Here is a 57,671-nt window from a genome sequence, read left to right as displayed (position 1 = left end):
TTGAGCATATGGATATTCATTATAAAAATTATAATAACTAAAATGAACACTTCTCAATTCTTGTAATAATTCTATTAAATCAACTGCTAAACTATCTTCATCTTTATATGATTCTCCCCCTACCACTCTTAAAAAATTTGCACATAAGTTTTTCTTAGCTTCCTCTATATTTACTCTATAATAACCAAACTTAGCTCCAATTCTGTGTTTTATATCTTCTGATATAATTTCCCAAAGTTTTGGAGAAATAAGCTCTATATTACCTCTGACCAATGAGCTTTGTCTTTCGTCACAATATAATCCAAAGATTGAAAGCATAAAATCATCAATTCTTTCTTGAGGATGCTTAGCTAAATTGTTAATTATGGATCTTAAATCTTCTGTAGGAATTGAAGTTTTTCTAATATTATCATTTAATGTTTTCAATTCAATCATAGAATGATCTGGTTTTGCATTTACAGCATATTTGATAATATTTTCAAGCATTGAAATCATCTCATAACCACTTATTTCATTTTCATTTGGATGTGCTGCACTTGAGTGGTTTCTCATATAATTAATATACTCGAGTTAATATCTGATAATAATCCTATTCTTCTATTTATCTCCAGTAAATCATGCTCTGAAACAAATTCTAATTCTTCTTCTTTTGAAAGACTTTTATACTTATTAGAAATTCCAGCTGCAATACTATAAAAATATCGTAGATCGTAGTTAATAACCAATGTTCTTAATGCTCTAACCGCTTCATTCCAAACATAATTTAAGGCTCCATCAAATAACCCTGATGCAATAGAAATGGTAAATTTAGAAAGATAGTAAGCTTTTATTCTTTTATCTCTATCTACTAACTCTAAAATATTTTGCATTGAGTTTATCACTTTTATTCTTTCTTCGATAGGCATAAGAATATTTTCTATTGGTAGCCCATTATATTCTAAAAATTTAGCTAATGGTCTGTTAAATGTCTCTATAGAATTCCCCACTTCTTTTTTATTTTCTGTTATTTGTAACTCTAAATTTATAACTCCCTCCTTGTTTTTTATACAAACATCTGTTGTAATAATCCCTTTTTAAACTCTTTATTTTTCTCTAACTCTTCCTCTATTAATTCTATTTTTCTATCTATTGAAGATAAGATATTAGCTATCTTTTCTTGTTCTGGAAGTGAGGGAAGAGATAACTTTAGTAATCCTAATTGTGAATTATAAATATGAATAACTGATATTCCTTGGGCTAAACTTGCTATTTCATATTTTTTACTATTATTCATATAATAAGATAAGAATATTCCATTTTCTTTAGTTTTTATTATATTTATATCTCCACCTAAAGCAATACCATTTTTTAGTACACATGAAGCTGTTGCTAAATCAATGGCAGTTTCTCCAGAAGCTGGAATTATTATATCTCCCATTTCACTAAATACTAATTCCGTTGCTTTTAAATTAGTTTTAGAAGTTACTTCTTTTATAATTTCATTATATTTAGTATATAATTCTCCGTAACGAATACATTCAAATCCTTCTTCAGAAATATCTGTCTTAGTTATATTTTTACCTTTAGAAAATTTAGCTATTTCACCTAATCTCTTCTCTTCCCACTTAGGATAATCATTTCCATTTTCATCTTTAAACCTTAACTTTTGACTAAATAATTTTTGTGTCATCCCTTTTTTATACTTCTCTAGTAGTTCTTTTTTCTTCTCTAGCTTCTCTATCTTTATATCCACAGAAGACAGAAAATTAGCTATCTTTTCTTGTTCTGGAAGAGAAGGAATATTTGTTTTCAAATTGTTAATCTCTTTAGGAGAAAGGTTTGGAGGGTCACTTCCTGCTATATTTACTTCTATTTTACTTACAATATTATTTCTTTGTAATAACTGATAAACAAAATCTATATTTTGATTTGACTCTAATTTACCAACTCTTTGATTTAATAAAGAATTATGAAAATTACTATTTACTTTGGCTATTTTTAATTGATTATTTAAAATAGGTCTAGTTAATGCAAGAACATAATCATTTTCATTTAATAAAAAATTACTATATTTTTTCTTGTAATCAAATGGTAAAAAGGAAAGTGAATCTTCTTTCATTTTCTTTATTCCTACATCTGCAATTTTTACCCAACGAATACCATTGCTTCTGCTATCACTACTTGAAAATGCATATCCATTAAAGATTTTAAATATACTGTGAAATTTCTTCTCCTCCCATTCGCCACTGAACTCTGGGAATCTTAATTTTGGTACTTTATTTTTCATCTCTTTCTTCCTCCTCAACAATCTTAGCTAAATCCTCTTTTGAAGGAAGTATTGTCATATATCGACTTGCAAAAATCTGTTCATTATTTTCTGGTAAAGTTATCTCTACTAAAGTGTCATTTTTATCTTTACAAATAATAATACCTATAGTCTTATTCTCATCATCTAACTTTTCAAATCTATCATAATAATTTACATACATCTGCATCTGCCCAATATCTTGATGCTTTAATTTCCCTATTTTCAAATCTATAAGCACAAAACATTTTAAAATTCTATTGTAGAAAACTAAATCAACAAAGAAATGTTCCTCATCAAAACTGAATCTAACCTGTCTTCCCTGAAATAAGAATCCTTTTCCTAGCTCCATTATAAACTTCTCAATATGATTTATAATACTAGTTTCCAAAGTATTTTCAGAATAATTACTTATCTCCTCTAATCCTAAAAACTCTAAAACATAAGGATCTTTTATTATATCTTTAGGCTTTTCTATAATTTGTCCTTTAGTAGACAGAGCTTTTACCTCTTCTTTATCACGACTAAGAACTAATCTTTCATATAAACAGCTACTTATTTGTCTATCCATCTCTCTGACAGTCCAATTTTCTTTTTCAGCTTCTATTTCATAGAATCTTCTTTCTTCAACATTTTGAATTCTAACTAAACGAATATAATGAGTCCAGCTTAATTTAAAGGGATTCTCAGAAAACGAAATCACTGATTTCGTTTTCTCATCTTCGAAATACGTCATATAAAATTTTCTTATCAATTCTAGATTTCTAACTGTAAATCCCTTTCCAAATTCTTTTGTAAGTTGTGTTGCTAAATTTTTAATAAGCTCTTTTCCATATTCAGCTCTTAACTCTCCATTTTGTTCCTCTTCTACTATTTTTTTTCCTATTAAAAAATATGTAAAAGTCATTGTAGAATTTACTGTAGATAAAACTTTTTTTCTAGCATTTTCCAAAAGTAACTTAATATCATGGTAAAGATTATCTTTTCTTTCTAACATAGCGAATTCCTCCTATAATATAGGGGCTTTTATGCCAAGCTCCTCACAGTATTTTTTTATCTCTTCATCTACTGCCACTATTTCCTTATCCAGATCTCCTATTTCATTAGCAACAGCTTCTAAGTCAATCTCTTCCTCTTCTTCAAAAGTATCAACATATCTTGGGATATTTAAGTTATAGTCATTTTCTGCAATCTCTTCCATAGTAGCTAGATGTGAAAATTTCTCTATCTCTTCTCTTTTTTCATAAGTTTTTAAAATCTCTTCTACATGCTCATCAGTTAGCATATTTTGATTTTTATTTTTTTCAAATAGGCTACTTGCATCTATGAATAAAACATTATCACTATTTTCTCTATGCTTTTTAAATACTAAGATACAAGTTGGAATAGATGTACCATAGAAAATATTTGCTGGCAATCCTATTACTGCATCTAAGTAGTTCTTTTCTTTAATCAGATACTCTCTTATAACTCCCTCTGCTGCTCCACGGAATAATACTCCATGAGGTAATACAGTTGCCATTACTCCATCCTCATCTAAGTGATGTATCATATGTTGAACAAATGCAAAGTCAGCCTTTGTTTTAGGAGCTAATTTTCCATAAGCAGAAAATCTCTCATCACTTAAAAATGTTTGATCAGCTGACCAGTTAGCAGAAAATGGTGGATTTGCCACTACTACTTCAAAAGTTCTATCTAAGTGCCTATCCTCTTCTAAAGTATCTCCCTGCTCTATATCAAAATTACCAAATTTTACACCATGTAATATCATATTCATTCTAGCAAGGTTATAAGTTGTAGTATTTAATTCTTGTCCATAAATATGAGAAACATTAGCCTCTTTTGCTACTCTTAAAAGTAGTGATCCTGAACCACAAGTTGGGTCATAAGCAGATCTTATTCTTTCTTTTCCTAAAGTTACTATTTTAGCAAGTATTTTTGATACTTGTTGAGGAGTATAAAACTCTCCAGCTTTTTTTCCTGCTCCTGCGGCAAACTCTCCAATTAGATACTCATAAGCATCTCCTAAAATATCCATCTCTGTATCATCAAATCCAAAATTAATTTCATCAAGATGCTTTATTACTTCTGATATTAACCTGTTTTTTTGGTCTACTGTTCTTCCCAGTTTTGTAGAAGTTAAATCAACATCTTCAAATAGCCCAGTAAATTCATGCTCTGATTCATGTCCTAGTGCTGACTCTTCAACAAGCTTTAAAGCTTTACCTAAATCTTCTATAATTAACTCTTTGTTTTTAGCTCTTTCAGCTATATTATGAAATAAATATTTTGGTTCTATAAAATATCCTAAAGATTCTACTGCTTCTTCATGTAGCTCTTCTAAAAGTTCTGGATCTTTTTCGATATCACTATATTTTTCTATTTCTCCATCAAGTTCTACTAAAGCAAACTTTTCCATTTTTTCTGATAAGAATTTAAAGAATATAAAACCTAGTATGTAGTCTCTAAACTCATCAGCTCCCATATTTCCTCTAAGTTCATTAGCTATTGCCCAAAGTCTCTTTTCTAACTCTTGTTTATGTTCTGACATCTTTTACTCTCCTTTTTAATAGTTATTTATGATACCTTTTAATAATTTTTCCTCTAACTCTACTTTTTTTCTTAAGAAATTTAACTTTTCATTCATCAAGTTAAATAATTTTAATCCCTTTTCCTGCTCACCTATTTCTGGTATTTTAAGTTTTATAGTTTGTAAATCTTGTTTGTTAAATGTAATTACAGCTGCATTCCCTTGTAAAATTCTCTTAAATTGATTATTTATATCATTTGAATGTAATTTATAGAATACATATTGTGGTAATATTTTCTCTTTATACTCCTCTTTTAACCTTAAAATGTAGAAATTACTTGGAATTAAAATCCCTTCCCATTCTTTTGATATATATGCAAAGCTAAAAGGAAGAGATCCTTTCATCAATATATCTCCCTCTTTAGAATAAACATCTCCAGAAGTTTCTTGCTTTAAATAAATTTCTTCTAAGTTATTTCCTATAATAGTGCTATTTTCAATACTTTTTATAGTAAAAGCTCTACATTTAAAATCTGTTTTTTCATTAGATTTAACTCTATTTAAGAGTGTTCCTAATTTAATATCAAATAATTCATCTAAAATCATATGTCACCTCCCTACTTCATACTTTGTTTTTTATTTAAAAAACGTTATTTTGTTCTACAAGAATGATTATATATCTAAAAAATTAAAAAGTCAATACAAATGTTTTTTATTTAAAAAACAAAAAGAGCCTCATACGAAGCTCTTTTTTTAATACCAAGTAAATCTATCTACTAAATCTTTTATAGTATTTGCTACTATTTCTATTTTAACTCTTCTTTCCTTTAACCCCAATTTCTCCATGAAAGTTGATTTTACCATATCTCTATCAAGCTTTCTAGAAAAATCATATTCACCTATTGTTTCTTTCAGTCTGTCTTCATAAAGATTCTCTTCTACCATGAATTTTTCAATAGCTTCTTCTTTTTCTCTTTTTAAATAAAAATCAAACTCTACCTCTACATCTTGTTCTTCTGGAATTAAAGGTAGGTTTTCTTCTAAGAATTTTTCAATAAGTTCTCTCTTACTTCTTAATTCCTCTGAACCATCTAATAGCTTTAGGATAAACTCTTTATCCTTTGCATAGCTCTCGCTATTAGGATCTAACTCTTTCAATAGAAGCATAATATAGGTTACATTAATATCATCTCTTTTTAATAGTTCCACTTCAAAGTCTAAATCATTTAAGATAGAAACTTTTTCTTTAGTTGTTTTACTTTTTACTTCATCATACAGATCTAAGTATTTACTTTTATAATCTTCAAACTCTTGCTCTCCAATATCAATATGATCAAAAGAAAATTCTGTAAATGTATTTAGTCTATTCATAACTCTTATAAGGTTTCTATAGGCTGTTATAAAATCCACTTTCTCCTCTTCAGTTTCTAATTTATCAACATCATTTACACAACTTGCTATTTTAAATAATTTTTCCACATATTTATTAAAATCAGTTACATATTCAGCATAATCTTTCATAAGTACTGTTTCAACTGCTTCTTTATTTGAAAACAGTGTAATAGCTTCATCTGTTCTTTTCTTTAGATTTCTAAAGCATAATATATTTCCATAACTTTTCTTTTCGTTTAATATTCTATTAGTTCTTGAATAAGCTTGGATAAGATTATGATATTTTAAATTCTTATCGACATATAAAGTATTTAAAGTTTTACTATCAAAGCCAGTTAAAAACATATTAACAACAAGTAAAATATCTATTTTTCTCTCTTTCACTTTTTTAGAGATATCAATATAGTAAGCATTGAAGCCACCGTCTTTATTAAGGTTGTGATTATCTCCGAAAGTTTTATTATAATCTTTTACTATCTCATCTAATTTTTCTCTTGTGTGGATAGTTGGAACTTCTTCTCCAGTATTTTCTTCTGTATCTTTTGCTTCTTCATTAGCAGTGTAAGTAAAAATTGTGGCTATATTCAAATCATGGTTTTTACTTTTAAATATATCATAATATTTTATAAGAGTTGGAATACTACTCACTGCAAAAATAGAAGTAAACTCTTTATTATAAGTTTTTCTTTTATGATTTGCTAGAATAAAATCAACTATATTTTCAAGTCTTTCAGGAGCTTCAAAAACTTCTGCTGTGTCTATCCCTTCAACATTTAAGTCATCTGCTGATAAATCATTTCCCTCTTTATCTTTCAAATCTTTTGATTTAAAAGTATTATAGTATTCAACTGAGAAACCTAAAACATTATCGTCACCTATGGCATCTTTTATAGAATACTTATGAAGGCACTCATCAAATAAATCTTTTGTAGTCTTAGTTTTTATAGCGTTTTCTGCAAATATTGGTGTTCCTGTAAAGCCAAACATCTGTTTATTTGTAAAAAACTCGACTATTTTATGGTGAGTATCTCCAAATTGGGATCTATGGCACTCATCAAAGATAAATACTATTTTCTTATCTTTAGCATTTTTCATCCTACTTTCTAAATGATTCTTTGAAATAGCGTTATTTAGTTTTTGAATAGTCGTTATTATAAGTGGTGTCTTATCATCAGTTATTTGCTTAACTAAATGAGTTGTATTATCTGTTCCATCTATTGAGTCTTTATCAAAGGCTTTAAACTCTTTTATTGTTTGATAGTCTAAATCCTTTCTATCAACAACAAAAATTACCTTATCTATATTTTTATTTTGTGTCAATAATTGACTTGTCTTAAAAGAGGTTAAAGTTTTACCTGAACCTGTTGTATGCCAAATATATCCATTCTTAGGTGGAAGATTCTCCACTCTTCTTAATATGCTTTCAACTGCATAATACTGATAAGGTCTTAAGATCATTAAAATTTGATCTGATTTATGAAGTACTATATATTTTCCTATCATTTTTAAAACATGAGATTTGTTTAAGAATACTTCTGTGAACTTATGAAGATCACTATATCTATTATTTTCTACATCAGTCTAATAGAACGTTTGCTTAAAAGACTGATTTTTATTATTTGCATAATACTTTGTATTTACTCCATTACTAATTACAAATAGCTGAATGAAGTTAAATAATTTTCCATATGAATGCTTCTGATATCTATTAATTTGATTAAAAGCTTCTTTTAGCTCTATTCCGCTTCTTTTAAGCTCTATTTGAACAAGAGGTAATCCATTTATTAAGATAGTTACATCATATCTATTTTTATATTTACCTTCTATTGTAATTTGATTAGTTACTTGAAACTTATTACAACACCAATCTTTAGAGTCAAAAAACTGAATATACACAATTTCATCATTATCTCTTAACAGTTGAAATTGATCCCTTAATTTTTTAGCCTTATCAAAAATAGATCCACCACTTAAATGAATCATTATTTTCTCAAATTCTTTATCTGTTAAAGGTTTATCATTTAATGCTTTTTTATTATGAAGTTCTAACTGCTTCTTAAAATTAAGGTTTAATTCTTCTTCGTTTCTTATATTTATCTTTTCATAACCTTGTCTTACAAGCTGTTTGATTAAATTTTTTTCTAATTCTGTTTCTGATTGAATGCCCATGACTCCCCTCGTATAATTATATTTTAAATACTTTTTGTTTAATTTATATAAATATCTGTATTATATCAAAAAACAAGAGCTTTTAAAACTCTTGAATAGAATTTAAATATTAATATAATTGACAGAAGTAAAAATTTGTTTAATAGTATACATGGTGTAACTATTATATCAAAAAATTAGCTCTGTCACAAAAGTGGCAGAGCTTTTTTTATTTTTTCATTTGTCAAAGTATGATATAATATGAAAAAATAGAAAGGATATTATATGGTAATAGATTTTACAAAAGTTATTGAGATTTTTGAATCTATGAGCTTCATAGGAGTAATATTAATTTGGATGTCTTTTTTAATAGGATTAAAATTTCCAGATTGGGATTTTAAATTAAAGATAAAACATAGAAATATTTTAACCCATAGCCCTATAATTCTTTGGATAATGATGTATTTTTATAATACTCAAAAGGATGTAGAAATTTTTAGGTTTTCAATAATGGGTTTTGCATTAGCACTTGGGTTACATATGATTTTTGATTTTTTTCCAAAGGGATGGTCAAGGGGAGCCTTGATATATTTTCCATATTGTAAAGTATGTCTAGGTGTGAAAGGAAGTAAAGGCTTTATTTTTTTAACGGGAATATACTGTATTTTTTTATCAATAAAATATTCTCAAAGCTATATCGAAGTTATGATTTTAACTTTACTGGGAGTGTACACAATTATAAAAAATATAAAAAAAGAGGAAAAGTTTTTTAGACCTTTCACACTTTTTGCGGGTGTTTGTGTTTTTTTAAGTGCAGTAAAATATGATGAGGTAAGTAGTTCACTCACTTTTATTGTACACTTAATTTTTGAAAAAGTTAAAATCCTGTTTTAATACATTAAAATTCATAGAAATCCCGGACCTTAACTTGACAAAAGAAGCTGATTTTTAATATAATTTAACTAAATAAAAGGATTGAGAGGAGAAAAAATGAGAGACATTAATTTTTTAGTAGAACAAGCTACTAAAATTAGAAAAGACATTGTTCAAATGGTATGTAAAGCAAAATCAGGTCATCCGGGAGGATCACTATCGGCTGCAGACATAGTAACTGCACTATATTTTTCAGAGATGAATATAGATCCTAAAAATCCAAAAATGGAGGGAAGAGATAGATTTGTTTTATCAAAAGGACATGCAGCTCCAGTACTTTACTCTGCTTTAGCTGAAAGAGGATATTTTGATAAAGAGTTATTAGGAACATTAAGAGCATATGGATCGCCTTTACAGGGACACCCAGATATGAAAAAACTTCCGGGTGTGGAAATCTCTACGGGTTCTTTAGGACAAGGACTATCTGTGGCTAATGGAATGGCATTATCAGCTAGAATTTCGGGAGAGAATTATAGAACCTATGTTTTGATGGGGGATGGAGAGTTACAAGAGGGGCAAGTATGGGAAGCAGCAATGTCAGCAGCACATTTTAAGCTGGATTCAATATGTGCTTTCGTTGACTCAAACAATCTTCAAATTGATGGAAATGTAGATAAAATTATGGGTGTAGAACCTCTGGATAAAAAATGGGAAGCTTTTGGATGGAATGTAATTATAATAGATGGTCATAGCTTCCAAGAGATATTTGATGCTTTGGATAAGGCTAAAAAAACAAAGGGACAACCTACAGTAATTATTGCTAAAACTGTAAAAGGAAAAGGGGTTTCGTTCATGGAGAATGTTTGTGGATTCCATGGAGTAGCACCGACTTGTGAAGAGACAGAAAGAGCGATAGCAGAGCTAGAAAAAGTATCAGAGATATAATAAATTTGGAGGATGAAATAATGAAAAAATCTACAAGACAAGCTTATGGAGAAGCATTGGTAGAACTTGGAAGACAAAATAATAATGTAGTTGTTTTAGATGCGGACTTGACAAAATCAACAAAGACAAATCTATTTCAAGAAGAGTTTCCAGAGAGACATATAAATGTTGGAATAGCTGAGGCAGATTTAATAGGAACAGCAGCAGGACTTGCGACGTGTGGTAAAATACCATTCGCTTCAACGTTTGCAATGTTTGCAGCAGGAAGAGCATTTGAACAGATAAGAAATACAGTGGCTTATCCAAAATTGAATGTAAAAATAGCTCCAACGCATGCAGGAATTTCAGTGGGAGAGGATGGGGGATCCCATCAGTCAATTGAAGACATCTCTTTAATGAGAAGTATTCCGGGAATGGTAGTACTATCACCGGCAGATGCCACAGAAACTAAAAAGATGATATTTGCAGCGGCAGAGTATAATGGACCAGTCTATATAAGAATGGGAAGATTAGATGTACCAGTATTATTTGATGATTTATATGATTTCCAAATAGGAGTGGCAAATACTGTGAAAGAGGGAACTGATGTTACAATATTGGCAACAGGACTTATGACAGCAAGAGCTCTAGAGGCGGCGGAAAAATTAGAATCTGAAGGGGTTTCAGTGAGAGTAATAAATGTTGGAACGATAAAACCTTTAGATGGGGAAACAGTTTTAAAAGCGGCTAAAGAAACAAAATTTATAGTAACAGCTGAGGAACATTCAGTAATTGGAGGGCTTGGCTCAGCGGTATCCGAATTTTTATCAGAGACATATCCAACATTAGTTAAAAAAGTTGGAATCTATGATGTATTTGGTCAAAGTGGAAAAGCTGAAGAATTATTGGAAAAATATGAGTTAACAGCGACAAAATTAATATCAGTAATAAAAGAAAACTTATAGAGAATAGATAGTATAGAGGCGAGTTGAACTGGCCTCTATATTTTAATTAGGGAGAAGAGATGGAAAGAAAAAAAGGGGCAAGAACATTCATAGCATTGACATTTAGTTTTATTATATTTAATATATTTATTTCATTATCTTCTAATAGCTACTTTATTGGGAAAATATTAAAGAGTGATTATTTTTTTACTATCGAACTACAAAATGAAAATTCAAAAGAAAAATTACAAGAGTTTGAAAAATTTCTCTTAGAAAATGAAAATGTTAAAGGAACAAGATTTTTATCAAAAGAAGAAGCTTTTAGAAATTTACAAAAAGAACTGGAAATAGTTATACCTAAAAGTGAAAATCCACTACCGAATTCAATAATTGTATATTTTAAAGATGAAAAAAACCTGCATACCATTCAAGAGTTACTGGACGTAAATCCAATGGTAAGAGAGATATATATAGATAGTCAATTTTTACAAAATACTCAAAGAAAAATTAGTGCGGCAAATATGTCGTTATTGATTTGTCTGATATTGGGAGTGGGAATATATTACCCGATAACGACAATTCTTAGAGGAGCTATAATCAGAGATTATATGATTTATTCGATAAAGTCTCCGCAGAATAAAAAAAATTTTTCTGTGGCTAGAAATAAAAATTTGATACCATTTATTGGGAGTGCTCTAGTTGGGGGGCTAATATTTTTTAATATCTATGTCATTTTAAGAGAGAAATACCAACAAATTTTATCTACGTTAATACTTCAAAGTTTTAAGCAAATTGTAGCAATTGAAATTGTAGCGACATTAATACTTTTATTTTTAGCTTGGAAATCGACAGGTAAGCTAAAGAATGATGAGGTTTGACTATGAAAGGAGCAATAGTTTTTTTAATTTGTTCAACTTTTATATTTGGGGATAGTGTAGATAATTTGAAGAATAAAATGAAGAAAATAGAAAGTGAGATAAAACAAAAAAATAGTAGAATTGAGCATATAAACTCCGAAAAGATAAGTATTGCAAAACAGATTGAAAATATAAATTTAGAGATTAAAGATATAGAAAAAGAGGCTGAAAAGCTTCAAGAGGAGATAAAAGTAGTCAATAGAAATATCGAATATGGAGGACTGAATCTAAGCGTGAGCAGTAAAGCATTAGATAGAAAAAAATCTGAATATAAAGCTAAGATGATAGAAGTGACTAGGAAGTCTAGTTTAGAAAGTGATACAAAAGAGAGAAGTATAGCTAAAAGAAGTTTTTCAAGGCTTTTATATGGGGATTTAGAGAGCATGGAACATATAAAAAATGTGCAAACCTCTATCGAGCAAGTGAAAAGAAATATAGAGAATAATAGGCAAAAGTTGACAATACTAAAAAGAAAATTAGATTCAAATAGGCGATCTATTGAGGTAAAAAAGCAAGAAAAAAATAGACTAATAACTAAATTGAATCAAGAAAAAACAACTCATGTGAAGACAATAAGTAAGCTAGAGATTCAAAAGAAGAATATAGAAAAAGAGATTGAAAGAGTTATAAAAGCAAGAAGTACCACAAATAAGAATGTAAAATTGGATACAGCTGTTTTGAAACTTGGAAAATTTCAAAGACCTATTTCGGGAGCTATTGTTGTAAAATTTAAAGAGAAAAAAAATGGAGAAGTTGTTAGTAATGGAATTGAAATAGCTGGAAAAATGGGAAATAGAGTTAAAGCTGCAACAAGTGGAAAAGTAATCTATGCCGATAAATTTCAAGGTCTTAATAATGTGGTTATGATAGATTATGGATACAATACAATTGGTGTTTATGGAAATTTGATTGCCGTTGGAGTAAAATTGAATCAGCAAGTCCAAAGAGGTCAAGATATAGGGGTCTTAGGTTTAAATACAGAGAGTAAAGCCAATCTCTATTATGAAGTAAGATTTAACTTAAAACCAATAAATCCAGAGAGTCTATTTTAAGTGAGGAGAGAAAGAGAATGAAAGGAACTATAATTTACAATGAAGATAAAGAAGAAGCAGTAAAACTATATCATCAATTGATAGAGTTCTTTATACAAAATGATATAGAGATAGTTCCTAAAACTCGTGTGTTAGAAGCAGAATTTGCTGTTGTTATAGGAGGAGATGGAACTTTACTTAGAGCTTCAAAAACTTTAATACAGAATAAGAATATAGATATTTTTGCAATCAATGCGGGGTCTTTAGGTTTTTTAACAGAGATAAAAAGCGAAGAATTTAAACCTACTTTTCTTGACTATTTAAAAGGAATAGTAAAAAAAGAAAGAAGACAACTTTTAGAAGTAGTTATAAGAGGTGAAAAAATAGATGTATTAAATGAAGTTGTTATTTCAAAAAAAATGGCTAGTTCAAAAATTTTAGGTGTATCCATAAATACTGAGAATACAAAAATATGTGATTATAAGGCGGATGGAATAATAGTGGCGACACCAACAGGTTCTACGGCTTATTCTCTTTCAGCGGGAGGTCCAATAGTTATGCCACAAATAAAAGCCATAATTGTGACTCCTTTAGCTCCCCATAATTTGGCAACAAGACCTATAATAATAAGTGGTGAGGAAAAGTTGATATTAACTTTAAAACCTGGACAGGAAGGGTGTATAATAGTGGATGGAGAAATAGAAAGAGAGATAAAGGATCAAGAAGAGATATTTATATACTATTCTCATAAAAAAATAAATCTTATTTTGCCCGAAAATAGAGATTACTATGGAATCTTAAGAGATAAGTTAAAGTGGGGAGATAATCTATGTTAAAAGAGTTAAAAATTGAAAATTTAGCTATAATAGAAAAGGTAGATTTAGAATTTAAAAATGGATTGATTGTTTTAACAGGAGAAACAGGAGCAGGAAAATCTATAATTTTAAGTGGAATAAATCTATTGATAGGAGAGAAGGCAAGTGCTGATATGGTAAGGGATGGAGAGGACTATCTATTAGCACAAGGTGTGTTTGCTGTCAATGAAGAACAGGAAGCTGAGTTAAGAGAGTTAGGTATAGAAGCTGAAGACAATGAAGTTATCGTGAGAAGGCATATAGATAAAAATGGAAAAGGGAAGGCTTACGTAAATAATATTCGAGTTCCAATGTCGAGTTTAAAAGAGATAATGGGAACTTTAGTTGATATTGTGGGGCAACACTCCCACCAGATGTTGTTAAATAAAAATAACCATCTTAGACTTTTGGATAGATTTTTAGGTGACAGTGGTATTGGAATAAAGAAACAGCTGGAAGTAATTTATAATGAGTATTCGAGTTTAGAAAGAAGAATTCAAGATGTAGAGAAAAATAGAAGAGAAACTCTAGAAAAAAAAGAGTTTTATGAATTTCAGTTACAGGAGATTGACAAGGTAAATTTAAAAGATGGCGAAGATGAAAAGCTTGAAGAGGAGTATAAAAAACTTTTTCATGCGGGAAAAATAAAGGAAAAGCTATCACTAACGGAGAATATATTAAAAGATGGCGAAAAAAATGCTTTGAATATAATCTATAATAGTAGAAAAAATTTAGAGACAATATCAAAATATGGAAAAGAGTTTCAAGAAAACTTAGAAAGATTGGAAAGAGTTTATTATGATTTACAGGATTGTGTGGATTCAATCAGAGATTTAAATGACGATATAGAGGCTGATGATATGAGATTGGAAAAAGTGATATCAAGGCTTGATGCAATTAATCGTTTAAAGTCAAAATATGGAGATGATATAGCCACAATACTTCAACATAGAGAAAAAGTTGACGAAAAATTGCAGTTGTTGGATGAAAATAGTTTTCAAGTAAAAAAATTAGAGAAGGATAGAGATGAAGCTAAATCAAAATATTATACTTTAGCACAAAAATTAAGTGACATAAGAAAATCAAAAGCTAAAATCATAGAAGAAAATCTTCAAGATGAGTTAAAAGGTTTAAATATGAGTGATGCAAACTTTAAAATTGAGTTTGAAGAGTCGCCATCAATGACACTAAATGGTATAGATCAAGTGGAATTTATGATTTCAACAAATGTTGGTCAAGGTTTAAAGCCATTATGGAAGGTAGCTTCAGGTGGAGAAGTAAGTAGAATAATGTTGGCTATAAAGGTTATTTTTTCAAAGGTTGATAACATACCAATACTGATTTTTGATGAGATTGACACTGGGGTTGGAGGAGAAACTGTTAGAAAAATAGCGAGTAAACTTCAAGAGATAGGAGAGGCAACCCAAGTTATGAGTATAACTCACTCACCTGCTATTGCCGCAAAGGCTACTCAGCAATTCTACATAGAAAAAAATCTTGTGGATAATAAGACTATAACACAGGTAAAGGAATTAAATAGGGATGAGAGAGTAAAAGAGATTGCTAGAATGTTGGCAGGAAAAAACGTATCTGAAGCAGTTATTGAACACGCCAGAGAGCTATTAGGTGATAAATAATGGAACTATTAGAGAATTTTATTAAGTACAAAGCGGATTCAAAAAGTTTAAAAAAGGAAACTTTGGATTTGTATCACGGAGATATAAAAGATTTTGAAAGTTTTATAGAAAAGGATTTTTTAGATATAAGAAAGGAGGATATTTTAAAATATATTGAATTTTTAAAGAAAAATTATCAACCAAATTCAATTCTAAGAAAAGTTAGTACGATTAAAACCTTCTACAAGTATCTTTTAGAAAAGAGGCTAATTAATGATAATCCTTCGGATGGGATAGTAATTGAAAAAGCCCCAGAAAAAGAGTTAGAAACTTTGGAAATTTGGGAGATCAATAATATTTTAGATACCTGTGGAAAAGACTATAAGGGTGTAAGAGATAGACTACTTATAAAACTTCTTGTAGAAACTAATCTTTCAATAAATGATATTTTAAAAATAAAAATATCAGACTTAGAGTTGGTTTCATATAAAATTATATATAATGATGAAAAGGGAGAAAAAATAGGAATATCTGATGAACTTTCTAAAGAGCTTGAAAATTATATAAAAGAAGTTAGAACTCACTTAGTCGGCGGGAATAGTAATCTTGTATTTTATGGTTTTAGTAGGCAATCATTTAGAGCTAGATTTATCTCTTTAGGGAAAAAATGTGGCATTGAGAGAGAGATAACTCCAAATATGTTGAGGAATACTTTAAAAACTATGGTAAAATGTAGTGATGAAATTAATGAAGAGCAGTTTTTTTTAGATTTAAAAGAGAAGTATTTTAAAATTGGAATAGGAGATGATTAGAGTGAAAGCTGGATTTATAGCAGTAGTGGGAAGACCAAACGTAGGAAAATCTACATTGATAAATAAACTTGTAAATGAAAAAGTTGCTATTGTATCGGATAAAGCAGGGACAACAAGAGATACAATAAAAGGGATTTTGAACTTCAATGGAAACCAATATATATTTGTGGATACACCGGGAATTCACAAACCAAAGCATCTATTAGGGGAACATATGACAAATAGTGCTTTAAGAGTATTGAAAGATGTGGATGTAATTGCTATGGTTATAGATGCTTCTCAAGAGATTAGTACTGGTGATTTATTTGTATGGGAAAAGGTAAAAGAGGCAAAGAATACTCCTAGAATATTGATAGTAAATAAGATAGATAAAATAAATGATGAAGAGTTAGTAAAGAAAAGAGAGGAGATAGCGGAAAAGTTAGGCGATTTTAATGCTATTGTTGAGATAGCTGGACAATACGCTATCGGTGTCCCTAAACTATTGGAAGCGATAGACCCATTTTTAGAGGATGGAGTACAATTCTATCCAGATGATATGTATACAGATATGCCTATGTATCGAATAATAACAGAGGTTGTTAGGGAAAAAATATTGGAGAGAACAAGGGATGAAATTCCACACTCTGTAGCTATTGAAATTATAAATGTAACGAGAAGAGATAATGGAAAGGATAAATTTGACATAAATATTTATGTTGAAAGAGACTCTCAAAAAGGTATTATAATTGGAAAACAGGGTAAGATGTTAAAAGAGATTGGAATCGAAGCTAGAAAAGAGATTGAGAATCTTTTAGGAATTCAGATATATCTGGAGCTTTGGGTAAAAGTGAAAGATGACTGGAGAAAGAAAAAGCCATTTTTAAAAGAGTTAGGATATGTGGATGAGAAATAGAAAGACTAAAAGTAGCTGTTATAGCTACTTTTTTGTTTTAATGGGATTTATCGATTTGTTTTGATTATTAATTATGTTATAATAGAAAATAGATAAAAAATAGTTGATGATGGAGGAAAAAATACAATGCATTTATTATTAACAGAAGGAATGGGTTGGATAGAAGTTGTAACCGGGAGTATGTTTTCAGGAAAGAGTGAAGAATTAATTAGAAGAATGAGAAGGGCAAAATATGCAAATCAAAAAATTTTAGTTTTTAAACATTCAAGTGATGATAGATATGATGAGACAAAGGTAGCTTCCCATAGTCAAGCGTTTATTGAGGCAGTGCCGGCTTCAACGGTGCAAGAGATGAGAGAGATAATAGAAAAAGAGTATATGGATGTAAGAGTTATAGGTATAGACGAGGTTCAGTTTTTTGGTGAGGACGTGGCTGAATTTTGTGAAGAGTTAGCAAATCAAGGAAAGAGGGTTGTTGTAGCAGGGTTGGATCAAGACTTTAGAGGAGAACCATTTGTACCTATGGACAGATTGATGGCAAAAGCTGAGTATGTGGATAAGTTTAATGCTATTTGTGCTTGCTGTGGAAATCCAGCGTCGAGAACCCAAAGGTTAGTGGATGGAGAGCCTGCTTATGAAGATGATCCTATTGTTATGGTTGGGGCTAGTGAAAGTTATGAAGCTAGATGCAGAAGATGCCATATTGTTAGAAAAAGAGGAGAGTAATGAATTTTAGAGGTATTGAAAAAACTGATAAATGGGGATATATATTTACAGTTTTTTACAATGGAGAGAGATTTCACTCCTTTGATGAGATGTCAGGAAAGATAACTGTAAAAGGGGAGTTTAGAAGAGTCATGAATGAGCTTGGGTTTACTTGGGCAAAAGGTATTCAGCAGGGGGGAAGAACAGATGCTAAAGTTTCTGCTGAAAGAAATCTCCTTTATGTGAGTAGCAATTTCAATGGTAATTTAAGTGAAATTATTTTTAAATTTAACGAAAAAATGAAAGATTCTATTTTTATAAGAGGGGTACAGAAAACTTTTCCAAACCTATCTTTTCCAGAGTATGTGGCAAAGAGAGAGTATCTATACAAATATCCTAAAAAAAGAATTAAAAGATCGATAGAAGATATTGAAAAAACGCTATTGGAAGTAAGTGGAACTTATGATGTGAGCAGATTTACAGATAAAAAAGGGTTGGAATTAAAGGAGCATGAAAGAAAAGTTGAAGTTACTTTTCAAAAAGGAGTATTGAGATTCATTGGAGACTCTTTTATGCCTAAACAAGTTAGAAATATGGCGGGGTATATTTTAACAGGAGAGGTTGAGACTTTTCCTGGTAAATACTTAACTTTGGAAAAGGTATATTTAAAAGAGGAATTAGCAACTAAAATGATTGTAGCGTGTGACAATCTGGAAATACTTGGAGTTGAAAAAATTGAAAAAACAGTCGATAATGAGATTATGATACTGTATGTAAAAAAGGATAAAAAAGGAGAGGTAATAGGAAAAAATGCCTCAAACATAAAATCTTTAAGAAAAGAGTTTGGAAATATAGTGATAAGGGAGATTTGAATGATTTCTAGGCTAAAACAGGTTTATAGATATATATTTTTGAAATTTGAAAAAAAAGATGAAGAGGAAGTGAAAAAAATACTTTCAACAGAAGAGTTTGAAATTTTTAATCAGATGCGAGAGTATGATAAAGTACATTCATTTTTAGTTTATAAAAGATGCAATAAAGATGAAATTTTAAAAAATAATAAAAATTATTTAAAGTTAGCATTGTTGCATGATTGTGGGAAAGGGAATACGGGTCTTTTAAGGAGAGTAAAAAAGGTTTTAATTGGAGATGAAGAGTTGGAGAAACACTCTGAAAATGCTTTTGAAAAATTAAAAAATATTAACATAGATGTAGCAAAATTATGTAGGGATCATCATAAAAAAAATGTGGAAGCTGAGATGAAAGTTTTCCAAAAGATTGATGATAAATAAAAGGAGATATATGAGAGTAGATATAGGTAAGTATTTGATGTCAGTAGAAAAACCAGCTCAATATTTAGGGAATGAAATAAATAGTTTTCATAAGGATTTAGATTCAGTAAAAGCTAGAATGTGCCTATTTTTTCCAGATGTTTATGAAGTGGGAATGTCAAATTTAGGAGTAAAGTTACTCTATGCAATTATGAATAAGGTTGATAACTTCTACTTGGAGAGAGGATTTGCACCAATGGAAGACATGGAAACTTTAATGAGAGAAAATAGTATCCCAATGTTTTCTTTAGAGACAAAGACAGAATTAAAAGATTTTGATGTTATTGGGTTCTCATTATCTTATGAAATGTGTTATCCAAATGTTTTAAATGCCCTAGATTTAGCCAATATACCACTACAGGCAGATGAAAGAGGAGAGGAATATCCCCTTGTGATGGCTGGGGGGACTTGCATGATGAATCCAACTCCTATGGAGAAATTTTTGGATTTCTTTGTAATAGGTGATGGTGAGGAAACTATGACAAAGTTGGCTCAGACATTAGTTGCCTTTGCAGGTAAAACAAAGGCTGAAAAACTTGAAGCGATAAAGGATTTTGAAGGGGTTTATATCCCTAAATTACACAAGGGAGTTAAGAGAATAAAAAGAGCCATAGTTCATGACATAGACAATACGCCGTCATACTCTGAGCAACTTGTACCATATATTCAAATAGTTCATGATAGAGCTTCGGTGGAGATTCAAAGAGGCTGTACAAGGGGATGTAGATTTTGCCAAGCAGGATATGTATATAGACCAGTGAGAGAGAGGAGTCTTGAAAAAAATATAGAGTTGATAGAGGATATGCTTTTTAATACAGGTTATTCTGAAATTTCACTCTCCTCTTTAAGTAGTAGCGACTATACCGCTATAAGCCCGTTAATAGATGGTTTACAAAAAAGATATGAAAATAAAAATTTGGCGATTTCACTTCCATCTCTTAGAATGAACACACACTCCGTGGATGTTGCAGTAAATATTAGTGGAGGGAAAAGAACTGGATTTACATTTGCTCCAGAAGCTGGAAGCCAAAAGATGAGGGATGTTATCAATAAGGGAGTTACAGAGGAACAAATTCTTGAAACGGCGGAAGCAGCAGTGAAAGCTGGCTGGGATAATTTAAAGTTTTATTTTATGATAGGATTGCCATTTGAGACAGATGAAGATGTTATGGCAATATATGAGTTAGTAAAAAGAGTGACGTATAGATGTAGAACTATAAGAAAAAGAGTAAATATAACGGCGAGTGTTTCAAATTTTGTACCAAAACCTCACACGCCTTATCAATGGCATGAACAAATGAGTATTGAAGAAACAGAGAGAAAGCAAAGAATGTTAAGAGATGCTTTTAGAGGAATGAAGGGGGCAACGTTAAGAATGCACCCACCTAAGAAGTCTTATTTAGAAGGGTTTTTATCAAGAGGAGATGAAAAAACTGCAGATCTGATAGAAACAGCATTTAAAATTGGAGCAAAACTGGATGATTATAGAGATAATTTCTCTATTTGGAAAGAGGCGATAGAAGAACTAAATATATCTGAAAAAGATTATCTAGGTGCGAGGGATTTAGAGTCAAATCTGCCTTGGGATATTATAGAAACTGGAATTAGCAAAGAATTTTATATAAGGGAATTGGAAAAAAGTGAAAAACAGGCTTTGACAGTAGATTGTAGAGAGCAGTGTTCAGCTTGTGGAATGAAAAAATATATAAGAGAGTGTGGATCATTAACTTTAGACAAAAGGTGAAATAGGAGATTTATATGTTGAAAATAGGAAATGATTGGGATGAGATATTAAAAGATGAGATTAAAAAAGATTATTTTTTAAAAATGAAGGAGTTTTTAAAACAAGAATATTTAGAAAGAGTCATATATCCACCAAACAGAGAGATTTTTACAGCTTTTCAATTGACACCATATAAAGATATAAAAATAGTGATCTTGGGACAAGACCCATATCATGGTGCAGGTCAGGCTCATGGATTAGCGTTTTCGGTAAAAAAGGGAGTTCCGTTACCTCCATCCTTGAGAAATATATATAAAGAGATATATGCTGAAAAAGAGGGAAAGATATTTAATAATGGATGTTTGGAGGAGTGGGCTAAACAGGGAGTATTTCTTTTAAATGCTAGTTTAACAGTGAGAGAAGGCGAAGCAAACTCTCATAGTAAAATAGGTTGGACAACATTTACTGATGAGGTTATAAAGAAAATTAATGAAAAAAAAGAACAGGTAATTTTTGTTCTTTGGGGAAATAATGCTAGAGATAAAAAGAAATATATTACTAATCCAAATCATATAATTCTTGAAGGAGTCCATCCGAGCCCGCTTTCAGCGAGTAGAGGATTTTTTGGATGTAATCATTTTAAAACTATAAATAGAATATTAAGAGAAAAAGATAACAAAACTATAGTATGGGATATAATTTGATAATCAAAATTAATTGACAAAATATACTTAAATAGTTTAAAATAGATTAAGAACGGAACGAGGAGGGATTATGAAAAAATTTCTAATATTGTTAACGGTAATTGGTGCGGTAGCTTATGGAGCAGAGTATAGAAATGGAACTTACAGAGGGGTATTTGTTTCTGGGCAAGAAACGCAGGTAGAGGTTGACTTTAATCTAAAAGATGACAAAGTAGAAAAACCAAAATTTAGAACGCTTTTTTATAAAGAGCAAGATTATTTAAAAAATAAAGATTTAACAAAGTATAAGGATGAGTATGAAGCACTATTGACATATATGACAAATAAAAATGTCAATGAAGGAATGGAAGCAATGTATACTCCGGGAGATATAGAGAATGCTGGAGCTACAATAAGAGCTTCAAAAGTGAGAGCAGCAATAAAGAATGCTTTAAATTCAGGAGTTTATACACCAGCTAAGTAAAAAATATGAAAACAGAGGAGTTAAGCCCTCTGTTTTTTTACTTTTGAAAGTATGTATTGTTTTTTTTTGAAAAGTGATATAATAGGCTGAATAATATATAGTGAGGGATGAATATGGAAAGGTTGTTTAGAGGGATAGATTATAAAGTTTTAAAAATTACGGAAAAAGATATATACAGTGGGAATTTGGAGTATGACTCTAGAAAAGTTAAGCGAGGAGATATATTTATTGCTTTAAAAGGAGCTTTAGTGGATGGACATAAATTTATCGATAAAGCTATTGAAAATGGAGCGGTAGCGATAATTGTATCGGAGGAATCGACAGAATTAAAAGAGGGAGTAGCTTACTTTTTAGTTGAAAATTTAAGAGGAAATCTAGGTGTAATTGCTTCGAATTTTTATGGGAATCCTGAAAAAAAATTAAAAATAATTGGAGTGACAGGAACAAATGGAAAAACAACAACAACTTATTTGATAGAACAGATTTTAGGAGAGAGTAAAGTTGCTAGAATAGGAACTGTGGAATATAAGATAGGAGATGAAATAATAGAAGCACCAAATACAACGCCAGAGTCTCTAGATATAATAAAAATGTGTAAAAAAGCAGTGGAGAAGGGTTTAGAGTATTTAGTGATGGAGGTTAGCTCCCATGGACTGACGAGTGGAAGAGTTGATATGCTGGAGTTTGATGTAGCTATTTTTACTAACTTAACACCGGAACATTTGGACTACCATAGAGATATGGAGGAGTATTTCAATGCTAAAAAAATACTTTTTAAAAAATTAAAAGATAAGCGAAATGGAATAATCAATATAGATGATGAATATGGAAAAAAAATATACAGCGAATTTGGAGGAATTTCATACTCTTTAAATGGAGAAGCAGATTTAGATATGAAATTGATAGAGGAGATAAAGCCACCTCTATTAGGAAGATTTAATATGTATAATCTATTGGCAGCAGTTGGTGTTGGTAAAATATTAAATATAGATTCGAGTGTTATAAGAGAAAGAGCAAGAAAAATAAAGGGTGCTCCGGGAAGATTTGAATCAGTTTTTGCAGGACAAGAGTTTAAAATGGTTGTAGATTATGCACATACAGGAGATGCCTTAGAAAATATTTTACAGGGAGTTACTGAATTAAAAAATGGAGGTAGGATAATAACTATTTTTGGTTGCGGTGGAGATAGAGATACTTTAAAAAGGCCTGTGATGGCAGAGATTAGTGAAAGGTATAGCGATTTGGTAATTGTAACCTCCGATAATCCAAGAACAGAAGACCCAAACAAAATAGTGGAGGATATAGTGAAAGGATTCAAAACTAAAAACTATATGATAGAAACCGATAGAAGAGAAGCGATAAAAAAAGCAGTTTTAAAAGCTGGAAAAGATGATATAATACTGATAGCAGGAAAAGGGCATGAAACTTATCAAATTTTGGGAACGACGAAGATACATTTTGACGATAGAGAGATTGCCATAGAAGCAATAAAAGAATTAGAAGAGGTGAAGTAATTGAGGATAGTTCAAGAAGTAAAAAAAGTCAAAATAGCAAATAAATTTGAAATTGGTGGAAATAACAGGTTTACATTGATAGCGGGACCATGTGTGATAGAATCGGAAGAGTTAGTTATGGAAGTAGCTGAAAAAGTGAAGGATATCTGCGATAGATTAGGTATTAACTATGTGTTTAAAGCATCTTTTGACAAGGCCAATAGATCGTCTATACACTCATATAGAGGTCCGGGAATTGAAAAAGGACTGGAAATATTAAAAAAAGTAAAAGAGAGATTTAATATACCTGTTGTGACAGATGTGCATGAGGCTTGGCAATGTAAAGAGGTTGCTAAAGTTGTGGATATAATTCAAATACCAGCCTTTTTATGTAGACAGACAGATTTACTTATAGCCGCAGCCGAAACAGGGTTGCCTGTAAATATTAAAAAGGGACAGTTCTTAGCTCCATGGGATATGAAGAATGTAGTTATAAAAATGGAAGAGATGAACAATCTAAATATAATGCTTTGTGAAAGAGGATCAACTTTTGGATATAACAATATGGTTGTAGATATGAGAGGATTTGGAGAGATGAGAAAGTTTGGATATCCAGTTGTATTTGATGTGACTCATGCTGTACAAAAACCAGGTGGGCTAGGGACTGCGACATCAGGGGATAGAGAGTTTGTATTTCCATTGATGAGAGCGGGATTAGCAATCGGAATAGATGCAATTTTTGCAGAAGTTCATCCAGATCCGGCAAATGCTAAATCAGATGGACCAAATATGTTATATTTATCAGATTTAGAAGAGATATTAAAAGTAGCTGTAAAGATAGACGATTTAGTAAAAGGAAGATAGAATGGATATAAAAAAAATAGCTCAAGATTTATTTGATAAAGAGATATGTGAATTAGAAAAAGTTAAGAGTAAAATATCGGATTCGCTGGAAGAAGTGGTGAATCTAATTTTAAATTCTAGAGGTAAGGTTGTAATAACAGGTATTGGAAAATCAGGGATTATAGGTAAAAAAATAGCTGCTACACTGGCCTCAACAGGGACACTAGCTGTTTTCATGAACTCAGCTGAAGGACTCCATGGCGATCTTGGAATGATAAATAAAAATGATGTAGTGATAGCTATATCCAATAGTGGAAACAGTGATGAGGTCATATCAATTCTTCCATCAATAAAGAAAATTGGTGCAACATTAGTAGCTATGACAGGAAATCCAAATTCAAAACTTGGGAGAGAAGCGGATGCGATACTGGATATAGGAGTTGAAAAAGAGGGGTGTCCATTGAATTTAGCTCCTATGTCTTCAACAACAAGCACTTTGGTCATGGGAGATGCATTGGCAACTGTACTAATAACTGTAAGAAATTTCAAACCTGAAAATTTTGCAGTTTATCATCCTGGAGGAAGTTTAGGAAGAAGATTACTTATGAGGGTGAAGGATGTGATGCACAAAGACCTACCAATTGTTCACTTGACAAGTGATATGGACACAGTGATTATGACAATGACTAAAAAAAGATTGGGTGTAGTTTGTATTATAGAAAATGATGAACTTTTGGGAATTATAACGGAAGGGGATATCCGAAGAGCTTTGAAAATGAAAGATAAATTTTTTACATTAAAAGCCAAAGATATAATGACAAGAGATTACACCTATGCAACAGAAAATATAATGGCTTTAGATGCCTTAGATCTTATGGAAAATAGAGAGAATCAGATATCCGTATTACCTGTTTTATCAGATAGGAAAGTTGTTGGAGTTGTGAGAATTCATGATTTGTTAAATGTCATTGGAAAATAATTGACAAAAAAAGTAAAGTTTTATATAATAAAAAGGTAATATAAAGAAAATGTAGGAGGAATAAAAATGGTAACTAAAGATATGAATATTTTAGAAGCAGTTCAAAAATATCCAGTGATTTCAATGGTATTTAAAAAGCACGGATTGGGATGTGTAGGATGTATGGTAGCAGCTGGGGAGACTCTTGGAGAGGGAATTGCAGCACACGGATTGGATGCTGATGCATTAGTTGAAGAGATGAACATCTTAATAAAAGAATCAGAAGCTAAATAGAAATAAGGTGAAAGGACTCTAATGAATAGAGTCCTTTTTTTAATTTCTTGCTAACCCTTAGAAAATTTGATATAATATACTTCAGAAAAAATTTATATATGAGGGAAAAGGGTATGGAATCTAATTTAAAAAAAATGGATGAGTCACTATTTTTTACTTTAACTTGTGACGAAGTAGGAACATATGTTTCTTTAGTAGACAGCGATGGGGAGATAGTAGAAAATATAGAGGAATATGAAATTAGTGATGAAAATGATTTGAAAATTATTGATTTAATTCAAGAGATAAAAGAAGATAGCTTTTTCTCTGGGTGGGATAATGAAAAAAATGAACTATATATAGATGAAAATGTAGAGATTTTAGATTATCTAAAAAATAGTAAAAAAGTAGTTACAGGGGATATGAATCCAATAAAATGGATTTTGAGTGAAAATAAAATAGTGTTAAAAATTAATTTTGTAGAAGATGAACCTGATTTATGTGAGGGAAAGCTTCTTTTAAATGGTAAAGAAAATTTTAAAATAGTTTCAGATAACTATGTTTTAAGCGGAGATACAATATACTGGATAGATATTCCAAAGGATACAATACATATTTTAAAAGAGATGGAGTCAAAATTTTCAAAATCAGAATTAGAAAAATATTTGACATTAGCATCATCTTTTGGAAGTGGAATAGAGATTGAATGTTTAGATTATGAGATTGTGGAAGAGGGAAATCTAAAACCAGTTCAGGAATTGATAATAGAAAAAATATCGCAAGATAATAGTTTGTATTTAAAAATAGGAGCCTCAATATCAACGATTGATTATGAATTTTTAAAGGTACACAACTTAGATAGAGCTTTGATTATAAAAGATGAGTTAAAAAGGGTTGAAATAACAAAGGTAGAAGCAGCTTATTTAGATGAAACTGTAGAAGAGGTTGTTAAAAATATTGTAAAACATCAGAAAAATTTAAAGATAAAATCTAGTTTTTATATAGATGGAAATTTTATAATTTTACAAGAAAAATTAGCAAGAGAGTTTGTAACGCAGGAGCTTCTTCAATTAGCAGGAAAATATAAGGTTGTTGGGACAGATAATTTAAAAAAATATAGTGTAAAAGCTGTAAAGCCAAAAGTTGTAGGAAACTTTAAGCACGGAATAGATTTTTTAGAGGGAGATGTCCATTTGGAGATTGAAGGAGAAAAATTTTCAATAGTGGATGTTTTAAATAGCTTCAAAAAAGATTCATATATTGTTTTAAGTGATGGAACAAATGCTCTTATCAATAGAAAATATATGGAAAAGCTGGAAAGAGTATTTAAAGATAATGGAAAATCCAATGTTAAAATTTCATTTTTTGATCTGCCGATAATAGATGATTTAATAGAGGATAAAGTACTTGCAAATGAAATTAAGAAGACTAAAAGTTTTTACAGAGGAATCAATCAAATAGAGAATTATAATGCACCGACACCAGCAATAAATGCTACTTTGAGAGAGTATCAAGAGTATGGATATAAATGGTTGAGATATCTGATGGACAATAGTTTAGGTGGGTGTTTAGCAGATGATATGGGACTTGGAAAAACATTGCAAGCAATAACTTTAATAACTAGTTTGCATTTAACTCCAAAGAGAAAAACATTGATAATTATGCCAAAAAGTTTGATATATAATTGGGAAAGTGAGATAAAAAAGTTTAGTCCAGATTTAAAATGTGGAATATACTATGGAAATTTTAGAGATAAATCTATTTTTAGTAGTGTTGAGGTAATTATAACAACTTATGGAACGGTAAGAAATGATATTGAATATTTAAAAGAGATGAAATTTGATTTGATAGTTCTAGATGAATCTCAAAATATAAAAAATGTAAATGCACAGACAACAAAAGCTGTTATGTTGTTGAACTCAAAATATAGACTAGCTTTAAGTGGTACTCCTATTGAAAATAACTTAGGAGAATTATACTCTCTATTTAGATTTTTAAATCCGTCAATGTTTGGTACTTTAGATGAGTTTAACTACCACTATGCTAATCCAATTCAAAAAGAGAATGATAAAGAAGCCATAGAGGAGCTAAAGAAGAAAATATATCCATTTATACTGAGAAGAGTTAAAAAAGAGGTTTTAAAAGATCTTCCAGATAAGATTGAAAAAACACTGTTTATAGGAATGAATCCAGAGCAAAAAAGGCTCTACGAGGAAAGAAGGGCATACTACTATGGGATGATAAACAGTCAAATAAAAACTCAAGGCTTAGGAAAGACACAGTTTTATATACTTCAGGCGTTAAATGAGTTGAGACAGCTAACAAGTTGTCCTGAGATGAAAAACCCCAATGTAGTTTCAAGTAAAAGAGAGGTGCTTATAAATAATGTTCAAGATGCGGTGGAGAATGGACATAAAGTTCTTATATTTACAAACTATATAAAAAGTATTGAAAGTATAACATCAGATTTAAGAAAAAGAGGAATAAAGTATTTAGAAATGACTGGAGCTACCAAGGATAGACAAGGCTTAGTAGATTTATTCCAAAAAGATAAAAAATATAAAGTTTTTGTAATGACATTAAAAACCGGAGGAGTAGGGCTTAATTTAACAGCGGCAGATACGATATTTATCTATGACCCTTGGTGGAATAAAACTGTGGAGAATCAGGCTGTGGATAGAGCTTATAGACTTGGACAAGATAGAACAGTATTCTCCTATAAATTGATACTAAAAGATACAATAGAAGAGAAAATACTAAAATTACAAGAGAGTAAAAGTCAGTTACTAGATAACTTGATTTCTGATGAGGGAGCGACTTTAAAAACTTTAACTGAAAAGGATATAGAATTTATTCTTGGAGAATAGGAGATGGTATGGGAATAAGTAGAGATAGATTTAGAAAAGCTTTAAATGAAAGTTATTCAAAAGGAACTCTTTTTAAAATTTTTAAAAGATATTTTTTAGATTGGATAGCTGAAGGGTATATTGGAAGTAATTTAGGATTGTTTGAAATTTCTTTGATATCAGAATCTACAAATAAGCAGACTTTTTTAGAATTGATGGAACAGATGTATTCAAAAGAAGAGGTGTTTAAGGGTATTTTTTCTTCATTGCCAAAAGAGGTTCAGGAAGTATTTGAAAGTATAGCTTGGAAAGGTAAGTTTAAAATAAAAGATAGAGATATTTATTTAAAAGATGAAGAGGGATATAACATAAAATCTGAGTTAAAAGATGAGTTTTTATTTTTTACTAAAAATGGAGATACAAAACGAGGGGAGTATTTAACTTTAAATAATGATATTGTAAGAGTTATGAGGCAATTTATGGATAAGCCAAGAGAGTACTATATCTATAAAACTTCAAATTTCACTTGTGAATTCAGAGAAAATAATGAGGAAAAAATCCAAGAGAATTTAAGGAAATACTATTCTTTCTTTAAGGATGGAAAGATGCAACTTTCAAGTAGCGGAAAGCTATTGAAAGAGTCAAAAAATAATATGAAAAAATATTGTAATATCCATGAATATTATGAGGGAATAAAAGATTTGGAATTTTTAAAAACAGAAACAATGGGATTATTTTTATTTCTTTTTAAAAATGAATACTTAAATGATGAATTTATAAGGTCAAGTAATTTAAAAGCTATAGTAAAAGGCTTCTTGAATGGAAGTATTATAAAAAGTGAGGACAATACATACATAAGCTTGTACTTAAATTATTTGAAAGGGATAAAAAATGTAGGTAAATCAAATGATGAGGTAAAAAGAGGTCTAGCAACTATAAGTAAGATTTTATCTGAGTTTCCAGATGATGGATTTGTCTCTATTGACAATGTAATAAAAAGTATACTATATAGAGATGAATTTATAGAGATTATCGATTTGGAATCAGCTTTTGCAACTCTATACATCAATGAGGCAAATTATGAAAGAACAAAAATAGTAGGGTATGATAAATATTTGGCGTATGTCGTTGAACCATTTATAAAATCGGTGTTTTTTATTTTGGCATCATTGGGAGTCCTAGAAATTTGTTATGAAAAACCATCATCAGCAAATTCGTTATATTTAAAAAATGGATATTTAAGTAAATATGATGGAATAAAATATGCAAAATTTACAGAGCTGGGTAGATATGTCTTTAACAGAGTTTCAACATATGACTTTAAAGTTTTAGAAGATGAAGGCAAAGTGGTTTTGGATGAGGACAGATTAATTGTTACAATTTTAGGAGAAAGCCCTCTTAGAATCATGACTTTGGAGAAACTAGGGAATAAAATAGCTCCGAATAAATTTAAAATATCGGAGGAAACATTGACAAAAGGGTTGGAGAACTTAAGTGAAATTCATGGGAAAATACAGGAGTTTAAAGAAAAAATAACAAATGATCTTCCGACGAATTGGAATAGATTTTTTGGAGAGATTATTGAAAAGACAGAGTTGATAACACACGTTCCCGATTATAAAGTTTTAAAATTAAAAAATGATAAGGAGTTATTGTCAGCAATAACAAAAGATAAGAGATTCAAATCATTGATTTTAAAAGGCGAAGATTTGCATATAATGGTGAAAAAAGAAAATTTAGATGAAGTATCGGGACTATTTAAAGAGTATGGGTACTTTGTGAACTTATAAAAAATAGGATAAAGCTATATTTGCTTTATCCTATTTTTTTAAAAACAGATGTTAAGAGTCAGAAAAATGTGGTAAAATTAAGGTACGAATAATTTTAGGAGGTATATATTGTGAAAAACACCTATTTTTATGAAGTACAAAAAATATATGAGAATATAAAAAATAGAATAGAGGAGAGATTGGAGGAGTATAGAGGAACTTGGAGAGATGGCGATAACAAAGATATCTTTTGCGAGTTAGCTTTTTGTATTTTAACTCCGCAGTCTAAGGCGAGAAACGCTTGGAAAGCAATAAGTGAATTAAGAGATAGTAATCTTTTGTTCATAGGAAGTGAGGAGGAGATGCTTCCATTTTTAAATATTGTTCGTTTCAATAGAACCAAAGCTAAAAACCTTTATATACTTAGAGAGCAAATGACGGATGAGACAGGAAGGTTTATAACAAAAGACTTTTTTTCAACGTTTAATTCTCCATTTGAGATGAGAGAGTGGATTGTAAAAAATATAAGAGGAATGTCGTATAAAGAAGCTAGTCATTTCTTAAGAAATATCGGTTTTGGACAAGAGTTAGCAATTTTGGATAGACATATCCTAAAAAATTTGGCTGCTTTAGATGTGATACAGGAAGTTCCTAAAACAGTGAGTCCGAAATTGTATAAGGAGATAGAGGAGAAGCTGAAGGTATATTGCAAAGAAGTAGATATACCTATGGAAAATATAGATTTATTGCTATGGTATTTAGAGGCTAAAGATATATTTAAGTGATGTTTATCTAAAGAATTATTGATAAAAGTTGTACTACTATGGTATAATTTTTAGCATGTTTAAGTAGTAATTTGTTAAAAATTTGGAGGAAAAAAATTGAAAAATGCAGTAATAATAACATATGGTTGTCAAATGAATGTCAACGAAAGTGCAAAAATAAAAAGTATATTACAAAATATGGGATACAACGTAATTGAAGATGTATCGGAGGCAGATGCGGTTTTCTTGAATACTTGTACAGTGAGAGAGGGAGCGGCTACTCAAATCTATGGAAAACTTGGAGAGTTGATGGCTGTCAAGGAGAAAAGAGGAACAATCATAGGTATAACAGGTTGCTTTGCTCAGGAACAAGGTGAGGAGTTGGCTAAAAAATTTCCAGTAATAGATATTGTGATGGGAAATCAAAATATAGGGAAAATACCAACGGCGATTGAAAAAATAGAATCTGGAGACTTTAAACACGTTATCTATACAGGGGATGAAGATGAGCTACCACCGAGATTGGATGCGGAGTTTGACTCCAAGAAAACAGCGTCAATTCCAATAACATATGGATGTAATAACTTCTGTACTTTCTGCATAGTTCCATATGTGAGAGGAAGAGAAAGATCTGTTCCAATGTCACAAATTTTGGATGAAGTTAAAGGTTTTGTGGAAAAAGGCTATAAGGAGATTATGTTACTGGGACAAAATGTAAACTCATATGGAAATGATTTGTCGAGTGGAGAAAACTTCGCCATATTGCTAGATGAGATATGTAAAATAGAGGGTGAGTTTTTAGTGAGATTTGTTTCACCTCATCCAAAAGATTTTGGAGATGATGTAATTGATGTTATAGCTAGAAATGAAAAAATAGCAAGATGTCTACACCTTCCTTTACAATCGGGATCTTCAAGAATACTTAAATTAATGAATAGGAAATATACTAAAGAGCAGTATATAGAGTTAGCAGAGAAAATAAAATCGAGAATACCAGGTGTCGCATTGACAGCGGATATTATAGTTGGATTCCCACATGAAACAGAGGAGGATTTTTTAGATACATTGGATGTCGTAGAAAAAATTGGATTTGAAACATCATTTATGTTTATGTATTCACCTAGAAAGGGAACGGCTGCAGCAAAAATGGATGGGCAACTAGATCAAGAGGTGAAAAAAGAGAGACTTCAAAGATTGATTGATTTACAAAATAGAAAATCAAAAGAAGCCAGTGATAGCTATAAAGGAAAAATTGAAAGAGTTTTAGTTGAAGGACCAAGTAGAAAAAAAGATGAGGTTTTAACAGGAAGAACATCAACTAATAAAGTTGTTTTATTTGCGGGAGATAAAGCGTTAGAGGGAACATTTGTCAACGTAAAAATAAATGAGTGTAAAACGTGGTCGCTATACGGAGAGATAGTGGACTAGTAACCTTGGAGGTACAATGGAGAAATTAGAAAATTTTTTGCTAAAAGAGTTACAAGAGATTGCCAGGCAGATGGATATTGATTATTCGAGTAGAACTAAAAAAGCAGAGATTGTAGAGTTGATAAATGAAGCGATTGAAGCTAAAGAAGGTATGCACTTAGCTTGGGGAAATCTTGAAGTAATGGCTGATGGATATGGTTTTTTAAGAAATACAAATGTTGAAAAAGATGTCTATGTATCAGCTTCACAAATAAGAAAGTTTAAACTGAGAACAGAAGATTTTGTATTGGGTGAAGTGAGAGAAGCTGTTCAAGGTGAGAATAATTATGGGCTTAGAAAAGTCCTTTTAATAAACAATGGAAGTATTCAAGATGCCGAGTCAAGAATACCGTTTGATGAGTTAGTACCTGCTTATCCAACAGAGCAATTAAAATTAGAAACAGATGCAAAAAATATCTCTGGTAGAATAATAGACTTGATTGCACCGATAGGACTGGGACAAAGAGGTCTTATAGTGGCTCCTCCAAAGGCTGGTAAAACAGTGTTAATCAGTAATATTGCAAACTCTATAATTGAAAACAATAGGGATATAGAGGTTTGGATTCTTTTAATTGATGAGAGACCAGAAGAGGTTACAGATATAAAAGAAACTGTGAAAGGAGCACAAGTCTATGCTTCTACATTTGATGATGATCCAAGAAACCATATAAAAGTTACAGAGTCTCTTTTAGAAAGAGCAAAGAGAAAGATAGAAAATGGGGAAAATATAGTAATATTGATGGATTCCTTAACAAGACTTGCTAGAGCTTACAATATAGTGATACCATCAAGTGGAAAACTAATCTCTGGTGGAATAGACCCAACAGCTTTGTACTATCCAAAAAAATTCTTTGGATCGGCAAGAAACATAAGAAATGGCGGAAGTTTAACTATTTTAGCCACAGCTTTAGTTGATACAGGAAGTAAAATGGATGACGTAATATATGAGGAGTTCAAGGGAACAGGGAACCTAGACATACATTTAGATAGAAACTTAGCTGAACTTAGAATATATCCATCAATAGATATTCAAAAATCTGGAACTAGAAAAGAGGAGCTTCTGATTGGGAAGAAAAAATTAGATTCTATTTGGAATATAAGAAGATATCTATCCTCTTTGGACAAAGCTACAGCGACGAAAAAATTAATCGATACTATTTCATCAACTGAAAGCAATGATAAACTTATCGAAATGTATGAGAAATCCTTTGCAAGGGGGAAATAGTGAAAGAGATATTAAAAATATTTGCTATAATAATAGCAGCGTTTATAGCAATGTTAATATTAGTTTTTAAACCTTATAAGGCAGAAGTAGTAGATTTAAAAAAGTTTACAGAATATTATTCGGAGACAACTACTGTTGAAGATGGTGGTGGATTTGAACTTGTTGATGGCAATTTTTATACGATAGAAAAAGAGTATAAAATAGGTGAAGATGAATCGATAGAAGGTGTTCCTCTTGAAGATTTAGACCTAAAACAAGCATATGAAATCCCGAGACTAGAAAGTTACATAGTGGCTAGTGGAGATACTTTAGGTGGAATAGCAGATAAAAATGGAATATCCTTAGAAGTTCTAAAAGCTAATAATCCGGGAATTTCAAATAATTTAAAAGAGGGACAGCAAATAAAAATAGTGAAGTCCAATGGTGTTTTCTATAAAGTAAAAAGAGGAGATTCTCTTTTTAAAATTGCACTTACCTATAAAGTAGATGTGGACGATTTAAGAAAATATAATAATTTAAAAAATGACAATATAAGAGTTGGAGAGGAACTGTTTATATATAACCCTAGTGAGGAGAGTTTAAAAAGGCTTACCCGTAGTGGAAATGTGAATAGAGTGACCGCACAAAAAAAATTTACAATGCCAGTGAAGTGGGCTGGAGTGACAAGTCCTTTTGGAAAACGATTTCATCCTGTTTTAAAAAGATATATTCAACATGCAGGAGTAGATATGAGAGCAAGGTATGTTCCTTTAATGGCATCAAAGGACGGAACGGTAGTCTTTGCAGGATACATGACAGGTTATGGAAAAATAATAAAAATAAATCATGGTGATGGATTTGAGACTAGATCGGCACATCTTGATAAGATGTATGTGAAAACAGGAGATAGAGTTAAAGCTGGTCAAGTCATAGGAAAGACTGGGATGTCGGGAAGAGTAACGGGACCACATTTACATTTTGAAATTAGAAAAAATGGAAGAGCTAATAATCCAATGAATTATTTAGTCAGATAGCCCTAGGATTATACTAGGGCTTTTTTAAATTTTATGAGATGTGAGAGGTGAAAAATGAGAGAATCTAAAGTTATAAAAGTTGGAAATATAGTTATTGGTGGCGGAAATGATATTATTATTCAATCAATGACAAATACACCGACTACGGATGTAGAAAAAACAGTCAAGCAAATAAAAAAACTCCAAGATGAAGGATGTCAACTGGTTAGAGTTACGGTTAATACTGAAGAGGCTGCAAAAAAAATAAAGGAAATAAAAGAAAAGATAGATATACCATTGGTGGCAGATATACATTTTGATTATAGATTGGCAGTACTGGCTATTGAAAATGGTATTGATAAACTGAGAATAAACCCCGGAAATATTGGTAGTGATGAAAAAGTTGAGATTGTGGTAAAGAAAGCTATTGAAAAGGGGATTCCAATTAGAATAGGAGTAAATTCAGGCTCCCTAGAAAAGAGTATATTGGAAAAGTATGGAAAACCGACATCAGATGCTATGGTAGAGAGTGCCTTGTATCATATGAGACTTTTAGAAAAGTTTAATTTCACAGATATAGTAATCTCTTTAAAATCGAGCAATGTAAAAATGATGGTAGAGGCTTACAGAAAATTAGCTAAACTGTGCAATTACCCTTTACATCTAGGGGTTACAGAAGCTGGAACAGCTTTTCAAGGAACTGTAAAATCAGCGATAGGGATAGGTTCGTTGTTAGTTGATGGTATAGGAGACACTATCAGAGTTTCTTTGACAGAGGATCCTGTGGAAGAGATCAAAGTTGCAAAAGAGATACTGAAAGTTTTAGGGTTAAAAGAAACGGGGGTAGAGATTATATCATGTCCAACTTGTGGCAGAACAGAGATAGACTTGATAGGACTTGCTCATCAAGTGGAAGAAGAGTTTGAAAAGATGGATAAAAAAATAAAAATAGCCGTTATGGGGTGCGTTGTTAATGGACCTGGGGAAGCAAGGGAAGCTGACTATGGAGTAGCGGGTGGAAAAGGAGTTGGAGTCTTATTCAAAAAAGGTGAGATAGTTAAAAAAGTTGATGAAGCGGATATTCTAAAGGAGTTAAAAAATTTGATAGAGAGTGACTTTAATTAAAACTTTTTTTAGAATTTTGTAGTCTAAAATTACAAAGCTAAAATAATGAGGTATTTAAATGGATTTTGATCAGATATATAATGAGTATTTTGATAGAGTGTACTATAAAATACTATCGACAGTAAAAAATGCCGAAGATGCCGAAGACATAGCTCAAGAAGTTTTCATTAGTGTTTACAAAAACCTTAAAGGCTTTAGAGAGGAGAGCAATATCTATACTTGGATTTATAGAATTGCGATAAATAAAACCTACGATTTTTTTAGAAAGAAAAAATTAAATCTAGAGTTGAATGATGAAATTTTAAGTGTTGAAAGTAATGAAGATTTTAATATTCCAATCCTTTTAGAGGAGAAGTTAAGAGAACTACCTTTTCAAGAGAGAGAGATAGTTGTTTTAAAAGATATATATGGCTATAAACTGAGGGAGATTGCAGATATGAAAGAGATGAATATATCAACAGTAAAAACAATATACTACAAAGCTATTAAAGACATGGGAGGTGTGATATAAATGGTATCTCCAAAAGAGAGAGTAAGGGCTAATATTTATAAATCGTTACTAGAAGAGGAGAAAAAAAGAAATAAAAAAATCTCAGTTTTTTCTTTGTCTATTTTTGTGGTTGGAGTCTTTACAGGGAGTTCCTACGATTTACTTAAAAGAAATATTTATCCAACAGAAAAATTGGTAGCTTTAGAGAGTGGAGAGCTACATAGGAAAGCTTTAGACAAAAAAGAGATTGGTTTTACAATAGATGATTTATTTCAAGCAGATGAGATAAAGATAAATAAAAGAGATTTTAATACTGAAAATCTTTTTGTAACAGATCTACAAATTTAGTGGAGGATTTTATGAAAAAAATAGTGATGGGACTACTGATACTTGTGTTTAGCGTATCAGCCTATGCAACATCAGGAATAGGGATAGTTAAAGATGATGATTTCAAAACTGTAGGGGTAAGTCAAGATAATATTGATAAAGTTAAAGTTATAATCGAGCAAGCCAGTATTCAGTATAAATTAAAAACGTTGGATAAAAAGGCGCTGGAGATTGAAATTAATAAATATATTCTAGATGGCACGGAAAAAAACCTCGAAAAATTAAATGAATTAGTAGAAAAAGTTGGACTTTTAGATGCTGAAATTATAAAGGATAGATTGAAGTATCAAATAGAAGTTCAAAAATATATAACAACGGATCAGTATTTAAAAGCTAGAGAGTTATCGTTAAAAAGAATATCTCAATCAGGAGAAAAGCAATAGTGTGGAATCTTCTTCCTTAATAGTATGGAAGAAGATTTTTTATTTTATTTTTAAAGTAAGTGTGGTATAATTTATAAGTTAAAGTATAGATATAAAAAGGAGTGAAGATAGTGTTTGCTAAATTAGAGGAAGTTGTAGTGAGATTCAACGAATTGACAGAAGCTTTAGGTTCTCCAGAAGTTTTAAGTAGTCCTAAAAAGATGATGGAGTGTAACAAGGCATTAAATGATATAACACCTATTGTTGAAAAGTACAAAGAATATAAAAGATATCAAGAAGATTTAGAATTTATAAAGGAAAATATCAGAGGGGAAAAAGATCCCGATATGAGAGAGATGATGCAAGAGGAATTGAAAGAGATTGAAGAAACAATACCTACTATTGAGCAAGAGATGAAGGTGTTGCTACTTCCAAAAGACCCAAATGATGACAGGAATGTTATAATAGAAATAAGAGGTGGAGCAGGAGGAGACGAGGCTGCTTTATTTGCGGGAAATCTATTTAGAATGTATATGAGATATGCTGAGAGACATAAATGGAAAGTTGAAATAATTGAAAAACAGGAGATTGGTGTTGGAGGAATAAAAGAAGCGGTATTCTCAATAAATGGTCAAGGAGCTTATTCAAGACTTAAATTTGAATCGGGAGTTCATAGAGTACAAAGAGTACCTGAAACTGAATCGTCTGGAAGAATCCACACATCTACAGCGACAGTAGCAGTTTTACCAGAGGTTGATGAGGTTCAAGATGTGAAAATTAATACATCAGATTTAAAAATTGATACATTTAGAGCTTCAGGAGCTGGAGGTCAGCACGTCAATATGACGGATTCTGCAGTTAGAATAACACACCTACCTACGGGAGTAATCGTTCAGTGTCAAGATGAGAGATCGCAGTTAAAAAATAGAGAAAAAGCTATGAAACACTTAGCTTCAAAACTTTATGAAATGGAGCTAGAGAAGCAAAGATCAGCTGTTGAAAGTGAAAGAAGACTTCAAGTTGGATCAGGAGATAGATCCGAGAAAATAAGAACTTATAACTATCCACAAGGAAGAATAACAGATCATAGAATCAAATATACAGCTCACCAATTGGAAGCTTTTTTGGATGGAGATATAGATGATATGATAGATGCTCTAACTACATTTGCTCAGGCAGAAATGCTTTCAAGTTCAGTGGAGTAATTATGAAACTATTAGATATATTAAAATTTTCTGAGGAGTATTTGAAAAAATACTCCTTTTCAAAACCCAGATTGGAGAGTGAAAAAATCATATCTCATGTATTGAATCTGGAGAGAATAACTCTTTATGCTTATTTTGATATGGAACTTAATTTAGAGCAAAAGGACAAAATAAAAAATTATCTTAAAACTATGGCTAGAAATAGATTGAACTTTGATGAGCTTCCAAAAGAGGAGATAAATATAGTTGAAGAGAGAGATTGTAGTTCTGAAAATAGGGAGCTTTTACAAAAAAGTATAGAATATCTGAATAGAAATGCTGTAAAAGACAGTAAGTTGGATGCGGAGTATATATTTGCTCATGTTTTGAAAGTAAAGAGGACAATGCTATTTATGAATCTAAGGAAAGAGATTTCCTTAAGAGAAAAAGAAATCATAAAAGAGATGCTCTACAAAAGAGCAAAGGAGAAAAAACCTCTACAATATCTTTTGGGAGAATGGGAATTTTATGGATTACCTTTCAAAGTTGATGAAAGAGTTTTGATACCGAGGGCGGATACGGAGATTTTGGTAGAACAGTGTAAATTCATCCTAAGGGAGATGGAAAATCCAAAAGTGTTGGATATAGGGACGGGAAGTGGTGCAATATCAGTGAGTATTGCCAAAGAAGTTACAGGTGCTACGGTTTTAGGGGCAGATATAAGTGCAGATGCACTGGAGGTTGCCGTAGAAAATAGGAGAATCAATGGAGTAGAAAATAATTTGAAATTTATTAAATCAGATATTTTTTCGAACATAAAGGACAATGACTATGATATGATTATATCAAATCCACCCTATATACCAAAAGAGGAGTATGAAGAACTGATGCCAGAAGTGAGGCAACATGAACCTCAGGGAGCTTTAACAGACAATGGAGATGGATATTATTTTTATAAAAAAATATCTGAAGAGTCTTCAAAATATCTTAAAGATAGAGGATATTTAGCTTTTGAGGTAGGATATAATCAGGCACATGAAGTGAGTCAACTTATGAAAAAAGCTGGATTTGAAATAGTTGCAATTGTGAATGATTATAGTGGAATTGAAAGAGTAGTGATAGGAAGAAAAAGTGGAGATGAAGAAGAGGATGTCGACAAAGTTAGTTGATTATGATTATTATTTACCAGATGAACTCATAGGACAAAAGCCCAAAGAACCTAGAGATCACTCTAAATTGATGATAGTAGATAGAAAAGATCAGGTACTACAACATAAAAGTTTTTTTAATATAATAGATTATCTAGAACCGGGAGATGTTCTGGTAAGAAATTCAACTAAAGTTATACCGGCTAGACTTTTTGGAAAAAAAGAAACTGGTGGAGTTTTAGAAATTCTTTTAATAAAAAGAGTAAGTTTAGATACATGGGAGTGCCTATTGAAACCTGCCAAAAAATTAAAAGTGGGACAAAAGCTTGAAGTGGGAGAAAATAGGGAACTAGTAGCTGAACTGTTAGAAATAAAAGAGGATGGAAATAGGGTCTTAAAATTTGAATATGAGGGTGCATTTGAGGAAGTATTAGATAAACTTGGAAAGATGCCATTGCCTCCATATATTGTAGAGGCGTTAGAAACAAAAGAGAGATATCAGACAGTCTATGCAATAAAGGGGGAGTCTGTTGCGGCTCCAACTGCTGGATTACATTTTACAAAAGAACTTCTGGAAAAAATAAAAAATAAAGGTGTAGAGATATTAGATGTATTTTTAGAGGTTGGCTTGGGAACATTTAGACCAGTTCAGACTGAAGACGTTTTAGATCATAAGATGCACGAGGAGATTTTTGAGATTCCAGCATATACTGTTGAAAGAATAAAAAAAGCAAAAGAGGAAAATAGAAGAGTGATAGCTGTTGGGACAACAACAGTCAGAGCATTGGAATCATCTGTGGATATAGATGGAAATTTAGTATCTAAATTAGGTAGCACAGATATATTTATATATCCGGGATATAAGTTCAATGTTGTAGATGCGTTAATAACTAATTTCCATCTGCCAAAATCAACACTTCTTATGTTGGTGTCAGCTTTTTCAACCAGAGAATTTATGCTAGAAGTATATAAAGAAGCTGTAAAAGAGAAATATCATTTCTTTAGTTTTGGAGATGCAATGTTTATTTATTGATAAAAAAGAGGTGAAAAATGAGGATAATAGCTGGAGAAGCAAAAGGAAAGAGATTGGAGTGTCGAAAAGGTACGGATACAAGACCTACTCAGGATAGTATAAAAGAATCGCTGTTTTCAATAATTACTCCATATATAACAGATTCTAGATTCTTAGACCTTTTTAGTGGCACGGGAAATATAGCTCTAGAAGCTTTAAGTAGGGGAGCAAAAAGAGCTGTAATGATAGAAAAAGATCAAGAGGCATTAAAATACATAATAAAAAATATAAATAATTTGGGATATGAAAATAGATCAAGAGCCTATAAAAATGAAGTCTTGAGAGCGATTGAGATATTGGGAAGAAAGGGTGAAAAATTTGATATAATTTTTATGGACCCACCCTATAAAGATGAGGTCTGTGAAAGGGTTATGAGAGCAGTATCAAAAGCTGGATTGTTGGCGGACAATGGACTGATAATTTGTGAGCATCATATGTATGAAGATATGTCCGAAGAGGTTGGAGAGTTCAAAAAGACAGATGAAAGAAAATATGGGAAAAAAGTTGTGACATTCTATACGAGATAAAAGAGGAGGCTCCATGAAAAAGGATAGTTTTGAGTATAATATTAATGAAATCGATATGATAATTGAGAGATTGGATAAGGGTGAATTATCTTTGGATGAGTCAATAAAAGAGTATGAAAAAGCTATGAAGTTGTTAAAAAAATCCTCAGATATTTTGAATAAGGCAGAAGGAAAAATAATAAAAGTAACTGCGGAAGATGACAGTGTTCAACTAGAGGTTGAGGATAATGCTTAAAAATTACTTGAAAACTAAACGAGAATTAGTGGATTTAAGTATAGAATATCAATTGAATAAATTGAAATATCCGGATATAATTGCAGATGGAATGAGGTATTCTGTTTTAAATGGAGGGAAGAGATTAAGACCTATCCTATTGTTGATGGTTCTAGAGCTATTTGGTAAAAAGATAGAGTTGGGGTTACCAATAGCTGTTGCAATTGAAATGATTCATTCATACTCCTTAGTCCATGATGATTTACCAGCTCTTGACAACGACGATTATAGGAGAGGGAAACTGACAACTCATAAGAAGTTTGGAGAGGCTGAGGCTATATTGATAGGGGATGCGTTACTAACACATTCATTTTCTGTTGTGGCGGACGAAACAAGAGATATATCTTCGGATAAAATCGTAAAAATAATAGGGATGATATCGAGGTATGCAGGAATAAATGGCATGATAGGTGGGCAGATTATAGATTTAGAAAGTGAAAAAAAGAGAGTTTCTTTGGAAACTTTAAAATATATCCATGAAAATAAAACTGGAAAATTGATAAAATTACCAATAGAGATAGGGGCAATAATTTCAGATGCCACAGATGAAGAGTATAAAGCTTTAGAAAAATATGCTGAAGGCATAGGATTAGCTTTTCAAATTAAGGATGATATATTGGATATAGAGGGAGATTTTGAAAAGATTGGGAAACCAGTCGGGAGTGATTTGGAGTTAGAAAAGACAACTTACCCAAGTATATTTGGAGTTGCGAAAAGCAAAGAGATTTTAAAGGAAGTTATCTCAGATGCTAAGAAAAGTTTGAATATCTTTCCAGATGAAAAAGTTCAAGTTTTTTTAGAGTTAGCAGACTACATTGGAATTAGAGATAATTAAAAGGGAGCCATTATAGGTTCCCTTTATTTTTTTGTAGTTCAACTTTTCGAGTGTTTTCACCATTTAGAATATAGATTAAATCACTGACTAAATGTATTATATGATCTGATAGACGTTCAAATTTTTTATCTAACAGCATAAGTTCAGATCCGCCGACAACATTGTCTGTATTTTCTTTCATTTTAGTGAGAAAATACTCTGTATTAGCATTGATTAACCCATCAATTTCCTCATCTAGATAGAGTATGTTATAGAGTAAATGTACATCCTCATTTAAAAAAGCCTCAACATACATCTGAAAAAGCCCCCTAATCTTTTTAGCTATGGGAAAAATTTTTTCACTTAGAGCATACGCTAAATTTGAAGATTTTTTTTCAATATTTTTAATCAGGGATAAATTTGCTTTTAGAAGGTCTCCCATCCTTTCAAGAACTCGGACACTGTTTATAATCATAACCAGTTTTCTAAGGTTTTTAGCGGCTGGTTGAAATCTTGCCATTGTGACAATGGAGTCCTCTTTTAGCTTCACTTCGAGCGAGTTAATAAAATCTTCTATCATTTTAGCTTCCCCATAGAGTGTGGGGTTAAAACTATTGTTTTGAAGCATCTCTAAGTTTACATCAAAGTTTCTACCAATATATTTTAATGTTTCTAAATAGTGTTCATCTAAAGCTTTTAAAGATTCGTTTAAAGTTCTCATAAAATCTCCTTTTATCCAAATTTTCCTGTTATATAGTCCTCAGTTTTTTTTACAGTGGGTGTGGTGAAAATTTTCGAGGTTTCGCCAAACTCTTCCAAAATACCTTGGTAAAAAAAACCAGTATAATCAGATATTCTTGATGCTTGTTGCATATTGTGTGTAACAATAACTATGCTATAATTTTTGGCCAATTCGACAATCAACTCTTCGATTTTAGAAGTCGATATTGGATCAAGAGCTGAAGTAGGTTCGTCCATTAATAATATTTCAGGATTGATGGATATGGCTCTAGCAATACAAAGTCTTTGTTGCTGTCCCCCTGATAATCCAAGTGCAGATTGATGAAGTTTATCTTTTACTTCATCCCAAAGAGCAACTGCTTTGAGGGAGGATTCAACAATTTCATCCAGTTTTTTCTTATTGTTTTCTCCGTGTAGCTTTGGAGCATAAACTAAATTTTCATAGATTGATTTTGGAAAAGGATTTGGTTTTTGAAAAACCATCCCCACTTTTTTTCTAAGTTCAACAATATCAAATTGTTTATCAAAGATATTTTGATTATCGAGTAGTATTTCACCTTCATACTTAACATTTGATATGAGGTCGTTCATTCTATTTAAAGACCTTAAAAATGTTGACTTACCACATCCAGATGGACCAATAAGTGCGGTTACTTTATTTTTTATTATATCCATATCTATATTTTTTAGAGCTTTAAAATTTCCATAATAAAAGTTAAAGTTTTTAACAGATATTCTGACATCTTGTTTCATAGTATATATTCCTCCAAAATTAAAATGAGATTATTATTTTTCAAATTTACTTCTAATGTATGCACCAATAAGGTTAAATCCGACAGTTATAAAAACTAGGATAAATAGTGTTCCATGCATATTATTTTGTGGCATATTTGGAACTTGTGTAGATATAACATAGAGATGATATGGTAGAGCCATAACCTGATCAAAGATCGACCGAGGTAGAAATGGCAAATAAAAAGCAGCAGCTGTGAATAGAATAGGTGCAGTTTCACCGGCAGCTCTTGAAATACTTAAGATAACGCCAGTTGAAATTCCGGGTAACGCAGCGGGAACAACAACTTTGGAGATTGTTTCCCACTTTGTAGCACCAAGAGCTAGAGAGGCTTCTCTTAAACTGTTTGGAATCGCTAAAAGTGCTTCTCTTGTAGCCGTTATAATAACTGGAAGACACATAATACCTAAAGTTAAAGACCCGGATAGGATAGAAACACCAAATTTAAAATATATAACAAATAGGGCCATTCCAAAAAGACCATATATTATACTAGGGATTCCAGCTAAGTTTATGATTGTTAGATTCACTAGCCTTGTTAAGATATTATCTTTTGAGTATTCAACAAGATATATTCCAGTGAAGACTCCAAATGGAACAGAGACAAGCATAGTTCCCAAAGTAAGAAAAATAGTGCCGACAATAGCGGGAAAAATTCCTCCAGCTCTCATTCCCCTCTTAGGAACTTCTGTTAAGAATTCCCAAGATATTGCAGGAATCCCTTTATATATAATATATCCCAATATTAAAAAGATGGGCACGACTGTCAATGAAGCAATTATTTTAATGAACATTTCAATAGTTGCCCCACTTTTTCCTTTAAAAACTTTCATATAATATTCCTCCTACTTTCCCATCAATTTCCTTGATTTTCTAATATATCTATCCGCGACACTATTCGTTAAAAAACTTATTGTAAATAACACTAGACCAATAGCAAATAAAGCGTGATAGTGTTCACTTCCTTGGACAACTTCTCCCATCTCAGATGCAATGGTAGCGGTTAAAGTTCTGACAGGAGATAGTGGTGAAATTGCCATAATCGGAGCATTTCCAGTAATCATAAGAACAGCCATAGTTTCACCAATAATTCTTCCAAATCCGAGCATAATGCCTGCAAATATACCTGGAAAGGCAGCGGGTAAAAGAACTTTAAAAACTGTTTCAAGTTTGTTTGCTCCAAGAGCCAAAGAGGCTTCACGATAAGATTTGTCAAGAGCGTTTAAGGCATCATCAGAGAGACTGACTACAGTGGGAATAGCCATAAAAGAGAGCATAATTCCTCCACTTAAAGCGTTTAGTCCACTGGGTAAATCAAAGATATCCTTTATAAAGCCAGATAGGATATATAGACCCAGATATCCCAGTACAACTGATGGTAAAGCTGACATTGTTTCTATAATAATTTTGACAATTTTTTTAGTCTTTTTATTGGCAAATTCAGATAGATATATAGTGGTTATAATTCCAATGGGAACAGAGATACAAAGCGCAACCAATGTTACCCAAAACGACCCCACTAGTAGTGGTAAAAGTCCGTATTTACCTGAAAGAGATATCCATTCTGTTCCAAAGAAAAATTTAGAAATAGGATACTCCTTAAAGAAGGATAAACTATTAACTAAGATGAAAACAAATATGAGTATAACAATCAGAATGTTAAAAATTCCAATGATGGAGTGAATTCCAGTCATAAAAGAATCTTTAACTTTTCTTAAATTCTGCATGATAACCTCCTAAATCTATGTTAAAGAATTAAAAAAATTTAAACTAATTTTAACCTTGAATTATATGTAGATATGATATATCTTTTCTGTTAAAATTGGATTAACTGTGGGTAAAAAAACTGTAAAATTTTTTTTACATCTTTTTTACACTAAATTAAAATTGAATTAACACTGATGCTCTATACTGATTTTAAGAATACAAAATTTAGGAGGAGTTTAAAGATGAAAATGAAAAAGTTTTTTCTAATGGGATTAATGGCTATGATGGGGATGTATTCAACGACGTTGATGGCGTCAAAGGTTATACAAGTAAAGGGATCAGATACAATAGTGAATGTTTCTCAGTACATTGCTGAGGAGTATATGGGGAAAAATAAAGAGGCTAGGGTAGCTGTTACAGGTGGAGGGTCTGGAGTGGGAATTTCATCTTTAATAAATGGAACAGCGGATATTGGGATGGCTTCTAGAAATATTAAAGATAAAGAGCTGGAATCTGCTAAGGATAAAGGGATAAAATTAAAAGAGGTTGTTTTAGGTTATGATGGGATAACAGTGATAGTGAATGACTCAAATGGCGTCAATAATTTAACACATCAGGATTTAGCTAAGATATTTAGAGGGGAGATCACTAACTGGAAAGAGCTAGGTGGTGATGACGCCACAATAGTTATTCTATCGAGAGACTCATCTTCTGGAACACATGAGTTTTTTAAAGAGCATATAATAAGAGAGGAAAATACGAAAAAAGAGGCAGAATATGGTAAAAGCACTTTGTATATGCCTTCAAACGAAGCTATAAAACAGGAGATAAAGAGCAATAGAAATGCGATTGGATACATAGGGATGGGATACATGGACAAGTCTGTAAAAAGTTTAAGAGTAGATTCAATAGAGCCTAGTGTGGAGAACGTGGCAAACAAAAAATATCCGATAGCAAGGGAAGTTTATTGGTATATAGTGGATACAGACAATAAAGATATCAATGGGTTGGTTGAGTTTGCATTGTCAGCAGATGGGCAAAGAGTGGTAGCTGAGGAGGGATTTGTACCAGTAAAATAACAGATATAGGTGTCCTAAGGAAAAAAGGACACCTTTTTTATAATTGTGATATAATGTAGAAAAAAGGAGAGGGTATATGAAGGTACTAGTAGTTGAAGATGATTTAGAGATACAAGCATTAATAAACTATTATTTCACAAAAGAGGGATATAAAGTGACCGTAGCTTCGGATGGACTAGAAGGTTTGAAATATTTAAAAAAAGATAAACATGAGTTGATTATTTTGGATTTGATGCTACCCAATTTAGATGGAATAAATTTTACAAAAATTGTAAAAGAGATGGAAGACGAGTATGGAACTCCATATATAGTGATGTTAACAGCTAAAACAGAGGTGGAAGATGTTTTAAAAGGGCTAGAAATTGGGGCAGATGACTATATCAAAAAACCATTTGATCCAAGAGAGTTATTGTTGAGAGGAAAAAAACTTCTCAACCAACAAGAAAAAAATAAAAAAATAAGAAATAGATTTTTGAGTTTAGAGATTGACGAAGATAAACATTTGGTTATAAATAGTGGTGAGGAAGTGGAGCTATCTAAAAAAGAGTATGACCTACTTTTACTTTTGGTAAAAAATAGAGGAATTGTAGTAAGCAGAGAAAAAATATTAGATAGGGTTTGGGGAAGTAACTACTATTCAGGAGATAGAACTGTAGATGTGTATATATCCAAACTGAGAGAAAAAATACCATTTTTAATAGATTGCATAAAAACAGTGAAAGGAGTAGGGTACAGATTAGAAGAAAAGAGATAATTGCTTTATTTTTTATAGTTATGATTGAAATAGTTTTTGTGATAACAAATATAACTTTTTTATCTCATCTGTATAAAGATGGGGTAGAAACTAGCTTAAGAGAAAATGTTTTCATCATATCTAATCTAATAAAGGAGTATGACCAGAAAGATTACCAACAAATATTTGAAAACTCTGATATGAGATTTAATATAATTGGGTTGGATGGAAAAGTTATATACGATTCAAGGAGATACGAAACAGAGAAAAATTTAGAAAATCATAGTGGGCGAAAAGAGGTTATTGAGGCAAAAAACAAAGGAAAAGGCTTCGATATAAGAAAAAGTAGTATTTCAGATGAGACTATGGCATACTATGCAGTTGAAAGAAGCAATAAAGAGGGAGAAAAAGTAGTTGTAAGAGTTTCTAAAAACTATGGAGATACTCTAAAAATGTTAAAGATAATTCTGGTTGTAGAGCTTTTGTTTTTTACGTTTTTAAACTTTATAATACACGCTTTTTATAAAAAATATTTGAAAAGGGATTTGTATAGAAAGATAGAAGTTATTGAAGATTTTTTAAAAGAAAAAGGAAATGGAGAAAATCTGTATTTTGAAAAAGACCCTTGGATTCTTAATCTATGGGATATTGTACAGAAATGGCAGAATCAAAATTTAGAAAATATTATCAATTTGAATAGAGAAAAAAGAATTTTACATCAAATTATCACCTCAATGGATTCTTCAATATGTCTTTTTGATGAAAACTTACAATTGATAATAAAAAATAGTAGATTTAATTACCTCTATGAGCAGGACAAATTAAATTACTTAAATTTAATAAAAGATATTGAGATTATAGATGTGGTAAAAAAAGGTATGAGAGAAAAGCTGAATCAAAAATCAGAAGTTTATATACCCAGATTGAAAAGGTATTTCAGTGTAAATGTTAAATTCTTAGAACAGGATCAAAGGTATCTGCTATCTATTAAAGATATAACTCAAACTAAGGGAATGATAGAGGTTCAAAAAACTTTTATAAGCAATGTGAGTCATGAATTAAAAACACCATTGACAAATATAAAAGGCTATGTCATTGCATTGGAAGATGCACCAGAACCACTGAGAATTCAATTTCTAAAAACTATAAAAAACAATATAGATAAGTTGGAGAATATAATTATAGATTTTTTAAATATAAGTAAGATAGAGAGTTCCAATATCGTCAATATAGAAAGAGTTCCAATAGCACGTTTAAAAGGTGAGTTACACGCAACATTAAATGAAAGAATAAAAACAGGTGAGGTAACTATAACATATAGTTTAACTCTTTTGAGTAAGGAGAAAGAGTTAAGGATTGATTTTGAGAAAGTTTTAACTATTTTAAAAAATCTGGTTGAAAATGCTATTATCTATAGGGGAAGTTTAAAACCAGAGATAGAGATATCAATAATAGAAACGAAAAGTATGTATAAAATAGGTGTGAAGGACAATGGGATAGGGATAGCACCAGATGATATTGGAAAAATATTTGAAAGGTTTTACAGGGTAGATAAAGCTAGAACAAGTAATAAAGCTGGAACTGGCTTAGGACTTTCTATTGTAAAAGAGTTAGTGGAAAGATGCGGAGGAAAAATAGACGTTATTTCTAAAGAGGGAAAAGGAAGTATTTTTATATTCACAATCTTGAAATAAAAATTTACAAATTAAAACAGGTATGTTATAGTAAATTAGAACAAAACAAGCAAAAAAGGGGGAAAAATGGCTAAGGTAAAAAATATAGTGGTTGCACACGCAGCTCAAATGAGTCAACAAATAGGAGGAGCTGTGGATATATTTGGCTCTTTTGATAATATAATTCAACCGATATTTCCGCATCCTATGATGAGATTATCAATAGTCTTAACTTTCGAGGAGGTTACAAAGCCGACAGTATTTGAAGTTAGATTGAATGGTCCTGAGGATGATTTGATATCAAGAGGAGAGTTGACACCAATGGTAGATCCATTAGGTGTTGGAAAAAAGATTGTAGATATCGACAGATTTTTAGTTAAAAATAGAGGAAGATACACAATAGATATATTTGAAAAAGTGGGAGAAGAGTTAAAGTTTTTAAAAACAGAAACTTTATTTATAGCGGAATACCCACCACAAAGAAGGTTCACTCCAGAACAAGTGGAGGAGATATCTAAAAATGATGAATTGATTAGAAGCGTAAAAACAGAATTTAAACCATTCGGATTTGAAAACTCTATAAAGCTTCAACATAATTTAGTGAAGGATGCTCCAATAGAGGAGGGATTCCTAGCTATTCCTGAAGATGATAGATTGGAGTTTGATGGTCAAGTTGTGGAGCTAACAGGAGTTAGAAGACAGATTGAATGGATGTTTGGAAATCCAATTCCGAAAGAGGAAGAAAAGAAAGAGGAAGAGACTGAAACAGCAGTTACTGAAGAATAGTCAATTAAAGCTACTTTTAGGGTAGCTTTTTTTTAAAAAATAAAAAAAGTATTTGACAATTGATAAAAAAAATGATACTATCTCTGTGTACGGAAGGTTATCCTAATTGGTAAGGAACCGGTCTTGAAAACCGGCGTCGCAAGACTTCAGAGTTCGAGTCTCTGACCTTCCGCCATATAAGGATGGTGAAGTGGCAGAGTGGCCTAATGCACTCCCCTGCTAAGGGAGAGTACGGTTAATCCCGTACCGTGGGTTCAAATCCCACCTTCACCGCCATTATAAAAGTAGTTTAAGGTAGAGTTACTACCTTTTTTTTATAGATAAATATGCATCCGTGGCTCAATTGGATAGAGCACCTGACTACGGATCAGGGGGTTAGGGGTTCGATTCCTCTCGGGTGCGCCAGAGTAAAATTAAAAGACAGTTTTCACTGTCTTTTTTTATTTTTTATATATATTTCCTATCAACCCGACTGCAGTTTTGGCAGCTGTTATTTGAGCTCTAGCAATCTCTCTAGCTTTAGCGGCTCCCTTAGCAAGAACTTCTTCCACGTATTCCATATTGTTAGCCAGTTCCTCTCTCTTTTCTCTGGCATCTTTAAAATATTCAAGTATAGCATTCAAAAGTTCAGTTTTAGCGTGACCATAACCGTAATTTCCAGCGATAAATTTATTTTTCATCTCTTCAACTTGTTCTTTACTTGCAAAAAGTTCATAGAGCTTAACGATATTGTTCTCTGGATTTTTTGGCTCCTCCAAAGGAGTGGAATCAGTAACGATACTCATAACTTGTTTTTTTAGCTCTTTTTTAGATGCGAACATATTAATTGTATTCCCATATGACTTACTCATCTTTTGTCCATCTGTTCCGGGAATAACAGCTAAATTTTCTAAAATTTGAGGTTCTGGGAGTTTGAAAAGTTCAACTCCGTACTGCTGATTAAACTTTAGTGCGATATCTCTTGTCATTTCTAGATGTTGTTTTTGATCTTTTCCCACCGGTACAATGTCAGCGTTATACATAAGTATATCAGCAGCCATAAGAACAGGATAAGTTAGAAGACCTGTATTGGGAGTGAAACCTTTTGCAACTTTGTCCTTATAGGAGTGACCTCTTTCTAAAAGCCCAACGGGAGTAATATTTGAAAGTAACCACATGAGTTCTGTGTGTTCAGGAACATCCGACTGTAAAAAAATTGTTGATTTTTCAGGATCAAGTCCCAAAGCCAAATAATCTAAAACTATATTGTATGAGTTTTCTCTAAGTGCTTTTGGATCAGTGAGAGATGTAAGAGAGTGGTAGTCAGCAATAAAATAAAATCCTTCATATTTGTTTTGATTTTCTATAAACTGTTTCATAGCTCCAAAGTAGTTTCCTAAATGCAATATTCCACTAGGTTGGATACCTGATATACTTCTTTTCATAAAAGCTCCTTTTATACTATTTATTATATTTTTACATATAAGTTTACATTATTTTACTGAAATTATCAATAGAGTGCGAAAAATCTTGTTAAAGAGAGAAAAATTCAATATAATTGAATTAAAAAGTGAAGGAGTTGAATTATGGAGGGAAAAATAAAGAGATTTAGAGAGATGATAAAAGAGAAGAAAACAATAGATTCTATGCTAGCACTACTTCAATGGGATTTGGAGACACAAGCACCGAAAGGTGGTTATAAATTGCTCTCTGAAATGATAGGAGAATTGAGCCTAAGAAGCTATAATTTAACTACTTCTGAAGAGTTTTTAGAGATATTGACGGAGCTAAAAAAGCAGAAGAACATAGATGAGATAACTAAAAGAGAGATAGAGCTTTTGGAGGAAGAGATTGAAAAAATAAAGGTCATCCCAAGTGAAGAGTACAAGCTATACTCAGAACTTACAGCCAAGGCTCAAGGAATTTGGGAGATGGCAAGAGAAAAAAATGACTTTGAGAGTTTTGCCCCTATCTTGGAGCAAATTTTTAATTTTAATAAAAAGTTTATAGAGTATAGAGGGGTAAAAGATGATATATATTCAGAAATTTTAAACGACTATGAGAAAGGGATGAATGTAAAAAAGTTAGATAAATTTTTTGAGGAGTTAAAAAAAGAGATTGTACCACTATTAAAAGATATAAAGGAAAATAAAAGAGATTTTCAGAAAAAGATAAAATTTCAAGTTTCAGAGTTTGAGCAAAGACTTTTCTCTGAAGAGGTGCTAAAATACATAGGGTTTGATTTAGAAAGAGGAGTTTTATCAGAAAGTGCTCATCCATTTACATTGACAGTGAATAAAGATGATGTCAGATTGACGACAAGATATTTGGAAGAGTTACCTTTTTCAAGTGTATTTAGCACTATTCACGAGGGTGGACATGGGATGTATGAGCAGGGAGTAGCCGAAGAGTTAAAAGATACAATTTTGTCAGATGGAGCATCTATGGGGATTCATGAATCTCAATCAAGATTCTATGAAAACGTCATTGGAAGAAGTAAGGAGTTTTGGTGTGGAGTTTTAGGGAAAAGTAAATTCAAATATGATAAGCTATCTGAACTATCATTGGAAGAGATTTACAAGGGGATAAATGAAGTTTCACCGTCGTTGATTAGAGTTGAAGCGGATGAGTTGACATATTCGTTACATGTAATGGTACGTTATGAGATTGAAAAGGGAATTTTGTCAGGAGAATACTTGATTAAAGATTTACCAAAAATTTGGAATGATAAAATGTACGAGTATCTGGGGGTAACTCCTAAAACAGATTCTGAAGGAGTTTTACAAGATGTACACTGGTCCTGCGGTCTTATAGGATACTTTCCGTCATATGCTTTAGGAAATGTTTACTCCCTTCAAATTTTAAATGCCATGAAAAAAGATATAAATATAGAGGGAGCATTGGAAAGAGGGGAGTTAAAAATAATTAGGGAATGGTTAAAAGAGAAAATTCATAGATATGGAAAGTTGAAAACACCTAAAGAGATTATGTTGTCAGTAACTGGAGAGGAGTTAAATCCAGTATATTACATAGAGTATTTAAAAAATAAGTATAAAAATATTTATAATTAGGAGGGGTTTCATGGAATATTTTGTAGGGATTGATATCGGAGGAACAAATAGTAAAATTGGAATATTGAATGCCGGTGGAGACATTTTGAAAAGTACGAGCATAAAAACGGAGTCAATAGAGGGAGTGGAGTTTACCTTAAATAAAATTTGGGCTACAGTTTTGGAGTTAGCTGATGAATTGGGGATAACGAAAGATTTAATAAAAGGTATTGGTATGGGGATACCCGGACCAGTTATTGATCAAAAAAAAGTGGGATTTTTTGCTAATTTTCCTTGGGAGAAGAACATAAATATCAGTGAAAAAATGGAGGAGATTTCTGGAATAAAAACAAGGTTGGACAATGATGTGAACGTAATAGCTCTTGGAGAAACTCTGTATGGGGCGGGAAAAGGATACTCTAAAAGCGTGACGATAGCTCTTGGTACAGGAGTTGGAGGGGGAATATTTGTAGATGGTAAATTGATTTCAGGAGCCACTGGTGCTGGTGGTGAGATAGGACATATGAAGTTGGAGAAAGATGGAAAACTTTGTGGGTGTGGTCAAAAGGGATGCTTTGAAACTTATGCATCAGCGACAGGAGTAATAAGGGAGACACTGTCAAGATTACAGATAAATAAAAATAATGAGGTGTACAAATCTATCGGTGGAGATTTGAATAGGTTGGAAGCAAAACACGTTTTTGATGCTGCTAAAAAAGGAGATGAATTCTCTTTGGATATAGTTGATTATGTTTCAGATTATCTCGCTATGGGAATTGGAAATGTCTTGAATATCATAAATCCAGAGGTGGTAATTCTATCTGGAGGAGTGGCACTAGCAGGAGATATTTTACTTGATAAAGTAAGAGTAAAATTACCGAAGTATGCACTTGGAATAACGCTTGAAAATCTTCAGATTAAACTGGGAGAGTTAGGAAATGATGCGGGAATAAAAGGAGCTTCAGCATTGACAATATAAAAAATAAATAAAGTTAAGTATTTGTTGACAAAGTATCATGAAAAGGTTAAAATATTCCTTGCGTAAAAAAAATTAATTAAGGAGTATGAAAAAAGAAAATGAATCAAAACAATCATGTAAAAATTGAAGTAGCAGACCCTTCAGGATTAGGATTATTAGGTCTTGCAATTGTTACATTAGTAGCGTCAGCAAATAAGTTTGGAATTGTGAGCGGAGTATCGTTGGTGATTCCTTGGGCAATATTTTTGGGAGCGTTTGTTCAGTTGATTGCTTGTTTAAATGATATTAAACACGGAAATGTGTTTGGAACGACAGCATTTGGTGGATATTCATTCTTTTGGTTTGGAATGGCTATGAGCTGGATGATACAACTTGGAGTATTCGGTGAAGCTATGAGGGTAGCAGCAGACCCAAAGGCTTTTGGATTTGTATTTTTAGGGTATCTAGTATTTACACTATACATGACAATTGGATCAATTGAAACTAATAAAACGTTGTTAATAATATTTATATTGATTGATTTCCTATTTATAGGATTGGCTGGAACAGCATTTGGAATAGCTCCTCATGCAATGCATACATTAGCTGCGGTATCGGAGTTTGCGATAGCTATGATGTCATTCTATGGATCAGCTGCAAACGTTCTGAATAAAACTTTTGGAAGAGAGTTTTTACCACTAGGAAAACCTTTAGGAATCTTCAAAAAGTAATTGACAAAGAAGGAAAAAGTAGATATAATAGATAGGTATAATAAATCCTTTCCCACAAAGGAACGCCGTTCGTTATATTAAAATAAATATAACTATTTTCGAGGAGGAAAAAAACGTGAAGAAATACACTGCTATGCAAAGAAAAGAAGACGTTGTTAGAGAATTCGTTCACTATGACGCAGAAGGAAAAATTTTAGGAAGATTGGCTGCAGAAATAGCTAAAAAATTAATGGGTAAAGATAAAGTTTCTTATACTCCACACATTGACGGAGGAGATTTCGTAATCGTTACAAATATCGAGAAGATTGCTGTAACTGGAAATAAATTGACAGATAAAGTTTACTACAATCACTCAGGATTCCCTGGTGGATTAAGAGAAAGAAGATTAGAAGAGATTCTTGCAAAGAATCCTAAAGAAGCTTTAATGCTAGCTGTTAAGAGAATGCTTCCAAAGAATAGATTAGGAAGAGAGCAGTTAACAAGATTAAGAATATTTGTTGGAGCTGAACACGCTCATACTGCACAAAAACCAGTAAAGGTAGAATTTTAATTAGGAGGGATTGACAGTGGCAGAAATGATTCAATATAGAGGAACTGGAAGAAGAAAAACTTCAGTAGCAAGAGTAAGACTTATTCCTGGTGGAAAAGGAATTGAAATAAATGGAAAAACTATGGCAGACTACTTCGGTGGAAGAGAGTTACTTTCTAAAATCGTTGAGCAACCATTAGTATTAACTGAGACTTTAGATAAGTTTGAAGTTAAAGTAAACGTAATCGGTGGAGGAAATGCTGGTCAAGCAGGAGCTATCAGACACGGATTAACAAGAGCTTTAGTAGAAGCTGATGAGACTTTAAGAGGAGCTTTAAAAGAAGCTGGATTCTTAACAAGAGACTCAAGAATGGTAGAAAGAAAAAAATACGGAAAGAGAAAAGCAAGAAGATCTCCACAATTCTCAAAGAGATAATCACTTTTCTATTCAAAAAATTTTGGAGCGGATACATATTTGTATCTGCTTTTTTATTTATTTAAAAAAATAGTAAATAAAAAATAAATATATATAATAAATAAAAAAATAAAAAAAATATATGCTAAAAGAGTGATGACTGAACATTCAGTGAAGTATGAATTGAAAACTTGCTTACAAATAAAGTTAAAGTTTATAAAAGTGACTTTTTATCTAAAAAAATGATTTAAGAATAAACAAAGTAGACGTAAAAAGTGAGTAAAAAGTTTGGAAAAAAATAAAAAAATATTTACAAAAGAATTAAAATATTGTATAACCTAGGTAACGGGAGAAATTCGAAAACGGGGATTTCTAAAAAAATAATAACTGGAGGGAATTTATATGAAAAAGTTAGCACTTTTATTAGGTTCTTTATTAGTAGTTGGAGCAACTGCATCAGCAAAAGAGGTTGTAGTAGCACCAGTAGAAGTATCGAAAGAGGTTGTAGTAGTAGCTGAACCTGTAGTAGAGGTTGTAGTATTAGAAGAAGCTTTCAGACCATCAGGATACATTGGTGTGGAATACAGAGCTTATGGAAAAACAGAAGGTCACGGAGATAAAATTATAATGGATCCTGTAACAAATCAACCTGCTACAGATCAAGATACATGGAACAGAGGATTAAATGATTATGCTAGATTACAAACTTCATTCGGAATTCAAATGACTGAAAAATCTAGATTAGAAGCAAGGATTAGAGATTATCACGATTTAGAAAGAGCTGATAGCACTAGAGAAGTAAACGGTGGAAAAGATGGAACAGAGACTAGATTAAGATATTTCTATAAGCACAATAGTGATTTAACATCTAGATTACAATATAGAGATGAAGAGAATAACTCTCAAAACTTTGAGTATAAATTACTTTATAATGCTTATTCAAACAAAGGTGGATTACTTTCATCATTCTCAGTTCAACCAAATATCTATCACTCAATGCCAAAAGATAATGGTGGAAATTATTTAAACTCTATCGGTATCGATTTTGGATATGCAGGTAACTTACCATTTGGATTTACTTGGGATGGAACAATATACTTAGATCAAAACTTTTATAATAACTCTAATGCAATTCAAAAAGGAGTTAACTCTACAACAGATAAAGAGTTTGTTGTGACATGGGAGCTTTACTTATATAGAACGTTTGCACTTTATTCAACAGATGATTACGAGTTAGATTTCAACTTCGAGGGTGGATATGATCCATATGTATTTAGACAATATGATAGATATTCTTTAGATAAGAAGACAAATACTTATAAGAAATCAGATAAAGATAGCTATAGCTTATATACTTCTATGAACCTTTCTGTAAATTATCAATTGACACCAGCTATATCGTTAAACGGAGGAGTTGGAGCAGAGTATAGAAACTGGGATAACGAGAACCAATCTTCTGCTAATGACTGGAGATGGCAACCATATGCATTCGCTGGTATGAAAGTAAACTTCTAATTCTATAATATAGTAGAAAGTAAGTTTAAAATATTATTTCCTTGTAAGAGTTTTCTTACAAGGAAATTTTTTTATAACAATATTTAATATAAAAGGAGGAAAAATGAAAAAATTCTTATTATATTTTATAATATCAACAGTTTTAATAGCTAATGTTCCAGAAAGAGTTAATAATAATATTGAAAGGGATTCATATACTCAAGATAATTCAAACATATATGTCAGAGATCAAGAGAGAGCTTATAAAAGAATTGTTTCTTTAGGAGAAAAAGAGGGACTCTCAAAAGAAAAGATAGATAATGAAGTTATAAGATTAGAAAAAAAATATGGAACAGATTATGAAATTATTTATAAACATTTCTATTATGATTTAAAAGAGATTTCTAAAAAAGAGAAAGAGAATAAAGAAATAAAAAAAATAAACAATGAAAAAAAGATAGAGTATAAAAAGATAATAGAAGAATCTAAACTTCCTGAAGATATAAAGAGTTACATAGATAATCAAGCTCAAAAGAGATATCCCAATGACTATTTTCAAAGAATAAAATATACAGAAGAGTTGATAGAATTTTATTATTTTATAAAAAAATAAAAAAGTTATTGACATAATGTAAAAAAAATGGTATTATTATTTCTGTCAGTGGGAAACCCCACAGGCGAAACAAAAAGATAAGGACATTAGCAACCGAATAGAGAAAATAGTCAGAAGTTATGAAAATAACAGATGCCAGAAATGGCAAACCAATAAATGGTGTAAACGTAAAGTCTTTGGACTTTAAATATATTTGAATGAAGAGTTTGATCCTGGCTCAGGATGAACGCT

The 57,671-nt window shown here is 31.4% G+C and carries 59 protein-coding genes, 3 tRNA genes and 1 pseudogene (1 of these 63 running past the window's edge); 49 read left to right on the top strand and 14 right to left on the bottom strand.

All coding sequences use genetic code 11. From position 1 onward, the window contains the following. The 9 genes and pseudogenes from ACWI69_RS04905 to ACWI69_RS04865 form a co-directional block, all read right to left on the bottom strand. Positions 1–552, bottom strand: the 5' portion of a protein-coding gene (locus tag ACWI69_RS04905) for a hypothetical protein (RefSeq protein ID WP_448820729.1). It extends 225 nt beyond the left edge of the window; 552 of the gene's 777 nt are visible here — the first part of the coding sequence; the start codon lies at positions 550–552; the stop codon falls past the left edge of the window. Further along, positions 549–986, bottom strand: coding sequence for a hypothetical protein (locus ACWI69_RS04900; RefSeq protein WP_448820728.1), 438 nt, complete (start codon positions 984–986; stop codon positions 549–551). Before ACWI69_RS04900 ends, ACWI69_RS04905 begins: the two co-directional genes overlap by 4 nt. A gap of 56 nt (positions 987–1,042) precedes the next feature. Then, positions 1,043–2,266 carry a restriction endonuclease subunit S gene (locus tag ACWI69_RS04895; protein WP_448820727.1) on the bottom strand — a complete coding sequence of 408 codons (1,224 nt, stop codon included), beginning with the start codon at positions 2,264–2,266 and terminating at the stop codon, positions 1,043–1,045. After that, positions 2,256–3,281 (bottom strand): PDDEXK nuclease domain-containing protein, encoded by a 1,026-nt coding sequence (locus tag ACWI69_RS04890; RefSeq protein WP_448820726.1) that lies wholly within the window; start codon positions 3,279–3,281, stop codon positions 2,256–2,258. Before ACWI69_RS04890 ends, ACWI69_RS04895 begins: the two co-directional genes overlap by 11 nt. Before the next feature lie 12 nt (positions 3,282–3,293). Beyond that, the gene (locus ACWI69_RS04885; RefSeq protein WP_448820725.1) at positions 3,294–4,835 is read right to left on the bottom strand and encodes a type I restriction-modification system subunit M; all 1,542 of its coding nucleotides are present in this window, start codon (positions 4,833–4,835) and stop codon (positions 3,294–3,296) included. 15 nt (positions 4,836–4,850) lie between these two features. Beyond that, complete coding sequence (locus ACWI69_RS04880) at positions 4,851–5,420, bottom strand: restriction endonuclease subunit S (RefSeq protein ID WP_448820724.1); 570 nt, start codon at positions 5,418–5,420, stop codon at positions 4,851–4,853. Between the two features lie 147 nt (positions 5,421–5,567). Next, positions 5,568–6,335, bottom strand: a complete 768-nt coding sequence (locus tag ACWI69_RS04875) for a type I restriction endonuclease subunit R, EcoR124 family (RefSeq protein WP_448820734.1) — start codon at positions 6,333–6,335, stop codon at positions 5,568–5,570. A gap of 30 nt (positions 6,336–6,365) precedes the next feature. Continuing rightward, a pseudogene (locus ACWI69_RS04870) lies at positions 6,366–7,769 on the bottom strand (type I restriction endonuclease subunit R); the annotation flags it as partial. An 18-nt stretch (positions 7,770–7,787) separates the two neighbouring features. After that, complete coding sequence (locus tag ACWI69_RS04865; RefSeq protein ID WP_448820723.1) at positions 7,788–8,375, bottom strand: type I restriction endonuclease; 588 nt, start codon at positions 8,373–8,375, stop codon at positions 7,788–7,790. A 264-nt stretch (positions 8,376–8,639) separates the two neighbouring features. On the opposite strand from ACWI69_RS04865, the gene ACWI69_RS04860 reads away from it, so the two are divergent. From ACWI69_RS04860 to ACWI69_RS04690, 35 genes are all read left to right on the top strand, one after another. Then, positions 8,640–9,248 carry a hypothetical protein gene (locus ACWI69_RS04860; protein WP_448820722.1) on the top strand — a complete coding sequence of 203 codons (609 nt, stop codon included), beginning with the start codon at positions 8,640–8,642 and terminating at the stop codon, positions 9,246–9,248. 96 nt (positions 9,249–9,344) lie between these two features. Then, positions 9,345–10,172, top strand: a complete 828-nt coding sequence (locus ACWI69_RS04855; protein ID WP_448820721.1) for a transketolase — start codon at positions 9,345–9,347, stop codon at positions 10,170–10,172. A gap of 17 nt (positions 10,173–10,189) precedes the next feature. Further along, the gene (locus tag ACWI69_RS04850; RefSeq protein WP_448820733.1) at positions 10,190–11,116 is read left to right on the top strand and encodes a transketolase family protein; all 927 of its coding nucleotides are present in this window, start codon (positions 10,190–10,192) and stop codon (positions 11,114–11,116) included. 59 nt (positions 11,117–11,175) lie between these two features. Next, a complete protein-coding gene (locus ACWI69_RS04845; protein WP_448820720.1) occupies positions 11,176–11,973 on the top strand; it encodes a permease-like cell division protein FtsX in 798 nt (265 codons plus the stop codon). Positions 11,974–11,975: 2 nt separating this feature from the next. Further along, positions 11,976–13,064 (top strand): murein hydrolase activator EnvC family protein, encoded by a 1,089-nt coding sequence (locus ACWI69_RS04840; RefSeq protein ID WP_448820719.1) that lies wholly within the window; start codon positions 11,976–11,978, stop codon positions 13,062–13,064. A 17-nt stretch (positions 13,065–13,081) separates the two neighbouring features. Then, complete coding sequence (locus tag ACWI69_RS04835) at positions 13,082–13,879, top strand: NAD(+)/NADH kinase (protein ID WP_448820718.1); 798 nt, start codon at positions 13,082–13,084, stop codon at positions 13,877–13,879. Beyond that, positions 13,873–15,534 carry a DNA repair protein RecN gene (gene recN / locus ACWI69_RS04830; protein ID WP_448820717.1) on the top strand — a complete coding sequence of 554 codons (1,662 nt, stop codon included), beginning with the start codon at positions 13,873–13,875 and terminating at the stop codon, positions 15,532–15,534. Before ACWI69_RS04835 ends, recN begins: the two co-directional genes overlap by 7 nt. Then, entirely contained in the window at positions 15,534–16,325 is a 792-nt protein-coding gene (locus ACWI69_RS04825) for a tyrosine-type recombinase/integrase (RefSeq protein WP_448820716.1), read from the top strand. Before recN ends, ACWI69_RS04825 begins: the two co-directional genes overlap by 1 nt. Position 16,326: 1 nt before the next feature. After that, a complete protein-coding gene (gene era, locus ACWI69_RS04820) occupies positions 16,327–17,220 on the top strand; it encodes a GTPase Era (RefSeq protein WP_448820715.1) in 894 nt (297 codons plus the stop codon). 126 nt (positions 17,221–17,346) lie between these two features. Continuing rightward, complete coding sequence (locus ACWI69_RS04815; protein ID WP_448820714.1) at positions 17,347–17,946, top strand: thymidine kinase; 600 nt, start codon at positions 17,347–17,349, stop codon at positions 17,944–17,946. Continuing rightward, positions 17,946–18,797 carry a KH domain-containing protein gene (locus tag ACWI69_RS04810; protein ID WP_448820713.1) on the top strand — a complete coding sequence of 284 codons (852 nt, stop codon included), beginning with the start codon at positions 17,946–17,948 and terminating at the stop codon, positions 18,795–18,797. Before ACWI69_RS04815 ends, ACWI69_RS04810 begins: the two co-directional genes overlap by 1 nt. Further along, entirely contained in the window at positions 18,798–19,217 is a 420-nt protein-coding gene (locus ACWI69_RS04805) for an HD domain-containing protein (protein WP_448820712.1), read from the top strand. A 10-nt stretch (positions 19,218–19,227) separates the two neighbouring features. Beyond that, the gene (locus ACWI69_RS04800) at positions 19,228–21,000 is read left to right on the top strand and encodes a TIGR03960 family B12-binding radical SAM protein (RefSeq protein ID WP_448820711.1); all 1,773 of its coding nucleotides are present in this window, start codon (positions 19,228–19,230) and stop codon (positions 20,998–21,000) included. Between the two features lie 14 nt (positions 21,001–21,014). Further along, positions 21,015–21,683, top strand: coding sequence for a uracil-DNA glycosylase (gene ung / locus ACWI69_RS04795; RefSeq protein ID WP_448820710.1), 669 nt, complete (start codon positions 21,015–21,017; stop codon positions 21,681–21,683). A 70-nt stretch (positions 21,684–21,753) separates the two neighbouring features. Beyond that, positions 21,754–22,146 carry a hypothetical protein gene (locus ACWI69_RS04790; protein WP_448820709.1) on the top strand — a complete coding sequence of 131 codons (393 nt, stop codon included), beginning with the start codon at positions 21,754–21,756 and terminating at the stop codon, positions 22,144–22,146. 113 nt (positions 22,147–22,259) lie between these two features. Continuing rightward, a complete protein-coding gene (locus tag ACWI69_RS04785; protein ID WP_448820708.1) occupies positions 22,260–23,660 on the top strand; it encodes a UDP-N-acetylmuramoyl-L-alanyl-D-glutamate--2,6-diaminopimelate ligase in 1,401 nt (466 codons plus the stop codon). 6 nt (positions 23,661–23,666) lie between these two features. Beyond that, a complete protein-coding gene (kdsA, locus tag ACWI69_RS04780) occupies positions 23,667–24,503 on the top strand; it encodes a 3-deoxy-8-phosphooctulonate synthase (RefSeq protein ID WP_448820732.1) in 837 nt (278 codons plus the stop codon). Position 24,504: 1 nt separating this feature from the next. Next, positions 24,505–25,461 (top strand): KpsF/GutQ family sugar-phosphate isomerase, encoded by a 957-nt coding sequence (locus ACWI69_RS04775; protein WP_448820707.1) that lies wholly within the window; start codon positions 24,505–24,507, stop codon positions 25,459–25,461. A gap of 66 nt (positions 25,462–25,527) precedes the next feature. Beyond that, positions 25,528–25,734 (top strand): DUF1858 domain-containing protein, encoded by a 207-nt coding sequence (locus ACWI69_RS04770; protein WP_448820706.1) that lies wholly within the window; start codon positions 25,528–25,530, stop codon positions 25,732–25,734. Positions 25,735–25,847: 113 nt separating this feature from the next. After that, complete coding sequence (locus ACWI69_RS04765; RefSeq protein ID WP_448820705.1) at positions 25,848–28,580, top strand: SNF2-related protein; 2,733 nt, start codon at positions 25,848–25,850, stop codon at positions 28,578–28,580. 8 nt (positions 28,581–28,588) lie between these two features. Next, positions 28,589–30,349, top strand: a complete 1,761-nt coding sequence (locus ACWI69_RS04760; protein WP_448820704.1) for a hypothetical protein — start codon at positions 28,589–28,591, stop codon at positions 30,347–30,349. 107 nt (positions 30,350–30,456) lie between these two features. After that, positions 30,457–31,113: an N-glycosylase/DNA lyase gene (locus tag ACWI69_RS04755; RefSeq protein WP_448820731.1), complete on the top strand. Its 657-nt coding sequence runs from the start codon at positions 30,457–30,459 to the stop codon at positions 31,111–31,113. A gap of 96 nt (positions 31,114–31,209) precedes the next feature. After that, positions 31,210–32,520, top strand: a complete 1,311-nt coding sequence (gene miaB / locus ACWI69_RS04750) for a tRNA (N6-isopentenyl adenosine(37)-C2)-methylthiotransferase MiaB (protein ID WP_448820703.1) — start codon at positions 31,210–31,212, stop codon at positions 32,518–32,520. A gap of 16 nt (positions 32,521–32,536) precedes the next feature. Next, positions 32,537–33,784, top strand: a complete 1,248-nt coding sequence (rho, locus tag ACWI69_RS04745; protein ID WP_448820702.1) for a transcription termination factor Rho — start codon at positions 32,537–32,539, stop codon at positions 33,782–33,784. After that, positions 33,784–34,797: a peptidoglycan DD-metalloendopeptidase family protein gene (locus tag ACWI69_RS04740; RefSeq protein WP_448820701.1), complete on the top strand. Its 1,014-nt coding sequence runs from the start codon at positions 33,784–33,786 to the stop codon at positions 34,795–34,797. The genes rho and ACWI69_RS04740 overlap by 1 nt, the downstream gene beginning before the upstream one ends. 54 nt (positions 34,798–34,851) lie before the next feature. Further along, positions 34,852–35,901, top strand: a complete 1,050-nt coding sequence (gene ispG / locus ACWI69_RS04735; protein WP_448820700.1) for a flavodoxin-dependent (E)-4-hydroxy-3-methylbut-2-enyl-diphosphate synthase — start codon at positions 34,852–34,854, stop codon at positions 35,899–35,901. A 58-nt stretch (positions 35,902–35,959) separates the two neighbouring features. Further along, complete coding sequence (locus tag ACWI69_RS04730; protein ID WP_448820699.1) at positions 35,960–36,412, top strand: RNA polymerase sigma factor; 453 nt, start codon at positions 35,960–35,962, stop codon at positions 36,410–36,412. Further along, entirely contained in the window at positions 36,413–36,739 is a 327-nt protein-coding gene (locus ACWI69_RS04725; protein ID WP_448820698.1) for a hypothetical protein, read from the top strand. Positions 36,740–36,750: 11 nt separating this feature from the next. Further along, on the top strand, positions 36,751–37,161 hold the full coding sequence (locus ACWI69_RS04720) for a hypothetical protein (protein WP_448820697.1): 411 nt from the start codon (positions 36,751–36,753) through the stop codon (positions 37,159–37,161). A gap of 110 nt (positions 37,162–37,271) precedes the next feature. Beyond that, a complete protein-coding gene (gene prfA / locus ACWI69_RS04715) occupies positions 37,272–38,345 on the top strand; it encodes a peptide chain release factor 1 (RefSeq protein WP_448820696.1) in 1,074 nt (357 codons plus the stop codon). A gap of 2 nt (positions 38,346–38,347) precedes the next feature. Further along, positions 38,348–39,493, top strand: a complete 1,146-nt coding sequence (gene prmC, locus ACWI69_RS04710; RefSeq protein WP_448820695.1) for a peptide chain release factor N(5)-glutamine methyltransferase — start codon at positions 38,348–38,350, stop codon at positions 39,491–39,493. Next, a complete protein-coding gene (queA, locus tag ACWI69_RS04705; RefSeq protein ID WP_448820730.1) occupies positions 39,474–40,505 on the top strand; it encodes a tRNA preQ1(34) S-adenosylmethionine ribosyltransferase-isomerase QueA in 1,032 nt (343 codons plus the stop codon). The genes prmC and queA overlap by 20 nt, the downstream gene beginning before the upstream one ends. 17 nt (positions 40,506–40,522) lie before the next feature. Continuing rightward, positions 40,523–41,071 (top strand): 16S rRNA (guanine(966)-N(2))-methyltransferase RsmD, encoded by a 549-nt coding sequence (rsmD, locus tag ACWI69_RS04700; RefSeq protein WP_448820694.1) that lies wholly within the window; start codon positions 40,523–40,525, stop codon positions 41,069–41,071. 13 nt (positions 41,072–41,084) lie between these two features. Further along, entirely contained in the window at positions 41,085–41,306 is a 222-nt protein-coding gene (xseB, locus tag ACWI69_RS04695; RefSeq protein WP_448820693.1) for an exodeoxyribonuclease VII small subunit, read from the top strand. Further along, positions 41,299–42,180, top strand: coding sequence for a polyprenyl synthetase family protein (locus tag ACWI69_RS04690; RefSeq protein WP_448820692.1), 882 nt, complete (start codon positions 41,299–41,301; stop codon positions 42,178–42,180). Before xseB ends, ACWI69_RS04690 begins: the two co-directional genes overlap by 8 nt. Positions 42,181–42,190: 10 nt before the next feature. Here ACWI69_RS04690 and ACWI69_RS04685 read toward each other — a convergent pair whose 3' ends face one another. From ACWI69_RS04685 to pstC, 4 genes are read right to left on the bottom strand one after another with little or no spacing between them, the layout of a single operon-like run. Then, complete coding sequence (locus ACWI69_RS04685) at positions 42,191–42,880, bottom strand: phosphate signaling complex PhoU family protein (protein WP_448820691.1); 690 nt, start codon at positions 42,878–42,880, stop codon at positions 42,191–42,193. Between the two features lie 11 nt (positions 42,881–42,891). Next, positions 42,892–43,653 carry a phosphate ABC transporter ATP-binding protein PstB gene (pstB, locus tag ACWI69_RS04680; RefSeq protein ID WP_448820690.1) on the bottom strand — a complete coding sequence of 254 codons (762 nt, stop codon included), beginning with the start codon at positions 43,651–43,653 and terminating at the stop codon, positions 42,892–42,894. Between the two features lie 33 nt (positions 43,654–43,686). Continuing rightward, positions 43,687–44,526 (bottom strand): phosphate ABC transporter permease PstA, encoded by an 840-nt coding sequence (pstA, locus tag ACWI69_RS04675; RefSeq protein WP_448820689.1) that lies wholly within the window; start codon positions 44,524–44,526, stop codon positions 43,687–43,689. Between the two features lie 12 nt (positions 44,527–44,538). Further along, a complete protein-coding gene (gene pstC / locus ACWI69_RS04670; RefSeq protein WP_448820688.1) occupies positions 44,539–45,420 on the bottom strand; it encodes a phosphate ABC transporter permease subunit PstC in 882 nt (293 codons plus the stop codon). Between the two features lie 222 nt (positions 45,421–45,642). On the opposite strand from pstC, the gene ACWI69_RS04665 reads away from it, so the two are divergent. The 7 genes from ACWI69_RS04665 to ACWI69_RS04635 all read left to right on the top strand — a co-directional run bounded on the left by ACWI69_RS04665 (position 45,643) and on the right by ACWI69_RS04635 (position 50,076). After that, positions 45,643–46,479 (top strand): phosphate ABC transporter substrate-binding protein, encoded by an 837-nt coding sequence (locus tag ACWI69_RS04665; protein ID WP_448820687.1) that lies wholly within the window; start codon positions 45,643–45,645, stop codon positions 46,477–46,479. Positions 46,480–46,555: 76 nt separating this feature from the next. Continuing rightward, positions 46,556–47,233 (top strand): response regulator transcription factor, encoded by a 678-nt coding sequence (locus ACWI69_RS04660; RefSeq protein ID WP_448820686.1) that lies wholly within the window; start codon positions 46,556–46,558, stop codon positions 47,231–47,233. Between the two features lie 20 nt (positions 47,234–47,253). Continuing rightward, entirely contained in the window at positions 47,254–48,906 is a 1,653-nt protein-coding gene (locus ACWI69_RS04655) for an ATP-binding protein (protein WP_448820685.1), read from the top strand. Positions 48,907–48,972: 66 nt separating this feature from the next. Beyond that, positions 48,973–49,671: a hypothetical protein gene (locus ACWI69_RS04650; RefSeq protein WP_448820684.1), complete on the top strand. Its 699-nt coding sequence runs from the start codon at positions 48,973–48,975 to the stop codon at positions 49,669–49,671. Positions 49,672–49,762: 91 nt separating this feature from the next. Beyond that, a tRNA-Ser gene (locus tag ACWI69_RS04645) sits at positions 49,763–49,846 on the top strand. A 9-nt stretch (positions 49,847–49,855) separates the two neighbouring features. Next, positions 49,856–49,947: transfer RNA gene (locus ACWI69_RS04640), tRNA-Ser, on the top strand. A gap of 52 nt (positions 49,948–49,999) precedes the next feature. Then, positions 50,000–50,076 (top strand) — tRNA-Arg (locus ACWI69_RS04635). A gap of 35 nt (positions 50,077–50,111) precedes the next feature. On the opposite strand, the gene trpS is transcribed toward ACWI69_RS04635, so the two are convergent. Continuing rightward, positions 50,112–51,095, bottom strand: coding sequence for a tryptophan--tRNA ligase (gene trpS / locus ACWI69_RS04630; RefSeq protein ID WP_448820683.1), 984 nt, complete (start codon positions 51,093–51,095; stop codon positions 50,112–50,114). Positions 51,096–51,236: 141 nt separating this feature from the next. Between trpS and ACWI69_RS04625 the strand changes: the two genes are divergently transcribed. The 7 genes from ACWI69_RS04625 (at position 51,237) to ACWI69_RS04595 (ending at position 57,440) form a co-directional block, all read left to right on the top strand. Further along, entirely contained in the window at positions 51,237–52,721 is a 1,485-nt protein-coding gene (locus ACWI69_RS04625) for a carboxypeptidase M32 (RefSeq protein ID WP_448820682.1), read from the top strand. Positions 52,722–52,731: 10 nt separating this feature from the next. Then, positions 52,732–53,679, top strand: coding sequence for an ROK family protein (locus tag ACWI69_RS04620; RefSeq protein WP_448820681.1), 948 nt, complete (start codon positions 52,732–52,734; stop codon positions 53,677–53,679). Positions 53,680–53,777: 98 nt separating this feature from the next. Then, positions 53,778–54,389 carry an acetate uptake transporter gene (locus ACWI69_RS04615; protein ID WP_448820680.1) on the top strand — a complete coding sequence of 204 codons (612 nt, stop codon included), beginning with the start codon at positions 53,778–53,780 and terminating at the stop codon, positions 54,387–54,389. 115 nt (positions 54,390–54,504) lie between these two features. After that, on the top strand, positions 54,505–54,939 hold the full coding sequence (gene rplM, locus ACWI69_RS04610; protein WP_448820679.1) for a 50S ribosomal protein L13: 435 nt from the start codon (positions 54,505–54,507) through the stop codon (positions 54,937–54,939). Between the two features lie 16 nt (positions 54,940–54,955). Continuing rightward, positions 54,956–55,354, top strand: coding sequence for a 30S ribosomal protein S9 (rpsI, locus tag ACWI69_RS04605; RefSeq protein WP_448820678.1), 399 nt, complete (start codon positions 54,956–54,958; stop codon positions 55,352–55,354). A 381-nt stretch (positions 55,355–55,735) separates the two neighbouring features. Then, positions 55,736–56,848: a FomA family porin-like outer membrane protein gene (locus ACWI69_RS04600; RefSeq protein WP_448820677.1), complete on the top strand. Its 1,113-nt coding sequence runs from the start codon at positions 55,736–55,738 to the stop codon at positions 56,846–56,848. Positions 56,849–56,951: 103 nt separating this feature from the next. After that, on the top strand, positions 56,952–57,440 hold the full coding sequence (locus ACWI69_RS04595; protein ID WP_448820676.1) for a hypothetical protein: 489 nt from the start codon (positions 56,952–56,954) through the stop codon (positions 57,438–57,440). Positions 57,441–57,671: the final 231 nt, after the last annotated feature.

Source organism: Cetobacterium sp., assembly GCF_977044495.1.
This window is presented reverse-complemented; position numbering and strand designations above follow the sequence as displayed.

Coding starts and splice junctions, on each gene's coding strand:
- ispG (WP_448820700.1), top strand. CDS start 34,852: ATGAGAGAATCTAAAGTTATAAAAGTTGGAAATATAGTTATTGGTGGC.
- ACWI69_RS04800 (WP_448820711.1), top strand. CDS start 19,228: ATGAGAGTAGATATAGGTAAGTATTTGATGTCAGTAGAAAAACCAGCT.
- ACWI69_RS04665 (WP_448820687.1), top strand. CDS start 45,643: ATGAAAATGAAAAAGTTTTTTCTAATGGGATTAATGGCTATGATGGGG.
- ACWI69_RS04685 (WP_448820691.1), bottom strand. CDS start 42,880: ATGAGAACTTTAAACGAATCTTTAAAAGCTTTAGATGAACACTATTTA.
- ACWI69_RS04825 (WP_448820716.1), top strand. CDS start 15,534: ATGGAACTATTAGAGAATTTTATTAAGTACAAAGCGGATTCAAAAAGT.
- trpS (WP_448820683.1), bottom strand. CDS start 51,095: ATGAAAAGAAGTATATCAGGTATCCAACCTAGTGGAATATTGCATTTA.
- ACWI69_RS04615 (WP_448820680.1), top strand. CDS start 53,778: ATGAATCAAAACAATCATGTAAAAATTGAAGTAGCAGACCCTTCAGGA.
- ACWI69_RS04725 (WP_448820698.1), top strand. CDS start 36,413: ATGGTATCTCCAAAAGAGAGAGTAAGGGCTAATATTTATAAATCGTTA.
- recN (WP_448820717.1), top strand. CDS start 13,873: ATGTTAAAAGAGTTAAAAATTGAAAATTTAGCTATAATAGAAAAGGTA.
- ACWI69_RS04890 (WP_448820726.1), bottom strand. CDS start 3,281: ATGTTAGAAAGAAAAGATAATCTTTACCATGATATTAAGTTACTTTTG.
- ACWI69_RS04840 (WP_448820719.1), top strand. CDS start 11,976: ATGAAAGGAGCAATAGTTTTTTTAATTTGTTCAACTTTTATATTTGGG.
- queA (WP_448820730.1), top strand. CDS start 39,474: ATGTCGACAAAGTTAGTTGATTATGATTATTATTTACCAGATGAACTC.
- ACWI69_RS04655 (WP_448820685.1), top strand. CDS start 47,254: ATGATTGAAATAGTTTTTGTGATAACAAATATAACTTTTTTATCTCAT.
- ACWI69_RS04785 (WP_448820708.1), top strand. CDS start 22,260: ATGGAAAGGTTGTTTAGAGGGATAGATTATAAAGTTTTAAAAATTACG.
- ACWI69_RS04805 (WP_448820712.1), top strand. CDS start 18,798: ATGATTTCTAGGCTAAAACAGGTTTATAGATATATATTTTTGAAATTT.
- ACWI69_RS04620 (WP_448820681.1), top strand. CDS start 52,732: ATGGAATATTTTGTAGGGATTGATATCGGAGGAACAAATAGTAAAATT.
- ACWI69_RS04790 (WP_448820709.1), top strand. CDS start 21,754: ATGAAAAAATTTCTAATATTGTTAACGGTAATTGGTGCGGTAGCTTAT.
- prmC (WP_448820695.1), top strand. CDS start 38,348: ATGAAACTATTAGATATATTAAAATTTTCTGAGGAGTATTTGAAAAAA.
- ACWI69_RS04810 (WP_448820713.1), top strand. CDS start 17,946: ATGAATTTTAGAGGTATTGAAAAAACTGATAAATGGGGATATATATTT.
- ACWI69_RS04650 (WP_448820684.1), top strand. CDS start 48,973: ATGGCTAAGGTAAAAAATATAGTGGTTGCACACGCAGCTCAAATGAGT.
- ACWI69_RS04845 (WP_448820720.1), top strand. CDS start 11,176: ATGGAAAGAAAAAAAGGGGCAAGAACATTCATAGCATTGACATTTAGT.
- ACWI69_RS04765 (WP_448820705.1), top strand. CDS start 25,848: ATGGAATCTAATTTAAAAAAAATGGATGAGTCACTATTTTTTACTTTA.
- ACWI69_RS04855 (WP_448820721.1), top strand. CDS start 9,345: ATGAGAGACATTAATTTTTTAGTAGAACAAGCTACTAAAATTAGAAAA.
- ACWI69_RS04895 (WP_448820727.1), bottom strand. CDS start 2,266: ATGAAAAATAAAGTACCAAAATTAAGATTCCCAGAGTTCAGTGGCGAA.
- ACWI69_RS04875 (WP_448820734.1), bottom strand. CDS start 6,335: ATGAAAGATTATGCTGAATATGTAACTGATTTTAATAAATATGTGGAA.
- ACWI69_RS04720 (WP_448820697.1), top strand. CDS start 36,751: ATGAAAAAAATAGTGATGGGACTACTGATACTTGTGTTTAGCGTATCA.
- ACWI69_RS04600 (WP_448820677.1), top strand. CDS start 55,736: ATGAAAAAGTTAGCACTTTTATTAGGTTCTTTATTAGTAGTTGGAGCA.
- ACWI69_RS04660 (WP_448820686.1), top strand. CDS start 46,556: ATGAAGGTACTAGTAGTTGAAGATGATTTAGAGATACAAGCATTAATA.
- rho (WP_448820702.1), top strand. CDS start 32,537: ATGGAGAAATTAGAAAATTTTTTGCTAAAAGAGTTACAAGAGATTGCC.
- rsmD (WP_448820694.1), top strand. CDS start 40,523: ATGAGGATAATAGCTGGAGAAGCAAAAGGAAAGAGATTGGAGTGTCGA.
- pstB (WP_448820690.1), bottom strand. CDS start 43,653: ATGAAACAAGATGTCAGAATATCTGTTAAAAACTTTAACTTTTATTAT.
- ung (WP_448820710.1), top strand. CDS start 21,015: ATGTTGAAAATAGGAAATGATTGGGATGAGATATTAAAAGATGAGATT.
- ACWI69_RS04885 (WP_448820725.1), bottom strand. CDS start 4,835: ATGTCAGAACATAAACAAGAGTTAGAAAAGAGACTTTGGGCAATAGCT.
- ACWI69_RS04880 (WP_448820724.1), bottom strand. CDS start 5,420: ATGATTTTAGATGAATTATTTGATATTAAATTAGGAACACTCTTAAAT.
- ACWI69_RS04595 (WP_448820676.1), top strand. CDS start 56,952: ATGAAAAAATTCTTATTATATTTTATAATATCAACAGTTTTAATAGCT.
- ACWI69_RS04730 (WP_448820699.1), top strand. CDS start 35,960: ATGGATTTTGATCAGATATATAATGAGTATTTTGATAGAGTGTACTAT.
- pstA (WP_448820689.1), bottom strand. CDS start 44,526: ATGAAAGTTTTTAAAGGAAAAAGTGGGGCAACTATTGAAATGTTCATT.
- ACWI69_RS04835 (WP_448820718.1), top strand. CDS start 13,082: ATGAAAGGAACTATAATTTACAATGAAGATAAAGAAGAAGCAGTAAAA.
- ACWI69_RS04865 (WP_448820723.1), bottom strand. CDS start 8,375: ATGGGCATTCAATCAGAAACAGAATTAGAAAAAAATTTAATCAAACAG.
- ACWI69_RS04815 (WP_448820714.1), top strand. CDS start 17,347: ATGCATTTATTATTAACAGAAGGAATGGGTTGGATAGAAGTTGTAACC.
- pstC (WP_448820688.1), bottom strand. CDS start 45,420: ATGCAGAATTTAAGAAAAGTTAAAGATTCTTTTATGACTGGAATTCAC.
- ACWI69_RS04625 (WP_448820682.1), top strand. CDS start 51,237: ATGGAGGGAAAAATAAAGAGATTTAGAGAGATGATAAAAGAGAAGAAA.
- ACWI69_RS04770 (WP_448820706.1), top strand. CDS start 25,528: ATGGTAACTAAAGATATGAATATTTTAGAAGCAGTTCAAAAATATCCA.
- ACWI69_RS04775 (WP_448820707.1), top strand. CDS start 24,505: ATGGATATAAAAAAAATAGCTCAAGATTTATTTGATAAAGAGATATGT.
- ACWI69_RS04760 (WP_448820704.1), top strand. CDS start 28,589: ATGGGAATAAGTAGAGATAGATTTAGAAAAGCTTTAAATGAAAGTTAT.
- ACWI69_RS04690 (WP_448820692.1), top strand. CDS start 41,299: ATGCTTAAAAATTACTTGAAAACTAAACGAGAATTAGTGGATTTAAGT.
- ACWI69_RS04860 (WP_448820722.1), top strand. CDS start 8,640: ATGGTAATAGATTTTACAAAAGTTATTGAGATTTTTGAATCTATGAGC.
- xseB (WP_448820693.1), top strand. CDS start 41,085: ATGAAAAAGGATAGTTTTGAGTATAATATTAATGAAATCGATATGATA.